General features: G+C 65.0%; 56 protein-coding genes (1 of these 56 cut by a window edge). 34 read left to right on the top strand and 22 right to left on the bottom strand.

All coding sequences use genetic code 11. The features are described from left to right. The 7 genes from CK489_RS31850 to CK489_RS31820 form a co-directional block, all read left to right on the top strand. Positions 1-787: the 3' portion of an adenylate kinase gene (locus CK489_RS31850; protein WP_050625746.1), read on the top strand. Its footprint begins 104 nt before the window's first position; only the last 787 of its 891 coding nucleotides appear in the window; its start codon lies off the left edge, out of view; the stop codon is at positions 785-787. Positions 788-976: 189 nt separating this feature from the next. After that, the gene (gene rpsM, locus CK489_RS31845) at positions 977-1,345 is read left to right on the top strand and encodes a 30S ribosomal protein S13 (RefSeq protein WP_050625747.1); all 369 of its coding nucleotides are present in this window, start codon (positions 977-979) and stop codon (positions 1,343-1,345) included. A gap of 114 nt (positions 1,346-1,459) precedes the next feature. Further along, a complete protein-coding gene (gene rpsK / locus CK489_RS31840; RefSeq protein ID WP_006021048.1) occupies positions 1,460-1,849 on the top strand; it encodes a 30S ribosomal protein S11 in 390 nt (129 codons plus the stop codon). Between the two features lie 129 nt (positions 1,850-1,978). Beyond that, positions 1,979-2,998: a DNA-directed RNA polymerase subunit alpha gene (locus CK489_RS31835; protein ID WP_018272129.1), complete on the top strand. Its 1,020-nt coding sequence runs from the start codon at positions 1,979-1,981 to the stop codon at positions 2,996-2,998. Positions 2,999-3,204: 206 nt separating this feature from the next. Next, on the top strand, positions 3,205-3,621 hold the full coding sequence (gene rplQ, locus CK489_RS31830; protein WP_021081645.1) for a 50S ribosomal protein L17: 417 nt from the start codon (positions 3,205-3,207) through the stop codon (positions 3,619-3,621). A 291-nt stretch (positions 3,622-3,912) separates the two neighbouring features. Then, positions 3,913-4,707: an SDR family NAD(P)-dependent oxidoreductase gene (locus CK489_RS31825; RefSeq protein WP_050625749.1), complete on the top strand. Its 795-nt coding sequence runs from the start codon at positions 3,913-3,915 to the stop codon at positions 4,705-4,707. Between the two features lie 6 nt (positions 4,708-4,713). Then, positions 4,714-5,007 carry a DUF1330 domain-containing protein gene (locus tag CK489_RS31820; protein WP_095735099.1) on the top strand — a complete coding sequence of 98 codons (294 nt, stop codon included), beginning with the start codon at positions 4,714-4,716 and terminating at the stop codon, positions 5,005-5,007. A gap of 10 nt (positions 5,008-5,017) precedes the next feature. Here CK489_RS31820 and CK489_RS31815 read toward each other — a convergent pair whose 3' ends face one another. The 4 genes from CK489_RS31815 to CK489_RS31800 all read right to left on the bottom strand — a co-directional run bounded on the left by CK489_RS31815 (position 5,018) and on the right by CK489_RS31800 (position 8,785). Further along, positions 5,018-5,323, bottom strand: coding sequence for a hypothetical protein (locus tag CK489_RS31815; RefSeq protein ID WP_095735098.1), 306 nt, complete (start codon positions 5,321-5,323; stop codon positions 5,018-5,020). A gap of 9 nt (positions 5,324-5,332) precedes the next feature. Next, positions 5,333-6,460, bottom strand: a complete 1,128-nt coding sequence (locus CK489_RS31810; protein ID WP_095735097.1) for an Rv3169 family protein — start codon at positions 6,458-6,460, stop codon at positions 5,333-5,335. A gap of 17 nt (positions 6,461-6,477) precedes the next feature. Further along, positions 6,478-7,557 (bottom strand): phosphotransferase, encoded by a 1,080-nt coding sequence (locus tag CK489_RS31805; RefSeq protein ID WP_095735096.1) that lies wholly within the window; start codon positions 7,555-7,557, stop codon positions 6,478-6,480. 214 nt (positions 7,558-7,771) lie between these two features. Further along, positions 7,772-8,785 carry a zinc-binding alcohol dehydrogenase family protein gene (locus tag CK489_RS31800; protein WP_095735095.1) on the bottom strand — a complete coding sequence of 338 codons (1,014 nt, stop codon included), beginning with the start codon at positions 8,783-8,785 and terminating at the stop codon, positions 7,772-7,774. Between the two features lie 118 nt (positions 8,786-8,903). Here CK489_RS31800 and CK489_RS31795 point away from each other — a divergent pair, with 118 nt between their 5' ends. Further along, on the top strand, positions 8,904-9,281 hold the full coding sequence (locus CK489_RS31795; protein ID WP_021081638.1) for a winged helix-turn-helix transcriptional regulator: 378 nt from the start codon (positions 8,904-8,906) through the stop codon (positions 9,279-9,281). Positions 9,282-9,542: 261 nt separating this feature from the next. Here the strand turns inward: CK489_RS31795 and CK489_RS31790 are convergent, their stop codons facing one another. Continuing rightward, positions 9,543-11,141 (bottom strand): OprO/OprP family phosphate-selective porin, encoded by a 1,599-nt coding sequence (locus CK489_RS31790; RefSeq protein WP_095735094.1) that lies wholly within the window; start codon positions 11,139-11,141, stop codon positions 9,543-9,545. Positions 11,142-11,480: 339 nt separating this feature from the next. Between CK489_RS31790 and CK489_RS31785 the strand changes: the two genes are divergently transcribed. Continuing rightward, the gene (locus CK489_RS31785) at positions 11,481-12,839 is read left to right on the top strand and encodes a DegQ family serine endoprotease (protein WP_095735093.1); all 1,359 of its coding nucleotides are present in this window, start codon (positions 11,481-11,483) and stop codon (positions 12,837-12,839) included. After that, positions 12,836-14,170 carry a replication-associated recombination protein A gene (locus tag CK489_RS31780; protein WP_050625755.1) on the top strand — a complete coding sequence of 445 codons (1,335 nt, stop codon included), beginning with the start codon at positions 12,836-12,838 and terminating at the stop codon, positions 14,168-14,170. Before CK489_RS31785 ends, CK489_RS31780 begins: the two co-directional genes overlap by 4 nt. 313 nt (positions 14,171-14,483) lie before the next feature. On the opposite strand, the gene acuR is transcribed toward CK489_RS31780, so the two are convergent. From acuR to CK489_RS31760, 4 genes are all read right to left on the bottom strand, one after another. After that, positions 14,484-15,116, bottom strand: coding sequence for an acrylate utilization transcriptional regulator AcuR (gene acuR / locus CK489_RS31775; RefSeq protein ID WP_095735092.1), 633 nt, complete (start codon positions 15,114-15,116; stop codon positions 14,484-14,486). 127 nt (positions 15,117-15,243) lie between these two features. Continuing rightward, entirely contained in the window at positions 15,244-16,833 is a 1,590-nt protein-coding gene (locus tag CK489_RS31770; protein WP_143278275.1) for an alpha/beta hydrolase domain-containing protein, read from the bottom strand. Positions 16,834-16,957: 124 nt separating this feature from the next. Continuing rightward, entirely contained in the window at positions 16,958-17,476 is a 519-nt protein-coding gene (locus CK489_RS31765) for a hypothetical protein (protein ID WP_095735090.1), read from the bottom strand. Between the two features lie 539 nt (positions 17,477-18,015). Next, positions 18,016-18,954 (bottom strand): alpha/beta hydrolase, encoded by a 939-nt coding sequence (locus CK489_RS31760; RefSeq protein WP_095735089.1) that lies wholly within the window; start codon positions 18,952-18,954, stop codon positions 18,016-18,018. Between the two features lie 94 nt (positions 18,955-19,048). Here CK489_RS31760 and CK489_RS31755 point away from each other — a divergent pair, with 94 nt between their 5' ends. From CK489_RS31755 to CK489_RS31745, 3 genes are all read left to right on the top strand, one after another. Continuing rightward, complete coding sequence (locus CK489_RS31755) at positions 19,049-20,338, top strand: RluA family pseudouridine synthase (protein WP_095735088.1); 1,290 nt, start codon at positions 19,049-19,051, stop codon at positions 20,336-20,338. A gap of 123 nt (positions 20,339-20,461) precedes the next feature. Further along, positions 20,462-21,676, top strand: coding sequence for an amidohydrolase family protein (locus tag CK489_RS31750; RefSeq protein WP_143278274.1), 1,215 nt, complete (start codon positions 20,462-20,464; stop codon positions 21,674-21,676). Between the two features lie 90 nt (positions 21,677-21,766). Further along, positions 21,767-22,090 carry a hypothetical protein gene (locus CK489_RS31745; protein ID WP_095735086.1) on the top strand — a complete coding sequence of 108 codons (324 nt, stop codon included), beginning with the start codon at positions 21,767-21,769 and terminating at the stop codon, positions 22,088-22,090. A 21-nt stretch (positions 22,091-22,111) separates the two neighbouring features. Here the strand turns inward: CK489_RS31745 and CK489_RS31740 are convergent, their stop codons facing one another. The 5 genes from CK489_RS31740 to CK489_RS31720 all read right to left on the bottom strand — a co-directional run bounded on the left by CK489_RS31740 (position 22,112) and on the right by CK489_RS31720 (position 28,657). Then, positions 22,112-23,170 carry an MBL fold metallo-hydrolase gene (locus tag CK489_RS31740; protein ID WP_158226525.1) on the bottom strand — a complete coding sequence of 353 codons (1,059 nt, stop codon included), beginning with the start codon at positions 23,168-23,170 and terminating at the stop codon, positions 22,112-22,114. 102 nt (positions 23,171-23,272) lie between these two features. Continuing rightward, positions 23,273-23,731, bottom strand: coding sequence for a GNAT family N-acetyltransferase (locus CK489_RS31735; protein WP_095735084.1), 459 nt, complete (start codon positions 23,729-23,731; stop codon positions 23,273-23,275). 141 nt (positions 23,732-23,872) lie between these two features. Further along, positions 23,873-26,050 carry an alkaline phosphatase family protein gene (locus CK489_RS31730; RefSeq protein WP_095735083.1) on the bottom strand — a complete coding sequence of 726 codons (2,178 nt, stop codon included), beginning with the start codon at positions 26,048-26,050 and terminating at the stop codon, positions 23,873-23,875. Next, positions 26,050-27,789 (bottom strand): multicopper oxidase family protein, encoded by a 1,740-nt coding sequence (locus CK489_RS31725; protein WP_095735082.1) that lies wholly within the window; start codon positions 27,787-27,789, stop codon positions 26,050-26,052. The genes CK489_RS31730 and CK489_RS31725 overlap by 1 nt, the downstream gene beginning before the upstream one ends. A 412-nt stretch (positions 27,790-28,201) precedes the next feature. Beyond that, positions 28,202-28,657, bottom strand: coding sequence for a hypothetical protein (locus tag CK489_RS31720; protein ID WP_095735081.1), 456 nt, complete (start codon positions 28,655-28,657; stop codon positions 28,202-28,204). 70 nt (positions 28,658-28,727) lie between these two features. Here CK489_RS31720 and CK489_RS31715 point away from each other — a divergent pair, with 70 nt between their 5' ends. The 5 genes from CK489_RS31715 (at position 28,728) to CK489_RS31695 (ending at position 33,063) form a co-directional block, all read left to right on the top strand. Further along, positions 28,728-29,507, top strand: coding sequence for an ATP12 family chaperone protein (locus CK489_RS31715; RefSeq protein WP_095735080.1), 780 nt, complete (start codon positions 28,728-28,730; stop codon positions 29,505-29,507). 64 nt (positions 29,508-29,571) lie between these two features. Next, a complete protein-coding gene (gene fliK, locus CK489_RS31710) occupies positions 29,572-31,152 on the top strand; it encodes a flagellar hook-length control protein FliK (protein WP_095735079.1) in 1,581 nt (526 codons plus the stop codon). Then, positions 31,149-31,412: an EscU/YscU/HrcU family type III secretion system export apparatus switch protein gene (locus tag CK489_RS31705; protein WP_095735078.1), complete on the top strand. Its 264-nt coding sequence runs from the start codon at positions 31,149-31,151 to the stop codon at positions 31,410-31,412. The genes fliK and CK489_RS31705 overlap by 4 nt, the downstream gene beginning before the upstream one ends. Positions 31,413-31,511: 99 nt before the next feature. Beyond that, on the top strand, positions 31,512-32,324 hold the full coding sequence (blaOXA, locus tag CK489_RS31700; RefSeq protein WP_095735208.1) for a class D beta-lactamase: 813 nt from the start codon (positions 31,512-31,514) through the stop codon (positions 32,322-32,324). Positions 32,325-32,406: 82 nt separating this feature from the next. Beyond that, entirely contained in the window at positions 32,407-33,063 is a 657-nt protein-coding gene (locus CK489_RS31695; RefSeq protein WP_095735077.1) for a carboxymuconolactone decarboxylase family protein, read from the top strand. Between the two features lie 65 nt (positions 33,064-33,128). Here the strand turns inward: CK489_RS31695 and CK489_RS31690 are convergent, their stop codons facing one another. Continuing rightward, entirely contained in the window at positions 33,129-34,487 is a 1,359-nt protein-coding gene (locus CK489_RS31690) for an aminotransferase-like domain-containing protein (RefSeq protein ID WP_095735076.1), read from the bottom strand. A gap of 154 nt (positions 34,488-34,641) precedes the next feature. On the opposite strand from CK489_RS31690, the gene CK489_RS31685 reads away from it, so the two are divergent. Continuing rightward, positions 34,642-35,553 (top strand): DMT family transporter, encoded by a 912-nt coding sequence (locus CK489_RS31685; protein WP_050625767.1) that lies wholly within the window; start codon positions 34,642-34,644, stop codon positions 35,551-35,553. A gap of 3 nt (positions 35,554-35,556) precedes the next feature. On the opposite strand, the gene CK489_RS31680 is transcribed toward CK489_RS31685, so the two are convergent. Next, positions 35,557-36,558, bottom strand: coding sequence for a dienelactone hydrolase family protein (locus tag CK489_RS31680; protein WP_095735075.1), 1,002 nt, complete (start codon positions 36,556-36,558; stop codon positions 35,557-35,559). Positions 36,559-36,721: 163 nt separating this feature from the next. Here CK489_RS31680 and CK489_RS31675 point away from each other — a divergent pair, with 163 nt between their 5' ends. After that, on the top strand, positions 36,722-37,522 hold the full coding sequence (locus CK489_RS31675; RefSeq protein ID WP_095735074.1) for a PilZ domain-containing protein: 801 nt from the start codon (positions 36,722-36,724) through the stop codon (positions 37,520-37,522). Here CK489_RS31675 and CK489_RS31670 read toward each other — a convergent pair. Further along, on the bottom strand, positions 37,515-37,916 hold the full coding sequence (locus CK489_RS31670; protein WP_095735073.1) for a DUF4260 domain-containing protein: 402 nt from the start codon (positions 37,914-37,916) through the stop codon (positions 37,515-37,517). The two genes, CK489_RS31675 and CK489_RS31670, sit on opposite strands and share 8 nt — an antisense overlap. Before the next feature lie 159 nt (positions 37,917-38,075). Here CK489_RS31670 and CK489_RS31665 point away from each other — a divergent pair, with 159 nt between their 5' ends. The 3 genes from CK489_RS31665 (at position 38,076) to CK489_RS31655 (ending at position 40,677) form a co-directional block, all read left to right on the top strand. Then, entirely contained in the window at positions 38,076-39,608 is a 1,533-nt protein-coding gene (locus tag CK489_RS31665) for an acyl-CoA carboxylase subunit beta (RefSeq protein ID WP_095735072.1), read from the top strand. Between the two features lie 140 nt (positions 39,609-39,748). Then, entirely contained in the window at positions 39,749-40,096 is a 348-nt protein-coding gene (locus tag CK489_RS31660) for a hypothetical protein (protein ID WP_095735071.1), read from the top strand. Positions 40,097-40,314: 218 nt separating this feature from the next. Further along, positions 40,315-40,677, top strand: coding sequence for a BA14K family protein (locus CK489_RS31655; RefSeq protein ID WP_244485880.1), 363 nt, complete (start codon positions 40,315-40,317; stop codon positions 40,675-40,677). Between the two features lie 289 nt (positions 40,678-40,966). Here the strand turns inward: CK489_RS31655 and CK489_RS31650 are convergent, their stop codons facing one another. Continuing rightward, positions 40,967-41,323 carry a cupin domain-containing protein gene (locus CK489_RS31650; RefSeq protein WP_095735070.1) on the bottom strand — a complete coding sequence of 119 codons (357 nt, stop codon included), beginning with the start codon at positions 41,321-41,323 and terminating at the stop codon, positions 40,967-40,969. Between the two features lie 289 nt (positions 41,324-41,612). Between CK489_RS31650 and CK489_RS31645 the strand changes: the two genes are divergently transcribed. Both CK489_RS31645 and CK489_RS31640 read left to right on the top strand, forming a co-directional pair. Beyond that, positions 41,613-41,918, top strand: a complete 306-nt coding sequence (locus tag CK489_RS31645; RefSeq protein ID WP_095735069.1) for a twin-arginine translocation signal domain-containing protein — start codon at positions 41,613-41,615, stop codon at positions 41,916-41,918. A gap of 67 nt (positions 41,919-41,985) precedes the next feature. Next, positions 41,986-42,231, top strand: coding sequence for a GCG_CRPN prefix-to-repeats domain-containing protein (locus CK489_RS31640; RefSeq protein ID WP_050625775.1), 246 nt, complete (start codon positions 41,986-41,988; stop codon positions 42,229-42,231). A 101-nt stretch (positions 42,232-42,332) separates the two neighbouring features. Here CK489_RS31640 and CK489_RS31635 read toward each other — a convergent pair whose 3' ends face one another. Further along, the gene (locus tag CK489_RS31635; protein ID WP_050625776.1) at positions 42,333-42,602 is read right to left on the bottom strand and encodes a GCG_CRPN prefix-to-repeats domain-containing protein; all 270 of its coding nucleotides are present in this window, start codon (positions 42,600-42,602) and stop codon (positions 42,333-42,335) included. A gap of 311 nt (positions 42,603-42,913) precedes the next feature. Next, positions 42,914-43,609, bottom strand: a complete 696-nt coding sequence (locus CK489_RS31630) for an ArsR/SmtB family transcription factor (RefSeq protein ID WP_194460876.1) — start codon at positions 43,607-43,609, stop codon at positions 42,914-42,916. Between the two features lie 102 nt (positions 43,610-43,711). Here CK489_RS31630 and CK489_RS31625 point away from each other — a divergent pair, with 102 nt between their 5' ends. The 3 genes from CK489_RS31625 to CK489_RS31615 are packed head-to-tail and all read left to right on the top strand — an operon-like array spanning position 43,712 to position 45,278. Then, positions 43,712-44,020 carry an NIPSNAP family protein gene (locus CK489_RS31625; RefSeq protein WP_095735068.1) on the top strand — a complete coding sequence of 103 codons (309 nt, stop codon included), beginning with the start codon at positions 43,712-43,714 and terminating at the stop codon, positions 44,018-44,020. Between the two features lie 32 nt (positions 44,021-44,052). Next, positions 44,053-44,403, top strand: coding sequence for an antibiotic biosynthesis monooxygenase family protein (locus CK489_RS31620; protein ID WP_095735067.1), 351 nt, complete (start codon positions 44,053-44,055; stop codon positions 44,401-44,403). 56 nt (positions 44,404-44,459) lie between these two features. Next, on the top strand, positions 44,460-45,278 hold the full coding sequence (locus tag CK489_RS31615; protein ID WP_095735066.1) for an isocitrate lyase/PEP mutase family protein: 819 nt from the start codon (positions 44,460-44,462) through the stop codon (positions 45,276-45,278). 62 nt (positions 45,279-45,340) lie between these two features. On the opposite strand, the gene CK489_RS31610 is transcribed toward CK489_RS31615, so the two are convergent. Further along, positions 45,341-45,784: a hypothetical protein gene (locus CK489_RS31610; RefSeq protein WP_245350564.1), complete on the bottom strand. Its 444-nt coding sequence runs from the start codon at positions 45,782-45,784 to the stop codon at positions 45,341-45,343. Positions 45,785-45,929: 145 nt separating this feature from the next. On the opposite strand from CK489_RS31610, the gene CK489_RS31605 reads away from it, so the two are divergent. Then, positions 45,930-46,571, top strand: coding sequence for a trimeric intracellular cation channel family protein (locus CK489_RS31605; protein ID WP_050625782.1), 642 nt, complete (start codon positions 45,930-45,932; stop codon positions 46,569-46,571). Between the two features lie 24 nt (positions 46,572-46,595). Here CK489_RS31605 and CK489_RS31600 read toward each other — a convergent pair whose 3' ends face one another. Beyond that, entirely contained in the window at positions 46,596-47,822 is a 1,227-nt protein-coding gene (locus CK489_RS31600; RefSeq protein WP_095735065.1) for a c-type cytochrome, read from the bottom strand. A 233-nt stretch (positions 47,823-48,055) separates the two neighbouring features. Here CK489_RS31600 and CK489_RS31595 point away from each other — a divergent pair, with 233 nt between their 5' ends. The 5 genes from CK489_RS31595 to CK489_RS31575 all read left to right on the top strand — a co-directional run bounded on the left by CK489_RS31595 (position 48,056) and on the right by CK489_RS31575 (position 55,399). After that, the gene (locus tag CK489_RS31595; protein ID WP_095735064.1) at positions 48,056-51,550 is read left to right on the top strand and encodes an indolepyruvate ferredoxin oxidoreductase family protein; all 3,495 of its coding nucleotides are present in this window, start codon (positions 48,056-48,058) and stop codon (positions 51,548-51,550) included. Positions 51,551-51,827: 277 nt separating this feature from the next. Next, positions 51,828-52,985 (top strand): thiolase family protein, encoded by a 1,158-nt coding sequence (locus tag CK489_RS31590; RefSeq protein WP_095735063.1) that lies wholly within the window; start codon positions 51,828-51,830, stop codon positions 52,983-52,985. Then, entirely contained in the window at positions 52,985-53,374 is a 390-nt protein-coding gene (locus CK489_RS31585) for a Zn-ribbon domain-containing OB-fold protein (RefSeq protein WP_095735062.1), read from the top strand. Before CK489_RS31590 ends, CK489_RS31585 begins: the two co-directional genes overlap by 1 nt. A gap of 206 nt (positions 53,375-53,580) precedes the next feature. Further along, positions 53,581-54,441, top strand: a complete 861-nt coding sequence (locus CK489_RS31580; RefSeq protein WP_095735061.1) for a MaoC family dehydratase — start codon at positions 53,581-53,583, stop codon at positions 54,439-54,441. 79 nt (positions 54,442-54,520) lie between these two features. After that, complete coding sequence (locus tag CK489_RS31575; RefSeq protein ID WP_021080621.1) at positions 54,521-55,399, top strand: SDR family oxidoreductase; 879 nt, start codon at positions 54,521-54,523, stop codon at positions 55,397-55,399. The last annotated feature ends 29 nt before the right edge of the window (positions 55,400-55,428 follow it).

Raw genomic sequence — 55,428 nt, 5'->3', positions numbered from 1 at the left:
GCGTGCCGCGGTTGCCGCGGGCACCCCGGTCGGCCTGCAGGCCAAGGAGATCATGGCCAATGGCGGCCTGGTTCCCGACGAGGTCGTGGTGGGAATCATCGCCGACCGAATCGAGGAGCCCGACGCCAAGAAGGGCTTCATCCTCGACGGTTTCCCGCGCACCGTGCCGCAGGCTGAGGCCTTGGACGAACTGCTCCGCAAGAAGCACCTCAAGCTCGACGCAGTTGTCGAACTGCGGGTTAACGAGAGCGCGCTGCTCGCCCGCGTCGAAAAGCGCGCCGAGGAAACCCGTGCGCGCGGCGAGGAAGTCCGCCTCGACGACACGCCGGAAGTGCTGACCAAGCGCCTGGCGCAGTACCGCTCGCTGACGGAGCCGCTGATTCACTATTATTCGGAGCGGCGGAAGCTACTGACGGTCGATGGCATGATGACCATCGAGCACGTCACCCGCGAGATCAACCGGATCCTGACCGCGCTCGGCGCGCTGGAACCGAAGGAGCACGAGGAGCCCAAGCGGGCTGCCAAGCGCGCCTCGACCGCCTCCAAGGCGGCCAAGAAGACCGCGAAGAAGACGACTAAGAAGGCTGCCAAATCGGCCAAGAAGGCCGCCAAACCGGCCCGAAAGGCCACCAAGGGGGCCTCAAAGGCGGTCGTCAAGGCCAGGGGGACGAAGAAAGCCGCCAAGAAGGCTGGAAGGAAGGCCGCCAGCGCCGCCAATGCCCGGAAGGGGGCAAAGACCGCCAAAAAGGCAGCAAAAAAGCTCACGAAAAAGCGAGCTAAACGCTAGGAGCGGTTGACGAAACCGACATGAATCCTTTAATAAGCCCCGCATCCAAGTTGGATAGTTTTATGACGATGCCGGGCCCCGAAGGACATGAGGGGAAGGGCGTCGTGTTCGCGTTTGTGGACACAAGCCCGCAGAGAGCAAACTTGAGAAGCCCGTATCCGTGATGGAGCGGCGACAGGAGAGAAGTCCGTGGCCCGTATTGCCGGCGTCAACATTCCGACCAACAAGCGCGTCCTGATCGCGCTTCAGTACATCCATGGTATCGGCCAGAAGAACGCTGCCGACATCATCGAGAAGGTGAAGATCCCGGTGGACCGTCGCGTCAGTCAGTTGACCGACCAGGAGGTCCTCCAGATCCGCGAAGTCATCGACCGCGACTATCTGGTCGAGGGTGACCTCCGTCGCGAGGTCGGCATCAACATCAAGCGGCTGATGGACCTCGGCTGCTATCGCGGCCTGCGTCATCGCCGCGGTCTGCCGGTGCGCGGCCAGCGCACCCACACCAATGCGCGCACGCGCAAGGGGCCGGCCAAGGCGATCGCCGGCAAGAAGAAGTAAGTTTTGCGAATTGCAGGTGGGGAGTAGCGAATCGAAATTCGCTACTCGCCATTTGCGTTTTGAGGTGTAGCCGCTGGCACTACGGCGGCGTTGAGATCACAGGAAAGGTTTGAAATGGGCAAGGAAGCCACCCGCGTACGCCGCCGCGAACGCAAGAACATCGCCTCCGGCATCGCGCACGTGAATTCGTCGTTCAACAACACGACCATCACCATCACCGACGCGCAGGGCAACACCATTGCCTGGTCGTCGGCCGGTACGATGGGCTTCAAGGGCTCGCGCAAGTCGACCCCCTATGCCGCGCAGGTCGCGGCGGAAGACGTCTCCAAGAAGGCGCAGGAACACGGCATGCGCACGCTGGAGGTTGAAGTGGCCGGCCCGGGTTCGGGCCGTGAGTCGGCGCTCCGCGCGCTGCAGGCTGCGGGCTTCACCGTCACCTCGATCCGCGACGTGACCACGATCCCGCACAATGGCTGCCGTCCGCGCAAGCGTCGGCGCGTTTGATCTGTAAGTCGCGGGCGGCGTCCAGCCGCCCCGCGATGGTTTTTGGAATTGACCGCGCGGACTGTTCCGCGATCTCCAACGCCAGGTACGGCCACTCGATCGGCCTTGTGACCGGCAAAGGGTGAAAAAGTGACGATCCAGAAAAATTGGCAAGAACTCATTCGACCGAACAAGCTGCAGGTGACGCCGGGCTCGGACGCGAGCCGGTTCGCCACCGTCGTCGCCGAGCCGCTCGAGCGCGGCTTCGGCCAGACGCTCGGCAACGCGCTGCGCCGCATCCTGCTGTCCTCGCTGCAGGGCGCGGCGGTGCAGTCGGTGCACATCGACGGCGTGCTGCACGAGTTCTCCTCGATCGCCGGTGTCCGTGAAGACGTCACCGACATCGTGCTCAACATCAAGGACATCTCGATCAAGATGCAGGGCGAAGGCCCGAAGCGCATGGTCGTGAAGAAGCAGGGCCCGGGTGCCGTCACCGCCGGCGACATTCAGACTGTCGGCGACGTCACCGTGCTCAACCCCGACCTGCAGCTCTGCACGCTGGACGACGGCGCCGAGATTCGCATGGAGTTCACGGTCACCACCGGCAAGGGCTATGTCGCCGCCGAGCGCAATCGTCCCGAGGACGCTCCGATCGGCCTGATCCCGGTCGACAGCCTGTTCTCGCCGGTCCGCAAGGTCTCCTACAAGGTCGAGAATACCCGTGAGGGCCAGATCCTCGACTACGACAAGCTGACCATGACGATCGAGACCAACGGCGCGATCACGCCGGAGGACGCGGTGGCCTACGCCGCGCGCATCCTGCAGGATCAGCTCAACGTGTTCGTCAACTTCGAAGAGCCGCGCAAGGAAGTCACGCAGGAGATCATCCCCGATCTGGCGTTCAACCCGGCGTTCCTCAAGAAGGTCGACGAGCTCGAGCTGTCGGTGCGTTCGGCAAACTGCCTGAAGAACGACAACATCGTCTACATCGGCGACCTCGTGCAGAAGTCGGAAGCGGAAATGCTCCGTACCCCGAACTTCGGCCGCAAGTCGCTGAACGAGATCAAGGAAGTGCTGGCCCAGATGGGTCTGCACCTCGGCATGGAAGTGCCGGGCTGGCCGCCGGAGAACATCGACGAGCTCGCCAAGCGCTTCGAGGATCACTACTGATCCATTTTCACCGCCGTGGCCGGAAACTTTCCGGCCACGATTTTTTTGCGGCATGATCCCGGAAAAGTGCGCAGCGGTTTTCCGATAAGGATCATGCCCAAACCAAGTAGTAAAAGCGCGACGTCGCGCTTTTGCGGGCGAACGCAGGATGCCCACCTGCACTTGTCGCTGAACCACCGCGACAGAATTGAAGAAGGAAAAAGTCAATGCGTCACGGCAAGGTTCATCGGAAGCTCAACCGCACCGCCGAGCATCGGCGTGCGATGTTCGCCAACATGGCGGCCGCGCTGATCAAGCACGAGCAGATCGTCACCACGCTGCCGAAGGCCAAGGAGCTGCGGCCGATCGTCGAGAAGCTCGTCACTCTCGGCAAGAAGGGCGGTCTCGCCCTGCGCCGCCAGGCGATCTCCGAGCTGCGCGACCAGGACCAGGTCAAGAAGCTGTTCGACACGCTGGCGACCCGTTACAAGGACCGCCAGGGCGGCTACACCCGCATCATCAAGGCCGGCTTCCGCTACGGCGACAACGCGGCGATGGCGGTGATCGAGTTCGTCGACCGCGACGTCGACGCCAAGGGCCAGGACTCCGGTCCGGCCCAGGACAAGGAAGCCGAGGCGGCGTAAGCCGCTCTTGAGCCAGAGATTTGAAAACGGCGCCCTCGGGCGCCGTTTTTGTTTTGCGCGGCTCTCTATCTCAGTCGTCGTCGCGGCGAAAGCCAGGCCCCATAACCCCAACGGCTGATTGCTGCACGGCGGTGAGGCGGCGGTCCCGTTCACAATCGAATGTGGTGGTAATGGGTCCTGGCTTTCGCCGGGACGACGAGGTGTGCTCTACTTCCTCACGCGTCGGTGAGATGCAATTGCGGTGCTTCATGTCGCGCCCGATATCTCCATCCACATAAACGGAGATGACAAATGAAGATCGACCTTTCCGGAAAGACTGCGCTGGTAACCGGCTCGACTGCGGGCATCGGCAACGCCATCGCCAAGGGGCTGGCCGGGACCGGCGCGGAGGTCGTGGTCAACGGCCGCAGCCAGGCCAAGGTCGATGCAGCGATTGCTGCGATCGCCAAGGCGGTGCCAGGCGCCAAGGTTCGCGGCATCGCCGCCGACGTCTCGACCGCGGCCGGCTGCAAGGCCTTGCTTGCGGCGCTGCCCGAGGTCGACATCCTCGTCAACAATGCCGGCATCTTCGAGCCGAAGGGCTTCTTCGACATTCCGGACGAGGACTGGAGCCGCTTCTACGAGGTCAACGTGATGTCGGGCGTGCGGCTGTCGCGCGGCTACATGCAGGGCATGCTGAAGCGCAACTGGGGCCGCATCGTCTTCATCTCCTCGGAGTCGGGGCTCAACATTCCGACCGAGATGATCCACTACGGCATGACCAAGACCGCGCAGCTTGCGATCGCGCGCGGGCTTGCGGAACTGACCAAGGGCACCGCCGTGACCGTCAACTCCGTGCTGCCCGGACCGACCATGTCCGAGGGCGTCGAGACCTTCGTCAAGGATCTCGCCAAGCAGAACGGCCAGTCGGTCGAGGAGGCGGCCTCCAACTTCGTCAAGCAGCACCGCCCGACCTCGCTGCTGCAGCGCTTCGCCAGCACCGAGGAGATCGCCAATCTCGTGGTCTATGTCTGCTCGAAGCAGGCGTCTGCGACCAATGGCGCCGCGCTGCGCGCGGAGGGCGGCATCGTCAATACCATCGCGTGAGGGTGCATGGCGGCCTATGTGATTTCAGAGGTCGAGATGCGCGACGCCTCGGCGTTCGAGGCCTATCGAACGCTGGCGGCGAAAACCATCGAACAGTATGGCGGTCGCTACATCGTGCGCGGCGGCAACGCTGAAGTGGTGGAGGGCGGTCCGCCGCCGAACGCCATCGTCATCGTCGAATTTCCGACCATGGCACGCCTGCGCCAATGGTACGCGTCCGCGGAGTACGCCGAAGCGCTGAAGCTTCGCGCGACTGCGCTGGAACGACGGCTGATCTTTGTGGAAGGCACAGCAGGCTGATGGACGTCGGTCAATCCAGTGTTGCCTGAAATCCGAGTATCAGGTGGAGACCCTGTTCTCGGGCCTCCATTAGGGAGCGTCTGCATTCCTCAGCATGCAACCGCAGCGCGGCCAAATCGATCAACTCGCTTGTGCTCATCGCCTGCAACTCTTCGTAGGCGGGCAGCTCGGGATGGCATACGAAGTCTACGACGAAAAGCGGGTGACCCTTGCGATCGAATGCGCGCACCTTAAGGCCGTTGCCCCATGGCCGATCCGATCGTACGGCGACACAGCGCCAGTCGCCGGCATCGAAGGCGTACTCGTCTTCTACCATTACGGCACGCTATCCTTTGGCGCCGTCGAGAAACTCGCTGAAGCCGGCCGGGCGATAGGGGCCGAAGCATATCTGCTCCAGCACGCCGATTCCCGTCTGGCTGCCCTGGCGGGTGCGCACCACCTGTTGCACGTGGACGTTCTCGCGCGCCAGCGGGTCGAGCGTCGCAGGATCGAACGACTCGCCGCCGATCTCGAGCTCGCCCTTCCACATGCCCTGGCCCCATTGCGGATGGCCGTAGCCGAGACCCTTCATCTGGAATTTGAGGATCGGATCGAGCGCGATGGTCGTGGTGTGGCCGTCGATATCGACGAGATCGATTTCCGCCGACTGCGCCAGCCGGGTATTCGGCACGTAGGTCACGCGGTGCCGCGCAGTCGCCATGCGGCGGTCGAGGCCATCGACCACGCCGGGGACCTCGGCCTCGCTCCGGTAGAGCGGCGCGGTGATGCCCTCGCGGACCAGCGCCTCGCCCTGCGTGCCGTCGAAGAAGATCGCGTGCGAGATGTGGTCGTCCCAGACCAGCGGCGCCCACAGGAAGAACACGCTCGGCAGCGGCATCGGCGCGCCGCCGACGTCGCGCTCGCCGACATTGCGGACGCCCCAGGAGCGATCCTTGGTGCCGTAGCAGGTGCGATCGTCGACCTTGATCTCGCCATCGGGGTGACGGATGACGCCGCTCCAGCGACCGAACTGGTCGAAGCGGGTCGAGTCCATCGCGCGGCGGTCGCCCGACCACAGCGTCTGGCGGGCTTCCTGGATCGCAGCCGTGCGCGCGGAGAAGGTCAGGTCGCAGGCAAGGCCGGTCGCATTGTCGTCGAGCACGACCCGGGTCCGCAGCATCGGTTCGATGACCTCGAGCCGGAACGGGCCGACCTGCATCTCGGTGCGCTCGAGCGGCGCGCGGCGCGAGCCGTAGAAGCAGTGCTGCCGTCCGCCGCGCTCCACCACGCTGAAGGCGCAGTCGAGGATCTTGCGGTGCGGATAGATCGCGATCCCGATGCCGAAATAATACGCGCCGTCGGCGGTGTAGCCGTTGAACCAGGTCCGGTCATAGACATTGCGGTCGCTGGTGACGGGAACCGCGATCGGCTCCGGGGTCTGGTGGATCGGGAAGTCGTCAAGCTTGTTGAGCACACGGATCCCTTTCGATGCTAGTCGCGCCAGTATGCAAAGCTGTCGTGATCCAGGGCTTGCGCGCAGGCGCCGCGGGTCATCTTCAGGAACAGCGCGTCGCCGCGCTCGGAGCGCTGCACGCTGAGCGCGGAGACGACGCCCATCATGATCCCGTGCAGCGTGTAGCGCCGGTAATCCCGCCAGCACTGGTCCCAGCCATAGTCCCGCACGCCTCGGCCGATCAGCTCGGAATGATAGAACCGCACCAGATCGGCTTCATGTAATCGCCGCTCGGACGGGTCGATGCCGGCCGACAGGAAATAGGCGACGTCGACGATGCCTGGCCCCACCGTGAATGTCTGCCAGTCCAGCGTCGCCATCGGTCGGGTATTGCCACGGACGTCAAAGAGGATGTTGTCCAACCTGAAGTCTGCATGCTGCAGGGTTCGCGGCGTCGATTGCTCCGACTGGTAGCGCGGGATCGCGTCCGGAAGCCGGTCGATCAGATCAAGGAACTCCGGCTCGATCACGCCACGGTATCGCTCCTTGTAGTGACCGATGATGCCGGGCAGCACCGCGCGAAGGTCTCTGCGCCGGCTCGCGGCAACCGTAAAGCAATGCGCTGCGGCGAGCGTCGGGTCGTTCCATCGCGGCGCGTGCAATGCAGCGGCCTCACGCATCGCCGTCAGGCAGTCCGCGATCGTACATCCGGCGAGTTGGTCGCCCGGGCGCGCAGGCGCCAGATCTTCCAGGATCAGCGTGAAGTCGTCGGTCGCCGGATCGATCTCGGCGAGAATTGGCCGCGGGGTGTGAATGGCGACGGTCGCCGCCAGCTCGCGATAGAATGCGACCTCGCGGACGTAAAGCGTGTGCGCGGAACCAGAGCGGCGGCTGTCGGGATCTGCCGCCGGAAATTTGCCGACGACGCTCGCGGGTGCGTTCGGCTCATTGCCGTCATAGGTCAGGCGAAATCGATAGCTGTCGCCGACGAGGCCGTTGCCGACCGGCGTGCATGCGAGATCGATGACCCTGGCCTGGTCGATCAAGCCGGCTTCGCGCAGCGCGCGCGTCATCCACTCCGGATCGATCCGCGACGGATCGGCCGTGAGCAAACTCATCGGCGTTCTCCCATCCCCTTGTATCCCCTTGGGGCGTCACCACCGTTCCGGCCGCTCGCACGGCCGGATTGAGGACGGGGTGATCGTTGCGCAAATCATACAGGCGATCGCGGCTTTGGCAAAAGCCACGGCTCGGCCTGTGGGGATAACGCGAGCTACGCAGGGCGGGTAGGGTCGGTTGTGCTGATGCCGACCCACCCGTACGAGGGAAGGCCTACCAGCCTTCCAGCACGATCTTGCCAAGCGACTTGCCGCTTTCCAGCAGCGCATGGGCGCGCTTGAGATTCGCAGCGTTGATGGTGCCGAAGGTCTGGTCGAGCGTGGTGCGCAGCACGCCCTTGTCGATCAGGTCGGCGACATCGTTGAGCAGATGATGCTGCGCGATCATGTCAGGCGTCTGGAATGACGAGCGCGTGAACATCGACTCCCAGTGGATCGACACCGCCTTGCCCTTGAACGCGGCGACGTTGAACTCGGCGGGATCGTCGATCAGGCCGAACTTGCCTTGCGGTGCGATGAAGTCGGCGATCGACTTGTAGTGCTGGTCGGTGAAGGTGAGGCTCGCGACGAGGCCGACCGGCGGCAGCTTCAATTTCTCGATCTGCTCCTTCATCGGCTGCGAGTGATCGATCACCGCATGCGCACCGAGATCGCGGCACCACTTCGCCGACTCCGGCCGCGTCGCAGTCGCAACCACGGTCAGCCCGGTGAGACGGCGCGCCAGCTGGATCAGGATCGACCCGACGCCGCCGGCGCCGCCGGTGATCAGCAGTGTGCGCGGATCGAGGCTCTTGCCCGGTACCGCGCCGAGCCGGTCGAACAACAGCTCCCATGCGGTGATCGATGTCAGGGGCAGGGCGGCGGCCTGCGCGAACGACAGCGATGCCGGCTTGTTGCCGACGATGCGCTCGTCGACCAGATGAAATTCCGAGTTGGTGCCCTGGCGCAGAATCGAGCCCGCGTAGAACACCTCGTCGCCGGGCTTGAACAGCGAGACCTCGGGCCCGACGGCATCGACCACCCCGGCCGCATCGAAGCCGAGGATCTTGTAGCCGCCGTCGGTCGGCGCCGCGCGCTTGCGCACCTTGTAGTCGACCGGGTTGGCCGAGATGGCCTTCACCGCGACGCGGATGTCGCGCCCCTTCAGTTCGGGCTTGGCGATCTCGAAATCGACGAGCGAATCCGCCGCCTCGATCGGCAGCGACTTTTGGTATCCGACGGCCTTCATGCCTGGTCTCCGTGGTGGGCGGTTGCCTGCCGTCTTACCTGTCGCGCTGGCGTCCTTTTGGCAAGTACTGTAAAATCAGGGAACTAGTCCCTGTTTGTATACTATTGGGAAATTACCGATGAAACGGAAGAATTTTGCCCGCCGGCCGGGCTGCGCGGTCGAGGCCGCGCTCGACCTGATCGACGGCAAATGGAAGGGCGTGATCCTGTATCATTTGCAGGCCGGCACCCAGCGCTTCGGCGAGCTGCGGCGGCGGATGCCCGGCATCACCCAGCGTATGCTGACCAAGCAGCTGCGGGCACTCGAGGACGATGGCCTCGTGATCCGCAAGGTCTATGCCGAGGTGCCGCCACGGGTCGAATACACGCTGTCCGAACTCGGCGAGAGCCTGCGTCCGGTGATCGATATTCTGAAAGCCTGGGGCGAGGGCCACCAGGAGCGGCTGTCCTGCGCACCGGCACCGGAGGTCGTCGTGAAGAAGAAGCGCGCGGCATAGGGAGTAAATCAGACGCGCGGCAAACTCCGCCGCACCTCTCCCGCTTGCGGGGGAGGTCGCATCGCATCTCATGCGATGCGGGTGGGGGCTCTTTCCACAAAGTGACTGGAGAGAGCCCCCACCCTGGCCCTCCCCCGCAAGCGGGAGAGGGCCAGGGTGGGGGCTGCTGCTACGGCTCGATGATGTCACGTCCTCCTGAGCAATAAAAAGGCCGGGAGCGGTGTCGCTCCCGGCCGTTGTCATTGACGAAATCGGTTCGCCTCAGAACGCCACCTGCGTGCGCAGCGCGACCGCGTCGAACTTCGAGCCTGCATCCGCAGTCGAAGTCGCCGAAACCTGCTTGGCGACGTCGCCGTGCAGATAGTTCAGCATGAAGCGGACGTTGTTGTTGACGTACCAGTTCAGCGCGGCGGTGTAGACGGTCTGCCGTCCACCCGCGATGCCGACCGCCTGGCCGACCTGGTCGTTGAGATTCATCGTGCTGACGCGGCCGGCGATTTCCCAGGCGCCGATGCCGCCCCCGGCGAGCGAGAACGGATCGTGCGGCTTGATACCGCCATAGGAGGCCGTTGCCGGATTGTAGGCGTGGTTCTCGCCGGTCAGCACGTAGCCGACCTGCGCGTAGCCGCCGTCGAATTTCAGGCTCGGCGCGCCGAACGGCGGCAGCCCGGTATTCGCCGAGCGGTCGACATTGAACCAGTAGTATTCGCCCTGTGCGATGAACGAGCCATAGGTCGCCGCCGCCTCGACGCCGTAGACCTGCGCGCCCGAGACGTTGGCGATCGCGCCGGTCGAGATCAGCGTCGTCGGGTCGATGCGCAGCTCGGGCCGGTCGCTCAGCGTCAGCGTCTGCGCCTGCGTCAGCTGGTTGCGCGGCGGCTGCACCAGCCATTCCGCGTCGGCGCCGATATGCACCGAGTAGTTCTTGCCGCTGATCGGGTTGCCGGCGACGCGGACGACACCGCCATACTGCTCGGACGTGCCGGCCGGCGTGACCGAGGATGCGGAGTGGATCGAGCCTGTCGTCGGGCCCGTGACATAGCCGCCGATCCAGAGCTGGTCGTTCCACCAGCGGGTGCCGGCGCCCGAACGGAAATCACCGGCCGCGATGTTCTGCGCGATGAGGCCGACCGAGGCGCGCTCCATGAACAGGATGTCGTTGGAGCTGGTTGATTCGTCCAGCGTCCACGGGATGTCCATGATGCCGCCTTCGATCGCCATCTTGCCGCCGAACGGCTTGAAGCCGGTGTAGCTCAGATAGGCGTTCTCGACGCCGGAGGTGCCGCCGCCGGGCAGCGATCCCGGTGCTGCGCCGCCGAAGCCGTCGGATGAACCGCCGAAGTCGTAGATCAGCGCGTAATTCCAGTCACCGAAGAACTTGCCGACGATGCCGATGCGGGCGCGGCGCAGGTTCTCGCCGCTGTCGAGCTTCTGCGGCGAGGTGGCAGCGGTGTTCGGACGATAGTCGTAGCCGCCGACATCCCAGTGCACGCGGCTGGTGATCGCGACGCAGTTCTGTTCGTCCGCGGTGCAGATCGTCGGCCGGTTGTTCGGCATCGTCACCACGACGCCCGACGGCGCGACCGGGCCTTTCACCGGGATCGCGGCATTCGCGCTTGCGACCCGCGCCGCCTTGGCATCCGCGGCCTTCGCATTGGCGTTTGCGCTGGCTGCGGTCGCGGTATTGGCATTGGTCTGCTTCTGCAGCTTGTCGAGCTTCTGCTCGAGCATCTTCAGTTGCTGCTTGAGCAGCGCGATCTCCGCGTCGCTGCCGCCTCCGGCTGATTGTGAATAGGCCGGCGAGGCGGCGAGCGCCCCGGCAAGTCCTATGGCGATTGCACCAACTTTTGTCGCACCCATTGTGCACCCCTGTTGTGTTTGAAGTCCCCACTCACTGAGACGTCCTAGGAGTCGAACGTGACTGACGCACGACAGCGCTTCCAGGCATCGCAGCTCCGCTTGTTGTCCGCGGGCAACAAGCGGAGCGGCGCAGTGAGATGACAACAATCATAGAAGCTTGGCGGCGCGCTTCAACGCGTCGGCCGGGGGTTTTGCACCGGTCCGGCGGGGCCGTTTATCCGGCCGGGCGCCCTTCAATTGCCCGGCGAACACGCCTATATTCCGGCGTTTCCAAAAGAGGTGAGAATGCTCCGACCCGTCCGCTTCGCTGCCATATCCGCTCTGTGCACATTGGCTTTCATGGGGAATTGTTCCCCGGCCGCGGCCCAGGACCGTCGCGTGCCGTCGTCGCAGGCCGAGCTTCAGCTGTCCTATGCGCCGATCGTGCAGCGGGTGCAGCCGGCGGTGGTCAATGTCTACGCCGCCAAGACCGTGCAGAACCGCAATCCGTTCCTGGACGACCCGATCTTCCGCCGCTTCTTCGGCGTGCCGGGGCAGCAGCCCGAGCAGATGCAGCGCTCGCTCGGCTCCGGCGTGATGGTCGACGGCTCCGGCCTCGTGGTTACAAACAATCACGTGATCGAGGGCGCCGACCAGGTGAAGGTCTCGCTCTCCGACAAGCGTGAGTTCGAGGCCGAGATCGTGCTGAAGGACAGCCGCACCGACCTCGCGGTGTTGCGCCTGAAGGGCACCAACAAGGAGAAATTCACGACGCTCGACTTCGCCAATTCCGACCAGCTCCAGGTCGGAGACGTCGTGCTCGCGATCGGCAACCCGTTCGGCGTCGGCCAGACCGTGACGCACGGCATCATCTCGGCCCTGGCGCGTACTCAAGTCGGGATCACGGATTATCAATTCTTCATTCAGACCGACGCCGCGATCAATCCGGGCAATTCGGGCGGCGCCCTGGTCGACATGACCGGACGGCTCGCCGGCATCAATACCGCGATCTTCTCGCGCTCCGGCGGTTCGCAGGGCATCGGCTTTGCGATCCCGGCCAACATGGTGCGCGTCGTGGTGGCCTCCGCGAAGAGCGGCGGCAAGGCGGTGAAGCGGCCATGGCTCGGCGCGCGGCTGCAGGCGGTGACGCCGGAGATCGCCGAGACATTGGGGCTTAAGCTGCCGACCGGCGCGCTGGTCGCCAACGTCGCGCCGAACAGCCCCGCGGCGAAGGCCGGGCTCAAACTGTCCGACCTGATCGTCGGGATCGACGGCCAGGCCATCGACGATCCCAACGCGTTCGACTACCGCTTCGCGACCCGTCCGCTGGGCGGCAACGCGGAGATCGAGGTGCAGCGTGCCGGCAAGCCGGTGAAGCTCACCGTGCCGCTGGAGACCGCGCCCGACACCAACCGCGACGAGATCGTGCTGACCGCGCGCTCGCCGTTCCAGGGCGCGCGGGTCGCCAATATCTCTCCGGCGCTCGCCGACGAGCTGCATCTCGACGCCGGCGCCGAGGGCGTCGTGGTGACCGAGCTCGCCGATGACGGCACGGCCGCCAATGTCGGCTTCCAGAAGGGCGACATCATCCTGGCGGTCAACAACGAGAAGATCGTGCGAACCAGCGACCTCGACAAGGTATCGAAGGCGGGCTCGCGAATTTGGCGCATCACGCTGGTGCGCGGCGGCCAGCAGATCAACGTGACGCTCGGCGGATGAGCCCAAAGCAACCGCGCGAGGCTGGCAACCTGTTCGCCGCGGCGGGGATGGAGCAGGACGCGCCACACCCGCTGCCGGACCGGCTGCGCCCGCGCACGCTGGCTGATGTCGTTGGCCAGGATCACATCCTCGGTCCCGACGGCGCGCTGACCCGCATGCTGGAGACGCGCACGCTCGGCTCGCTGGTGTTCTGGGGCCCGCCCGGCACCGGCAAGACCACCGTGGCGCGGCTTCTGGCCGACGCCACCGAGCTGCATTTCGAGCAGATCTCTGCGGTGTTCTCCGGTGTCGCCGATCTGAAGAAGGCGTTCGATGCCGCTCGTGCCCGCCGCGAGATGGGCAAGGGTACGTTGCTGTTCGTCGACGAGGTGCACAGGTTCAACCGCGCGCAGCAGGATTCCTTCCTGCCTGTGATGGAGGACGGCACGGTGGTGCTGGTCGGCGCCACCACGGAGAACCCGTCATTCGAGCTCAACGCGGCGCTTCTGTCGCGCGCCCGCGTGCTGGTGTTTCACTCGCTCGATACGGCGGCGATCGAACGGCTGTTCGCCAATGCCGAGAAGATCGAGGGCAAGAGCCTGCCGCTCGACGCGGAGGCGCGCGCCGTGCTGGTGCGGATGGCCGACGGCGACGGCCGCGCCTCGCTGACATTGGCCGAAGAGGTCTGGCGCGCCGCCCGCAAGGGCGAGGTGTTCAACGCCGAGCAGTTGCAGGCCATCCTGCAGCGCCGCGCACCGATCTACGACAAGTCGGCCGACGGCCACTACAATCTGATCTCGGCGCTGCACAAGTCGGTGCGTGGCTCCGATCCGGATGCGGCGCTGTATTATCTCGCGCGGATGTTCGATGCCGGCGAGGACCCGCTGTTCCTGGCGCGGCGCGTGGTGCGCATGGCGGTCGAGGACATCGGGCTGGCCGATCCGCAGGCGCTGGCGGTCTGCAACGCCGCCAAGGATGCCTATGATTTCCTCGGCTCGCCGGAGGGCGAGCTCGCGATCGCGCAGGCCGTGGTCTATCTCGCCACCGCGCCGAAATCGAACGCGGTTTACACCGCGTTCGGTGCGGCGATGCAGACTGCAAAGCAGGGCGGCTCGCTGCTCCCGCCGAAGCACATCCTGAATTCGCCGACCAAGCTGATGAAGTCGGAGGGCTACGGCTCCGGCTATCAGTACGATCACGACGCGCCCGACGCGTTCTCCGGCCAGGACTATTTCCCGGAAGCGCTCGGCCGCCAGACCTTCTACGATCCGCCCGATCGCGGCTTCGAGCGCGAGATCCGCAAGCGGCTCGATTACTGGGCGCGGCTGCGGAAGGAGCGGGGCGGGAGCTAGGCCGCGGACTCACGAACCGTCGGCGATGTCCGCTGTCCTCCGATCCCGACCGCCCTTGTACAACTGCAGCAAGTGTCGCGATGGGCCAGAAGCCGACATTTATTCAGATCAGCTCGGGGATGCGGCTTGCGAGACCAAGAATTCGACAGGCTGAGCGCCGTTTGCCGCGAGCGTGAGATCGATCAGCTCAACGGGATGTTCCAGAGCGGCAGGCTCTCGCGGCCGAGCGCGAGCGGTCGATCAAGCCGGCTGAAATGATGGCGTGGAGATCGTGTGGTGGATTGTGCCTTCCGCCATCTACACGAAAAACGACTCATTCACCGAGGAGCTTGAAAAAGCCCTTCGAGAAGGAATGAAGCGGTTCGGAACGGCGTTCGAGTTTGGCGCGAAGAACCGCGCCCTCCCAACCGATCCAGAAGAACTCGGCAAGCCAGTCGCAATCTTGGCTGGAAGAGATTGCACCAGTAGCCTGGGCAGCTCTCAAGCACTTGGCTGTGCGCTGCTGCCAGTCGATGAACACATCGAACAGCCGCTGGCGAAATGATTGTGGAAGTACGCTCATCTCCTGCCCAAGATTGCCCACCAAACAGCCTCGCGCATAACGGAAGCGCTTCATGGCGGACGTAGCATCGTCGGTAAAACCTCTGAGCCTTTCGAGCGGGGGATGCTGCTCGTTCAGGAAGAAGCTGTCGAGCTTCCGCGAAAAGTAGCCAGCGTAGCTGTCGATCAGCTCCGCTCCAAATGTCTCTTTGCTCGGAAAGTAGTGGTAGAACGACCCCTTTGGCACGTCGACGCTCTGCAAGACTTCCTCGATCCCCGTCGCGGAATAGCCCTTCTCCGTCAGCATAACGACACCCGCACGGACCAGCGCATCACGGGTCGCGCTGGTGCCGGCAAGTTCCTTGGGAGGTCGCCCGCGACGGCGGCGAGGCAGCGTCTTGCTCATGCAGATCGTATTAGACCGGTCGTCTAGGAGAAGCAAACCGCCGGTGATGCGGCGTTCTGCAAGTGGCGGAGACCCTCTCACTCCATCCACTCGTTCGGTGGCAGGCCTGGGTTCCGGCTTGGCTCACTCAACGTGGCTCGGCATTCGTTGGTGCCGGCGCGAACAGGTTGGTCGACGCGGCCTCCTGAACGATCACTGCCGCGTCTTCGGGCAGCAGAAACCCACGCGCCATCAGATCCTGGGCGGCGATCCGGATCCGGTTCACGTAATCGTCGCGGCCGTGATAGCGCTCTTCGATCGACAGGCGGGCGTCACCGGTACGCTCTCGTTCCGCTTTCGTCGCTGCGAATGGCGAGAAGGACCCGATCAGCATGCAGGTGAATGTCTGCGGCTGGTTCTGGGCACCATTGGTGCCGGTCGGCACCGCGACATCCGGCAGCCGCACGCCGCCGAGCGCATTGCCGTCCTGATCGCGCTTCGGCACTTGTATCACTGCGGCGGAAAGCCGAATCGGCGCGCGCAGCGCAGGTGGCTCGCCGCCGGCGGCTTCAAGCGGCATCAGTTCGCTGGCGGGCGGCTCGGTGCCGCGGCTCACCCAGGCATCAAGGTGCAGCAGGAGGGCCCGCGACAGCGGTGACCAATCGAGGCGGCCCGGCGTCAGTGTGCAGGCCGGTGCTTTGGGGGCGGGTACATGCGGGCCTCCCGCGATATCGTACATCCGCACATTGCCGGGCAGTGGTTGATCCGCGGTTCCGGACCCGCCCGTGCGGCCAAGCGAAGCGCGCAGCGAATAGTAGTCCGTGGTGGAGTTCACCAGTATCATCCTCGGAGGTACCTCGCCGCGCGCCTCGACCTTGGCCGTGATCTCCCCGATCGTGAGCGGCCCGTCATTCACGCCGGGAAAATCCGGGTTGTCGAATGTGGGAGCCCCCTCGGCGCTCGACATTGGTCCAAGGCCCGTCTGCAGGATCGGAAGAAGACCGGCGGCCGAGACGAACACATGCATTCCGTCGAAGACGCGCCGGCTGCCCGTCATGTTGAAGCCGTTCAGCAGAAAGGTCTTCAGGAATCGTCCATCCTGGGACCTGCCGCTCGCGAGCACGCGGTTGATCGCTCCCTTGAGCGGGTTGGGCGTTCCACCCTTGTCGGAAGCTGCATGCGCGAAGAAATCCGCGGCGTCGCGGACGATCGCAAAGCCCACTCCCTCGACGAAGCGTGTCTTGCCGTCGGCGTCAGCGAACGAAGGCAGGTCCGCGCCCTGTCCAAGCTCCCAAAAAACCTCCGCAACTGCGAAACCATGGTCCTGAAGAAAGCCGGTGCCTTGCTCCAGCGTGCCCGGGAGAAACCGCGCGTCGCGAGGCGAGTTGTAGATCGCCTCGGCCCAGACTTGCCCGCGGTTGGGTACGTCCACCAGCAACGCGCCGTTTTCCCCGCGCGGAGTCGCCGGCATCATGAGAATGATCTTCGCCGCGTAGTCGACGCGCCCGCGTTCATTGCGCGATGCCTTGTCGATCCCAGGGATGGCCTCTTGCGGCGATAGGTCGCCGTGGATCTTGCCCTGCCAGATCACATAGTCGCCGGCGCGAAATGTGCCGTAAGGCTGCTTCGACGTGAACTCGATCCGGGTAACTTCTGCGCTCACTGGCCGCGCCGTCGAGATCAGGCTGAACAAGCAAAGCAAGAACATCACAGTTCGCCCGTTTCGACGGTGCGGCATGCGAATTCTCCGTAGAGGATAGCGGCTGGTTTCGAGCATTTCTTGATCACGACACGCCGTATCAGAACGGACATGATGGACCGGCAACTTTTTCACCGGTCCATCGCCTGTCGCGAAGGCCTTCTCACTCCATCCAATAGTCGATGTCCGTCTGATTGGCATTGATGCCGGCCTTTGGCTCGGACGGGCCATGACTGCTGATGATGCCACGAATCCTGGCGAGGCTACCTGTGCCACCGGTAATCACGCCCGATGTCATGTTGGTAAGCTTCCCGTCTCCACTGCTTTGGGCGACCAGTGATGTCCTGACAAAAAACTTGTCGCCATTCTCCAGTATCCAGACGTTGTAGATGAGGGCCGGACCGTTGTTGTCGATGTAGTCCGACATGCCGCGTGTCCACTGCTCCTTCAATCTCGATCCGTTGATGAGGGGGGCATCGGCACCATAGGTCCGCCGAATTTCGAAGAGCCGAGCTTGATGTCCCGGAATGTCGCCAACGTCGATGACGTGCTGTTGGGTGTATACCGTCTGAGTTGCCGGCGTATCATAGCTGACATGGTGCTTTTGCTGCGCAATGGCCCCCGGCACGGTTAGAGCCGCTGCGAGAGTGATCGTCATTCCAAGCGCGATATTGCGAAACATGCGTGACCTCTCATGCTGGAATCCACCCAACCGTGAAGGTATGGGCGGACGTTGTTCGTTGAAGCTTTCGTCATCAACCGGTCAGCGCTCGGTAACGACCGAGCCTCAACCAAAGCTGATCTCACCGCGCTTTTCCGAGGTGCCAGAAATTAGACCGATCGTCTAGTATTCGGCTTGGCTGCAAGCGATTTCGCCCATCAATCTTTTTTGACAGCGCTTTGTCGGACAAGGCTTCTGCGCGCCAAGCTCGCATCAATCCGACTATGACTGCGCCTTAATGAGCCCGCGTCCTAGACCAAGCTGAGATGAGGCTGCGGCCGCGAACAACGCGCGGTCCGTTCCTGCCTGCGCATGGAGGGGGCAGTTGCAGAAGCCCGCAAATGCCATATGCAGCAATGTGTGACTTCTGAATATTAGAAATGTAAGGCTGAGTTGCCCGACGTGTCAAGTTGCCTGTTCGAGCGCCGGCTGCCGGCTGCTTTGCATGGGGTTGTCTTCGATATTTTTGCTGCGCCCGCTGCGACGGCTCCTGACTTCGTTCACTTCACGCCCTTCACGAACTCCAGGATCTCGTCGGTCAACCGCGTATCCGTCGTGTTGATCGCATAGACCTCCGACATGTGGCTGTGCTGCGGCAGCATGAAGCTGCGGGCGCAGCCGCTCGGACGCTTGCAGCTGGCCTGCTTCAACAGCTCGAACTGCTCGACGAAGCGCGGCGGATCGAGCTCGGCCGCGGTGATCAGGAACGGGATCGGGCTTGCGAGAAGGTCTTGCAGCGAGGAGCGTTCGGCGTAGCGCGACGGGTCGGAGCCGTAATAGGCGAGCTCGGCGTCGCCGGCGGGCGAGGCGGTCAGATCGTAGATGCCCGACACCATGATCGCGCCGGCGAGGCCGCTGCCCTTCACCTTGTGGAATTCGGCGCGCGAGACATAGCTTGCGACGTGGACCGCGCCGGCCGACTGGCCCATCAGGAAGATGCGGCTGGGGTCGCCGCCGCGGGGCGCGATGTTCTCCGATACCCATTGCACGACCGCGCCGACGTCTTCCGCGCCTGCCGGCCATGGGAAGGCCGGCGCCAGGCGGTAGGTGGCATTGACGCCGACGAAGCCGCTCTTTGCGGCCCACAGCATGATGTTGTCGTAGAACGGGCTGCCGGGGTTGCGCTTGTTGCCGGCAGTGAAGCCGCCGCCATGGATGTAGATCAGCACCGGCCGCGGTGGCGCGGCGGTGTCCGGCGTGAAGACGTCGAGCAGGTGGCGGTCGGCGGGGCCATACTTGAGGTCACGCTCGACCTTGACGCCCTGATAGGGCTCCTTCTGTTGCAGCGGCGCGTAGAGCGCGGCGGTCTTGGGCGGGTCGACGACGCGGCCGAGTTCCAGGAGCTTCCAGGCCAGATCCTCGGGCATCGGACCTTGCTGGGCCAGCGCCGGGCCGGAGAGCATCAGGGTCGCCGCCAAAGCCGATATCGCCAGTCTCATTCCAAGGCTCCTTCCGAGGCTCACACCGATTTCGCCGTGACGATTCGCGGCATTTGCGCTAGGCACAGAGCAGGTCTGGAGCCGAAAAACCACCATGAGCCGCCGTATCAAGAGAACCATATCGCCGCGCGACCGTGCCAAAGCAGGCGCGAAGCGATCCGTGAAGGGGCGTGACAGGGATCGCGATCAGGATCGTGGCAAGGCGGTGGCCGGGCCTCGCGGCCGCAAGCCTGACGACCGCAGGCCTGACGACCGCAAGTCCGGCGATCGCCCGTTCTCGCAGCGCGCCGCCGCCAAGCCGCCACGCTTCGCCGAGCCGCGTCGCGACCGGTTGCAACGGCCTGAACCCGCGGCGCCGAAGCCCGCAAAGGCCGCGGCCGAGCAGCCATTGCCGACCAAGGTGCAGACCGTGGTCGTCACGGCAGACGAGAACGGCATGCGCGTCGACCGTTTCCTCGAGGCGCGGTTTCCCGGCCTGTCGTTTTCCCATATCCAGCGCATCGTCCGGAAGGGCGAGCTTCGGGTCAACGGCAAGCGCGCCGATTCCAAGGACCGGCTGGAGGAGGGCCAGAGCGTGCGGATCCCGCCGCTGCGGCTCGACACGCCGAAGACGTCAGGCACGCTCTCGGAGGCCGAGGCGAAGACGCTGCAGGCGCTGAAGGACATGACGCTGTACGAGGACGACGACGTGCTGGTGCTGAACAAGCCGGCCGGTCTCGCCGTGCAGGGCGGCTCCGGCATGACGCGCCATGTCGACCAGATGCTGGAGGTGATGCGCGACGCCAAGGGGCAGAAGCCGCGCCTCGTGCATCGCATCGACCGCGAGACCTCCGGCTGCCTGCTGATCGCGAAGACGCGTTTCGCTGCATCGTTCCTCACCGGCGCGTTCCGCCATCGCTCCGCGCGCAAGATCTACTGGGCGCTGGTCGCCGGCGTGCCGAAGCCGAAGCAGGGCCGGATCTCGACCTATCTCGCCAAGGAGGAGAGCGAGGAGGACAGCATCATGCGGATCGCCGAGCATGGCGACGAGGGCGCAAGCCACGCGGTGACCTATTACGCCGTGGTCGAGGCCTCCGCGACCAAGCTCGCCTGGGTCTCGCTCAAGCCGGTGACCGGCCGCACCCATCAATTGCGCGCCCACATGGCGCATATCGATCATGCGATCGTGGGTGACCCGAAATACTTCAACAAGGAGAACTGGCAGCTGCCGGGCGGCCTGCAGAACCGGCTGCATCTGCTCGCCCGCCGCATCGTGATTCCGCATCCGCGCGGCGGCGTGATCGATGTCAGCGCGCCACTGCCGCCGCACATGCTGCAATCCTGGAATCTGCTCGGGCTCGAGGCCGACCGGTTCGACCCGATCGAGAACGCGCCCGAGGAGTGACGGGCCGGGCGCCGCCCTGCAATATCCGTCGCTGACAGCAAGAACGATCAAACCGCGCCGCGCACAGCCTCTATGTTGCCGCGCGCCGGCGGTTGCCGGCACCAATCGTCAAAGAGGTTGCCCATGACCCGGAGCTGGCTACGCGTCGCGCTCTTCCTCGTCGGCTCGGCTGTCGCCTCGGCGGCGGCGCATGCCGAGACCGTGGTGCTCCGCGGCGGCACGCTCTACGCATCGGCCGATGCGGCTGCGCTGCCGGATGCGGTGATCGTGATCTCGGACGGTGTCATCAGCGCGGTCGGCAAGTCCGGCGACGTCAAGGTGCCTGCGGATGCTCGCGTCATCGATTGCAGCGGCAAGACCGTGGTTGCCGGGTTCTGGAACAGCCATGTTCATTTCACGGAGCATGTCTGGCACCTCGCCGGCGAGGCGCCGGCCGCGCCGTTGACGCAGCACATGCAGGAGATGCTGACGCGTTGGGGGTTTACCACCGTCTGGGACCTCGGCTCCGATCCGCGAAACATACTGCCGCTGCGCAAGCGCATCGCCGCCGGAGAAGTCGCTGGTCCCGACATCTTCCTCGCCGGCAGCATCTTTCCGAAGGACGGCCATCCGGCCTATCTGCCGGCTGATATGCAGCTGCCCGAGGCATCGACGCCGGACGAGGCCACGCAACTGGCGCGCAGCTACATGGACCTCAATCTCGATGGCGTGAAACTGTTCACCGGTGTCTTCAAGGGAAACAAGCCGGTCGTGAACATGGACCCGGCGATCGCCAAGGCTGCTGTCGACGTGGCGCACGCGCAAGGCAAGCCGGTGTTCGCCCATCCGCAGAACAAGACCGGTGTCGAGACGGTGATCGCGGCCGGCGTCGATATCATGGCGCACACCGACCCGAGCGAAAGCGGCTACACGCCGGAGCAGCTGGCGCGGTTCAAGGCGCAGAACATCGCTCTGATCCCGACGCTGGCGTTGTTCACCACGGTCGTGCTCGATCCGAACGTCACCAACCATCTGATCGCGGCGACCGTCAACCAGCTCAAGCAGTTCTCGGAGAACGGCGGTCCCGTGCTGTTCGGCACCGATGTCGGCTTCACGAAGCTGTACGACACCACGCAGGAATTTCAATTGATGCACCGCGTGCTGTCGGAACGCCAGGTGCTGGCGTCGCTGACGACCAATCCGGCGCGGTTCTTCAAGGCCGCAAGGAAAGGCAAGGTGGAGCAGGGTTTCGACGCCGATCTCGTGGTGCTCGACGGCGATCCGCTCAGCGACGTCGCCAATCTCGCGAAAGTGAGCACCACCATCCGCGCCGGTCACGTGATCTATCAGAAGCCGTGAAGGCCGGCTGGGGAACTCGCATATCAACGGCGGCGTTGATGCAGCTGGCAATCACTTGAACCAGCGCCGCGCCGTCACGAGATATAGGCTATGAAGCGATCCTTGATTGTTGCCTGCACCTTGCTCTGGGTCATCGGCGCGCCGAGCGCCTTTGCGCAAAGGCAGATCCTCGGGCCCGGTGGCTCGATCTACAATCCGACACTGCCGCCGCCGCCACCGCCGCCACCGCCGCCCAAGATCGAGGTGCCGCCGGTTCCCAAGATGGACGCGGTCACGCAGCCGAACCTGCGTGCTCCCGCGCGCAGTTCGTTCGGGGACCGTATCAACCGGTGCCTCGACGAGGCCGCAGCCGCCGGTCTGAACCAGAGTGATCGCGCCGCCTATTCGCGATCCTGCGCCAACACGCGCGAGTGACACGTCAGAATCCGGACCGCGCTATCGAGCCGGAAGCCGCAGCGTGGCGAGATCGGAGCCGACGATCGTCGTGCCGGTGAAGCCGCCCGCCTCGGCGGCGCTGCGGTAGTCGGCTTCGGTCAGCGCACCGCCAGGCACCTTGTAGGGACCGTGATGCGTCGCCCCGACCTGCGGCGCCAGATGGGTCAGCATCAGGTATTTGGCGCCCGCGCGTTTCGCCATGGCGCCAAGGTCTGGTGTCAGGCTCTGGCGATAGTAGACCGGGGGCGGCATGCCGCTGTCGCGTTCCGGACCCATGATCGGGTGCATGGTCGAATGCACGATCACCTCGGCGCCCTGCGCCAGCTTCTCGACTTGCGCCGATGTCGAGGTCGGGCGGGGCGGGGCCGGGCTGTCGTTGCTGGCATCGCCGCCGATCACGACGCTGCCGGCAGGCGTGTCGACGCGGAACGAGGCGTGGCCGGCAACGTGGGTCGAGCGGATCGCGCTCACCTTGATGTCGCCCTTCGTCCAAACCAGCTGCGGCTCGTCGCTCGGCTCGAACGTGATGAGGTGCGCGAGCTCGGCAGGTCCGCCCGCCAATCGTCTCTTGTCCTCCGAAACCCGTTGCGCGATTTCGCCGGACTGGACGAAGGCGTCACCGATATGTGTCAAGAACTTGCCGCAGCTCATGGTGAAGCCGAGCGGTGAAGGCGCATCGCTGCTGCAGACGACATCGACCTTGGCTCTGCTGGAGCTCCAGTTCCAGCGCGCGAGCAGGAGGTCGACGAAGCCCTCGGTGTGGTCCGAATGCATATGGGTGAAGAACACGGCATCGATCTCTGCCGGATCGATATTCAATTGTGACAGCCGTAAAACGGTGCCGCGGCCGGCGTCGAACTGCAGCTTCGTCGTGCTGCAGCCGGTGCTGTCGTCGCCGTAGCGCACGAGGGTACCGGCGCCGGCGACGCCATTGATGAGGGCCGGCCCGCTCATCGTGCCGGTCAGGGTGACGAGCATGCAGGGCGCCGCTTGAGCGGGCAATGGGACGTGCAACCAGGCGGCCGTCAGCAGGGCGATCGGAAGAGAGAGGCGTTGCATGCTGTCGGCTCCCGTCGTCATTCCGGTGCCGCACAGATTGCCGGACTTCGCGATGGGCCACAAGCGCACGGCCGCGTCGCAGCGATGCCGGCGGCAATCGCGTCAAAGGTTCAACTTGTAGCCGATGTGGCTGCCGACGAATCCGAGCCGTTCGTAGAAGCGGTGCGCGTCGGGGCGCGCCTTGTCGGTGGTGAGTTGCACGAGGTCGCAGCCTCTTGCCCTGCATTGCGCGATCGCCCATTCGAACATCTGCTGTCCAACGCCTGAGCTCCGTTGCATTTCGGCAATTCGGACCGCTTCGATCAGTCCGCGCCAGGCCCCCATGCGCGCCAGTCCGGGAATGAAGGTGAGTTGCAGGCAGCCGATCACCGCATCGTCCAGGGTCGCAACGACCTGCAACTGGTTGGGATCGGCGAGGATGGCTTCGAGCGCAGCGACATATCGCGGGTTGGGTGGCGAGCTCGAATCCTCCCGCTGCGCCCCCAGCATGTCGTTGGCGAGGAGGGCAATGATCGCCGGAAGGTCGGCGGGCTGAGCTGGGCGGAAGGCGATTGACGTCATTGAACGGGATTCCATCGAGGCGGGATCGGTGTCACCGGACAGATTACAGGCTCGCGCAGGAGAAGGACATCCGGTCCGGCGCAAACGAAATCCGCCGGCCTTTCGGGCCGGCGGATTGATCTGTGTCGCGAGGTGCGCCCGTCAGTGGTTCCAGTTGCCACCCTGGTCGTCGCCGTCACCATGGTGGTGATGGCCGCCGCCGTCGAAGTCGAAGAAGTCGAACATGTCGCTGAGCGCCGGGCTGTTGACCGGAACATAGGGATTGCCGGGCGCCGCAACCGGGATCGGGAAGTTGTCGCGGCTGCGATGGGTGATGGGCTCCAGGCGCCAGTTGCGCTCGATGAATTTGAGGATCGAGACGTGATCGGCATATTCATGCGAGATGTGGCCCTGCCGCGCGTACGGCGACACCACGATCATCGGAATACGCGTGCCGTCGCCGAAATAGTCGAGCGGCTGCACGTAGCCGGAGTCGAAGTAGCCGCCACCTTCGTCGAACGTGATGAAGATCGCAGTGTCCTTGGCGTAGTCCGAGGCCTGGACCTGATCGACGATCTTCTTCGCGAAGCCTTCGAACAGATTGAGCTTGGACGACGACGGGTGACCGTCCGTGAAGCCGCTTGGTTTGACGATCGAGACCGCCGGCAGCGAGTGCTTGGAGAGATCGGAGTACAGATCAACCGAGTCCTTGATATGGGCTGCGACCTGTTCCGGGTGCGACATGATCGAGGTGTCGTACTGGAACGGATTGCAGATGTTGCAGTACTCGTCGGCGGTCGGACCGGCCACGCCCCAGTTGAGTTGGTAAGGATCGTTGACGTAGTTGTTCCACTGGTCGCCGTAATACTTCCAGGAGATATTCCGCTCGTTCAGGCTGTCGCCGATGCTCTTGCGGGTCGACGGCGGGATCGTGAACGGGGTGTTGGACGGGTTGGTGTCGGTGTAGGCGTTCTTGCCGTTGCCGAAGTAACCCGGGTTGTAGTTGTTCAAAAGATAATAGTGGCCCGGCTCGCAATTCGGGTGGATCCGGATGTTTTTCAGATAGTCCAGGATCGGCTTGACGCCGGGCTGGCCTGGATCCGAGCAGTCGCTGTAGGAGCCGCCGCCGGACACCGGGTTGGTCTGATAGGGCGGCGCGAAGCCGCCATTGCCGCCGGCGCCGTAGCCGTCCTCGGTGTACCAGTTGTTGGTGCCGGGCGCCGGGTTCGGATTCTCGATCTGATGGACGATGCCGGCGTCGGGTGTGCCGCCGAACACCTGCGTGCCGTTCGGCGGGACGGCTGCGTTGCCGTAGGTATCGCTGAAATAGATCATGTCGGCATGACCGAACATGATGTGGTTGGCGCCGGTTCCGCCGTTGACGGACTGGTGGAAGTTGTCGCTCATCGCGTATTTCTGCGCGAGCGATGTGAAGTAGGGCGCGTCGCCCTTCTGCACGTTGTAGAATCCGAGCGCCGTCGAACCCTCGCCCGTGGTCGTCGCCGTCGGCGAATAGTCGGTGGAGAAGTTCGAGGGCTGCGTCGCACCGTTGGCGCCGGCGCCGACGGTCACTTCGACCCAGGCGAACAGATTGCCGCCGCAGCCCGATGGATTGTCGCGGCTGGCGGACGAGTGGTTGCAGTTCAGCTGTTGCCACATCTGGTAGAAGCGATGCACCGGGCTTGCCGAATAGGAGTCGTAGGGCATGCCGTCCGCGTTGGTGAGCTGGAACGGACCGGCGGGCAGCGTGCTGACATTGCTGATGCGCTGGTCGGGGGTCTGCGAGGTCTGACCAGTGCCGCCGGAGAGCAGGTATTGGTAGTACTCGGACGGCAGGCCGGATTCTGACTGCTGTGCCAGCACCAGCGATGCCTCGCAGGTGGTGATCGGCGAGCTGCCGCACTTGTTCGGGATGTAGGAGACCTTGGGGCCGCCGACCAGCGGAGACGGCAGCTGATCCTTGGGGAAGTTCTGCTTCGGCGGGCTCAGCAGGAACGCATCGTTCGGGCCGTTATCCATGGCCGCCTGCTGATGCGCCTTTTCGAAGTTCGGCCCGGGGATCGCATTCTTGCCGGCGTCGAGCTTGACGATGCCCTGCGAGAGCAGGTTGAACACGCTCTGGTCGCGGCGCTCGGGCACGTAGGTCGCGAACACATGGTCGAAGCTGCGGTTCTCGCCGATGATGACGATCACGTGCTTGATCGGCGTCCGGGTCTCGTGTCCGCCGTGGTGATCCCAGTCCTGTGCAAGGACGGGGCCGGCGGTGAACTGGCCCAGCGCCAGTGCGCTGAGGGTGAGGCGGCAACCTTGCAGCCAACGTGACTTGTGCCTGTCGCGCATTAAAGCTCTCCTTTTTGCTGAGTGAGCGGCTTGGTGGAACTTGCAGTGTCTCGTGGCACGACCCTGATCCGTCCCATCATGCCGCCGTCCTCATGCTCGAGGACGTGGCAGTGGTAGACGAATGTGCCGACGATGTTGGGATCGCGAAAATCCATGCGCAGGCGCACGCTCGGATATTTCAGCATGCGGCCGTTGTAGTAGGGCACGTTGACGGTATCGCGCAGGAACGGCTCGTTGACCGCGACGCCGGACCAGTCGAGCAGCTGGAAGTGAAGCTGATGGATGTGGAAATCATGCAGCTCCATCGAGCGGTTCTCGATGATCCAGTCCTCGACATCGCCCTGGCGCACGGTGATGTCGGGCACGTCGGAGTTTGGATCGAATGGCTTCGGCGTCTCGCCGTCGAGGGTCATGAAGAACTTGGTCGGGCTGTTCGGGTCGTTCGGGTTCTCCGGCTGCTCGGAGAAGAATAGTTTTCTGATGCGCACCGGTGCGACGTTGCCGACCCACGGTCGCTCTGGCCGTGGCAGCGGCTCGGCGCGCGCAGGCAGCACGGCTTGCGGCTTGCTTGCATTGGCCGAGGTCGTGACGGCGACCAGCGCGCGGTTGGGGTCGTTTTCGCCGGCGGGGCCGGTGTCGACCGCGCGCGTCACCAGCAAGGCGGACGCACCGGCCGGCGGTCCTTCGACGATGAACTCGGCGCGCGAGCCCGGCGGCAGGCCGATATGGTTGACCCATTGCACCGGCGGCGATGGGCTGCCCTGGAATTGCAGCGGCACGCCGTCGAGCCCGACGATGCCGATCTGCTGTGGCGCGCGGCCGACCAGCAGCGCGAGGTTGAGATAGGTGATCGCGGACGCGTTCAGCACCCGCCAGAGCTGCCGCTCGCCGGGCTTTATCGTCAGCCTTGCCGCCGGATAGTTCGGATAGGGCACCGGCACGAAATTGACGGAAAGATCCTTCGACGGCTTGCCGAAGCCGGTGCCGGAGTTGGCGACGTCGCCGTCATTGTCGAGCTGGCTCTTGGTCATGACCGGCTCGAATTTCGACGGCGGTGCGTCGGGATTGACGAGATCCTGGTCGCGGATCACGAGCACGCGCTCTGGCAGGCCGGCGAGCTGTGCATTGGCACGCTCGATGCCTTCGATGATGATGGCGCCGGAGGCGCCGCCGAGCACCTGCGTCTTGCTGAAGCCGTGCAGGTGCGGGTGATACCAATAGAGGCCGGGCGCCGCGTCGTCGGGAATGCGCAGGCGATAGTCGAACGGCGCGTCGTCGGGCTGGATCGAGGTCTTCAGCACGTCATCCTGGTGGCAGACCGGCGGCACGGTCAGCCCGTGGAAGTGCAGGTTGGTCGAGATCGGCGTCATCGCGCCGCTCGCGCAAATGTCCGCCTGCTTCCGCGTCGTGCAGATCGGCGCGCCGGCGAGCGGGCGGTCGATCGCTGGCGTTGCCGTATCGAGATCGACGAGGTCGTTCTTGAAATGAATGACGAGCTGATCGCCCGGCTTCAGCCGCAGGGTCGGCGACGGCTTCCCGTCCGGCGTCAGATAGCAATAGCGGCTCGTTCCGTCGGGTAGCTTCTGGTCATGGATACTGAGCTCGGTTTCGAGCACGCCGTCGCGGCTGCGCAGTTCGGCGGGTTCCTCGATCGCGCTTCCGGGCGCGGGCCGGGTACAAACGTCCGGTTGCGTGCGCGGCGCATCCTGCACGCCTGCTGCGGCGAGCCAGGTCGTCATGCCGCTCGCGGCAAGCCCGAGGCAAGCTGCAGCGATGACACAACAAACGGTCGAAAGTCGTCGTGTCACGCCGCCCCGCCAATACGCCGCCACGCGCGCGCAAGGGCACGACCGACGTCTTGCATGACGTCAGTCCACGTCTTGCGACCGCAATGGTCGACAAAGTTTCTGTTTGGTGATGCGAGGCTAGCCGCGCGTTGTTGCCGAAATCTGGCAGGTTTTTAACGCGCAGATGACAGGAATTTGCGGCACTTCGACGCAGCGGCGTGCGCGATGTTCAAACCTGCTGAGCGATCAATCGGATGGCGCATTCGCGGACTGAATTGCGGAGATACGAAGACGCGCAGGCAATCGATAGAAAATTTTTCGGTGTCGCCGATCCTGTCATCTGCGGTCGTGCCGACAAGTGAGACTACCGCCTGAACTGCGCCAGGAACATCCGCAAGGAATCGTGCGGGCTCTCGACATCCGCAATCACCCAGCCGTCGGGTCCGTTGACGACGATGAAGTTGAGCGTGACGGCGCGGCCTTCATTGTCGAAGGTCACGGTCACATCGGTCTTGTCGAACTGCCGGCGCGGCGTTGCGATCGAGATCGGGCCGATCCGCCAGGTCGGGCTCTGCACCAGGAAATCGTAGGGCGCGTCGTGCAGGGCGGTCCAGGCGCGGCGCAGGCTGGAATCGAAGAATTGCCGAGCGGTGTCCTCGTCGCGCGGCAGGCCATTGGAAAACGCGGCGCTGCCCTTGCCATAATGGGCGTAGACGTTGCGGATCAGCGATTCCGGCGTGCGGAACCCGGCATCGGTGGCGGCGGCTCCGAAAACCGCCGCAACCAGGGAGAAACCCACGAGGAATTTGCCGCGTCCCATCAGCTTTATTTGCCTCTGCCGCTGGCATATCTTGCAGGGAAATCATTTGAAACGAAAGCCGGCCGGCGCGATGCGCGAACTCTTCGACGATATCCCTGAACAAGCCCCGCTCGATCCGCAGGAGGCGGTGCGGCGCCACATCCGCACGCCGCAGCGCAAGCGCTTCTACACCAGCGCCGGCGTCACTGATGCCGACGGTGGATTTGCGATCACGCTCGACGGCAAACAGATCCGCTCGCCGTCCGGCAAGCCGATCGTGGTGCCGACCCGCGCCATTGCCGACGCGGCCGCGGCCGAGTGGAATGCGCAGGGCGAGACCATCGATCCCGTTACCATGCCAGTGACCCGGCTGGCCAACAGCGTGATCGAGGGGGTGATCGATCGCGTCGACGAGGTCGCCGACGATGCTGCAAGATTCCTCGGCAGCGATCTGCTGTTCTACCGCGCCGGTCATCCCGAGACGCTGGTGGCGCGCGAGGCCGAGCATTGGGATCCGATCCTGTTCTGGGCCGCCGATGCGCTCGGCGCCCATTTCGTGATGGCTGAAGGGGTCATGCATGTCGGCCAGCCCGAGCCCGCGATCCGGGCGGCGCGCGCCGCGTTCCCGACCGATCCCTGGCCGGTCGCGGCGCTCCATATGGTGACGACCTTGACCGGCTCGGCGCTGCTGGCGCTGGCGCTGGCGCATGGCGTCCGTGACGAGGACGAGGTCTGGGCCGCCGCCCATGTCGACGAGGACTGGAATATCGAGAAATGGGGCGTCGACGAGGAGGTCGCGGCGCGCCGCGCCGCCCGACAGGTCGATTTCAGGGCCGCCGCCAGCGTCCTCCGGGAGTTTAAGCCGGGTTAACGAGGGGTTTACGGCGCCGGGCTAGCCTGCGGCACGTCCCTCGCGCCTGGCCGAGACCTCCGACATGGCTATCGCCATCAAACCCGTGCTGCCGGTGCTCGCCTCGAACGAGGCAGGCAGCGTTGCGCCGGACCTCACGCTCGAGGCCGGCAGCGTCGTCAATGCCCAGGTCCTGAAGGTGCTGTCGGCCGATCTGGTGCGGATCGCGATCGCGAGCCTGTCGATCGACGTTCAGACCGAGGTGCCGCTGCAGCAGGGCCAAAACCTGCAGCTTGCTGTGTCGCAGAGCAATGACGGCATCCGCCTGCAACTGGTTGGATCAGGCGCGGACACCGGCGATGCGGTGCAGCTGTCGCCGGGAGCGGCCAACGCCACGGCCGCGCCGCAACCGGTCGCCACGGCGCCGAAGGCCGCGCTGACGCCGCTCGAGCGCATCACCATCACCGCCACGGCCCAGCATGCGGCGGCCGTGCAGGGCAGCCAGGCCCCGCTGTTTGCCAATCTCACCGCGGTCGCGTCCGCCAATCTGCCGCCAAAGCTGCAGGCGGCGATCGCGCAGGTGCTGGCGCAGCAGACCGGCCTCGATGAGAATTTGAGCGGCGATGCCGTCAAGGCCGGCTTCCAGAAGTCCGGCCTGCTGTTGGAGGCGACGCTGGCCTCCAGCGTCGCGCCAGCGAGCGGCGGCGTGCCCGATCTGAAGGCTGCGCTGATCGTGCTGCGCCAGGCGCTGACCTCGCTCGGCGCCGGCGATGCCACGAGGCCCGCGTCCACGCCGCTGCAGCAACCGGCGTTGCCCAGCGCCGGAGCGGCACCGAGCCTCGTGCCATCAGGCACGCCCAGCCTCGAGGTGCAGGAAATCCTGTTGCCGCAGGCGCGGGTGCCGGTTGCCGAGGATCTCACGCGTGGCGCCACGCGGCTCGCCGGCGCGCTCGCAGATGCGCTCGATGCCGGGCCGTCCGCGGGCGGTGCGCTCCATCTCATTCAGGAAGCGCTGCATGAGCTCGGCAACCCCGCACGGCAGGGCGCCGCGCCGCGGGAGATGCTGCCCGGCGATCTGCCCGCGCGCGGCGGCCCACCGCCACCGCCGTTTCATGGCGCGCTGCCGTCGGCACAGGCCGTCGCCGAGGCCACGATCGCGCTGGGGGCGCCGCTCGCGACGACGGCGCACCGCCTGCTGGAAAACACCGACGCGGCGCTGGCGCGGCAGACGCTGCTGCAGGTCGCCTCGCTGCCGGGTCACAACGATGCTACGCGTCCACAGCTCGATGCGATGGTGCCGCGCTGGAATTTCGAGATCCCGTTCCTGACCCAGCAGGGCACGGCGATGGCGCAGTTCGAGATTTCGCGGGATGGCGGCGGCAACGAAGTCGAAGCCGCCAAGCGGGTGTGGCGGGCGCGCTTCACGCTCGACGTCGAGCCGGCCGGGCCGGTGCACGCGCTGGTCTCGCTGAGCGGCGAGCGCACCTCGGTGCGGATGTGGGCGGAACGTCCCTCGACCGCCGTGCAATTGCGCGCCGGCACCGCCGAGTTGAGCCAGGCGCTGACCAGGGCCGAGCTTACGCCTGGCGATATCGAGATCCGCGACGGCAGTCCGCCGCAGCCTGCGCCCGCGCGCGCCGGCCATTTCCTGGACCGCGCATCATGAGCGAGACGCAGAACCAGCTTGCGGTCGCGCTGCATTACGACCATGCCGGTGCGCCGCGCGTGGTGGCAAAAGGCAAGGGCGCGATCGGCGCCAAGATCATCGAGGTCGCCAAGGCCAACGACATCCCGATCGAAGAGAATGAGGTCTTGGCCGGCGCGCTCTCCAATGTCGAGCTCGGCGACGAGATCCCGGCCGAGCTCTACAAGGCCGTCGCCGAGGTGCTGGTGTTCGTGCTGCGGCTGTCGGGCCGGGCGCGCTGAGCGCATCCAATCGACAGTGCCTGTTGCCATCCTTTCACCACGATGCCATCCACCATCGTCGCCAACCCGAACCGCTCAGGTTCTGCTGTGAGTCCCGCCGTGATCCATCGTCGCCATGCGCTCGGTCTGTTTGCTGCCGCCGCCATCCTGCCACAGCGCAGCGTCGCCAACGTGTCGTACCAGCGCAGCGAGTTTCGCGAGGACCTGCAGAAGCGGTTCTTCGATCTCGGCACCGAAGGCACCTTCGTCGGCTACAAGATCGACGACTACCTGATCATCGCGAGCGACAAGGTGCGCTCGGGCGAGGGCCGGCTGCCGGCCTCGACCTTCAAGATCCCGAACGCGCTGATCGCGCTCGACACCGGCGTGGTGCAGGATCCGGACAAGGACGTCTTCAAGTGGGACGGCGTCACCCGCAGTATCGAGGCTTGGAACAAGGATCACACGTTGCGCTCGGCGATCGCGGTGTCGGCCTTTCCGGTGTTCCAGGAGATCGCCCGCCGCATTGGCGAGGAGCGGATGAAGAAGTATCTCGACACGATCGACTACGGCAATCGCGACATCGGCGGCGGCATCGACCAGTTCTGGGTCAAGGGAAACCTGCGGATCGATCCGGTGCAGCAGATCGATTTCCTCGACCGGCTGCGCCGCGGCGTGCTGCCGGTCGGCAAGCGCAGCCAGGAGCTGGTGCGCGATATTCTCCCGGTGACGAAGGTGGGCGACGCCGTCATCCGCGCCAAGAGCGGCCTCACCGACAAGGAGCACGGTTCGCTCGGCTGGCTGGTCGGATGGTCCGAGAAGGGCAGCGACATCACCGTGTTCGCGATGAACATGGACTGCAAGACGCAGGCGCAGATCGACGCGCGGATGAGCGTCACGCAGCAATGCCTGACCGATATCGTCGCGCTGTGACGGGCTGACCTGCGCGCGCAGCAGCTGGTAGGCGCTGCGCGGCTCGACTAGCATCCTCCGATAAAATCAAGCGGAGGAAATCATGCATTCGGCAACAGTCTGGCTCTCGTCGCTCACGCTGGCCGCAGCGGGCGGCTGGCTCGCGGCCACGGTGTTATCGGTGCCCGCGACGAGCAAGGAGCCGCGCTTCCCGCAGCTCACGATGGATCAGCTCAACGATTTGCAGAAGCCGCTCGGCGAGCAGATCATGAAAGTGTCGAGCGTCGGCATCGGCGGGCCCTACAATCCGATCATCCGCAGCCCGGTGCTCGGCCAGCGGCTCTATGATCTGTTCTATTATCTGCGCTGGCAGACCTCGGTGCCGACCAGGCTCAACGAGTTCGCGATCCTGATCATTGGCCGGCAGTGGCGCTCGCAGGTCGAGTGGTTCGCGCACGCACCGCTGGCGGCCAAGGCCGGGCTGTCGGCCGACGTCATCGCCGAGTTGAAGGCCGGCAACCGGCCGTCGAAAATGGCCGACGACGAGGCGGTCGTGTACGATTTCGTCACCGAGCTCACCACGACCAAGAAGATTTCCGACGCGACCTATGCGCGGGCGAAAAAGATCTTCAACGATCAGCAGATCGTCGATCTCACCGCACTCGCCGGCAACTACGTGATGGTCGCGATGATCCTGGCGATGGCCGAGGAGACCGTGCCGCCGGGCAAGGAAGAGCCGTTCAAGGTTGGGGAGAAGTAGGGCGCGCCCCCACTTCACCTCGCCCCGTAAGAACGGGGCGAGGGAGCAGAGCGTCGTCGCGGTAGCTATTGGCGCCCGATCGCCCGCTGCAACGCCGGCATCAGCTTCGGATCGCGGCACTGGGCGACGTTGAAGCGCATGAAGCCGGTGGCCGATTGCGTGGTGCTGAACACGTTGCCCGGCGCCAGCACGATGTTGTCGGCGAGCGCGGCGCGCGCCACGTCGGCAGAGTCGCAGCCGTCGGGCAGGCGGCACCAGAGCTGGAAGCCGCCGCGCGGCATCAGCCACGGCTCGATGCCGATGCGCTGCAGCTTCTCGCCGACATCGCGGCGGGCGCGTACGAGCCGCCGGCGCAGCTCCTCGACATGCTTGCGGTAGAAGCCGGTCGCCAGGACGCTGGCGATGATTTCGGTCGCGACCGCGCAGGGGCCGCCGAACCCGGTCGCGACCTGCAGATCGACCAGCTGCTCGATCCAGTCGGCGCGCGCCGCGATGAAGCCGCAGCGCAACGACGCCGACAGCGTCTTGGAGAAGCTGCCGATCCGGATCACGCGGTTCAGCCCGTCGAGCGCCGCGAGCCGCGCCGACGGCTCCGGCTCGAAATCGGTGAAGATGTCGTCCTCGACGATGGTGAGATCGCAGGCGGTGGCGGCATTCAGCACGCGGTGCGCGGTCTGCGGCGACATCGTCGCGCCGGTCGGATTGTGCAGTCCGGATACGGTGATGTAGAGGCGCGGGCGCTCGGCTTCGAGCACGGCCTCGAAGCTTGCAACGTCGGGCCCCGACGGGGTGTAGGGCACGCTGACCAGCTTGACCTGATGGGCGCGCAGCAGCGCCCGGAAATTGAAATAGCAGGGATCGTCGACCAGCACCGTGTCGCCGGGCCGCAGCAGGAAGCGGCAGATCAGGTCGATCGCCTGGGTGCCGGACATCGTCAGCAGCACCTGCTCGGGCGACACTTCGAGGCCCTCGTCGGCGAACCGTGCCATCAGCGTGCGGCGCAGGGCCAGCGAGCCGCGCGTTGCGCCGTAATCGGCGAGCACGGCGTCCTCGGCCCGCGCCAGGCCGCGGAACGCGCGCCGCAGCGCCTCGGTCGGCATCCAGTCGGCGGGCAGCCAGCCGCAGCCCGGCTTCAGCGCGCCACTCGCGGCGTCGAGCGATTGCCGCGACACCCAGAACGGATCGACGGCGCGGTCGCGCTGCGGCTGGTCCTTGGCCAGCGAAAGCGGCGGCAGCGCCGCCGACGAGACATAGAAGCCGGAGCCCGGCCGCGCCCGGATCAGGCCCTCGGCGGCAAGCCGGTCATAGGCCTCGACCACGGTCGAGGGCGAGACGCCCATGGTCGCGGCGAAGCTGCGGATCGAGGGCAGGCGGTCGTCGGCGGCGAGCGCGCGGCTCGCGATCCTGGCGCGGATCGCGTTCATCACCTCGGTGGTTCGGGTCGCTTTCGGCGCATTGGAGGGGTGTTGCAAGTGTATGCCTACCTTTGCCCATACAGTTTGGCGATATTGTACTGATCCGTAGCTGCCTTGGCCAGCCCGCCGCCGCTATCCTCGCTCGCGAAAGACGAGGTGCGCGATGAGCGATTCGAAGACATTGTCGGGGAAGTCCTGGACCGGCGAGGCGGGCGGCGGCGCGTCGCTGGAGGGCTGGGGCAGCGGCCTGCTCGGCGTGATCATCTTCAGCGGCTCGCTGCCGGCGACGCGCGTCGCGGTGGCGGGGTTCTCGCCATTGTTCCTGACCGCTGCGCGGGCTGCGATCGCGGCGCTGCTCGGCGCCGTGCTGCTCGCGGTGCTGCGCCAGCCCTGGCCGCAGCGCAGGGATCTGGTGTCGCTGACCATTGTCGCACTCGGCGTCGTGATCGGCTTCCCGTTGCTGACTGCGCTCGCGCTCCAGCACATCACCTCGGCGCATTCGATCGTGTTCATCGGGCTGCTGCCGCTGTCGACCGCGGTGTTCGGCGTGCTGCGCGGCGGCGAGCGGCCGAAGCCGCTGTTCTGGCTGTTCTCCAGTATCGGTGGCGCGACGGTGGCCGGGTTCGCGTTGTCGAACGACGGATCGGCCTCGCTGACCGGTGACCTCCTGATGGTCGCGGCCATCGTCGTCTGCGGTCTCGGCTACGCCGAGGGTGCGGCGCTGTCGCGCCGGCTCGGCGGCTGGCAGGTGATCTCCTGGGCGCTGGTGCTCTCGGTGCCGGTGACGCTGCTGATGACCATCATGACGCTGCCGCCGAGCTGGCAGGGCATCGGCGCGCCGGCCTGGCTTGGGCTCGCTTATGTCTCGATCTTCAGCATGCTGGTCGGCTTCGTGTTCTGGTATCGCGGGCTTGCGCTCGGCGGCATCGCCAGCGTCGGCCAGCTGCAGCTGCTGCAGCCGTTCTTCGGGCTAGCGCTCGCCGGGCTGCTGCTGCATGAGCCGGTGGCCTGGTCGATGATCGCTGCGACCATGCTCGTCGTCGTCTGCGTGGTGTTCGCGCGCCGCTTCGCCTGACGACTAGCCCAGCTTGAACAGCGCCTGCAGGAAATCGCTGACCGCCTTGCGGGCCTCGAGCGCGGTGGCCGGGTTGCCGCCGACGTGCGGACCGAGCTCGACGCAGGCATCCTTGTAGCTGAACGGCGCCTGCGTCGATGCGTTCATCAGCACGCCGCCGTCGCCTTCCCTGATGGTGCAGTGGCGTACGGTCTGCGATCCCTTCGCCTCCACCACCGTGTTGTTGCCGATCAGGCCGGCGTCGAAGCCGTGCGCAGAGTCGGGATATTCGGTCAGCACCACGTCGCGCTTGGCCTCCTGCAGGCGCGTGACATAGGCCTTGCAGCTTGCGACCGGGTTATAGTCGTCGGGCGTGCCGTGAAAGATCCGAATCGGCCGCGCCGCGACCTCGGTGTCGGTGAGATAGCTGGTCGAGCAATCCGGATAGAACGGGATATACGCGGCGAACTGCACGCCGGACTTATTCCAGAGCTTGTTGAAGCGATCGAGGCTCGCATAGAGCGTGGCCTGGCCGCCGCGCGAGAATCCCATCAGCGCGATGCGCTCGGGATCGACCCTCGGATGTTTGGCGAGGATCTCCAGCGAATGATAGATGTCGATGATGAAATTGAGCCGGCCGAGCAGCGCCTGGTTCGGCCCGGTCGCGGTCAGGCCGCGGCCGGAGAAGCCGTCGATCACGAAGGTCGAGATGCCCATGCCGTTGAAGTGGCGCACCCAGCCGTCCATGCCGGCGCCGACGCCGCTCGACCCGTGCATCAGCACCACCACCGGCAGCCGGCCGGTTCCTTGCGCGATCCGGAATTCGCCGCCGACGGTGACCGGCTTGCCGTTGCGGTCGCCGGTCAGGAACTGGTGGTCGGAGATCGTCAGCGAGGGGATGCCGTAGATCTCGGTGCGGGATGCGATCTCCTTCGGGATCTGCTGCGCGCTGGTCTCGATGCAGGCGAACAGCAGCGCGCTGAGAAGCACTGCGCCGACGGCGGCCAGGCGACCGTAGCTGAGCATGATTTCCCCCTGTGGTCTGGCCGAAGTGTAAAGCGCGCGCTAACCATGCCAAGTGGTAATTCATGGTGCCGGCCGCATCGCCCCGCATTGTTGCGGGGCGGGTTTCAGTGATCATTAAGCCGAGCCGACCACCTTCCGCGCTGACGCGACATCAGAGGGGCAGATGACCTTCAGGTTCATTGCGCCTGATGCGATCAGGTCAGCAAGCCAGCGGGCACTGTTGGCACAGTGGGATCAACTGGCCGCCGGCCGGCCGTTTCCCGCCTTCGGCGAGCTGAAGCCGGATCCCGCGATCCATGATCCCCGGCAACTCGTCGCATGGGCGGTCGAAGGCGAGGGGCGCCTGCGCAAGTTTCGCGCGATGTATCAGGGCGAGAATGTAGCCGAGGCGTTCAATTCCGCCTGGGCCGGGAAGACCATGGAGCAGGTGGTTCCGATGTCGCTCCGGCGCATCACGCTGACGCCGGCGAAGGAATGCGCCGCAAGCGGCTGCGCGGTCTACATGGTGTTCTCCACCATCGATGCCAACGCTCAGCAGGTCGATTGCGAGCGGCTGCTGCTGCCGTTCGGCAACGGCGCGAAGGTCGAGCATCTGCTCGCATCGCTGCAATTGACGGCGGTCGGAAGCAGGCCCCGCATCGTCAAGCATTTCGACATGCAGGCGGACGTGCGGCTGCAGGGCAGGGTCCGTGCCGGCTTCTCGACCGGCGCGACGAGTCTCGCAGCCGGCGACCAGCGCCGGGCTTCCCGGCGCAATGTCGCGCGGGCGGCGCGGATCAGCTTCGCCCGACGCAGCATGACCTGCATCGTCCGCAACCTCTCCGCGACCGGCGCCGCGGTCGAGGCCACCAATCCGGGTGATATCCCCGACAGTTTCCGTCTCGTGCTGGAAATGGAAGCGACCGAACGGCGCTGCCGCGTGGTCTGGCGCAGGAAAGGCCGGATCGGGGTCGAGTTCAGCTGAGCTTGCCGATCCGCCCGAGATGGGTGTAGCCGAACCCTGTCGAGTATTTCAGCCCGTAGCCGAGCGCGCGGTCGATCCCGATATGGGCAAGCCAGATCATCGCGATCGAGAGCACCAAGGGTCCTTCACCGGCAAAGCCCAGCGTCATCAGCGCCACCGGCGCCAGATAGGTGTGGGCGGCGTTGTAGGCAATGGCGCCGATCCGCGGGCTGATCAGGTAAGCGGCAAAGCTTAAGTCCGGCACCAGGAACAGCAGGACATAGACCAGCCAGGAACCCTCCCACTTGTAGTAGAGCACGGTCATCCCGACGAACAGGACCAACCCCTCCAGCCGGAGCAGGGTGCGCACCCCGCCGGTCGCGGCGCCGGTGGCTTCAGTCGTCATGTCGGTCATTGCAGTCTCCCCAGATGTCGGAAAATCCTACCGTTTTGGCGCTCAATACGACCCACAAGCGCCTTTCCGGTTCCGAAATTGCCGTGCTAAAGCCATTCCGAACGAAGCGGACCCGGCTCGCACCGGGACGCGGACTGTAGCTAACACGGGCGGAAACAAATGAAAGACATCCTCGACACCCTCGAAGAGCGGCGCGCCGGCGCGAAATTGGGCGGCGGCGAAAAGCGCATCGAGGCGCAGCACGCCCGCGGCAAGCTGACCGCACGCGAGCGGATCGAGCTCCTGCTGGACAAGGGCTCGTTCGAGGAATTCGACATGTTCGTCGAGCACCGCTCGATCGAGTTCGGCATGGAGAAGACCAAGATCCCCGGCGACGGCGTCGTCACCGGCTGGGGCACGGTCAATGGCCGCAAGACCTTTGTCTTTGCCAAGGACTTTACGGTGTTCGGCGGCTCGCTGTCCGAGACCCACGCGCTGAAGATCACAAAACTTCAGGACATGGCGATGAAGGCGAGGGCGCCGATCATCGGCCTCTATGACGCCGGCGGTGCGCGCATCCAGGAGGGCGTCGCGGCGCTCGCGGGCTATTCCTATGTGTTCCGCCGCAACGTGCAGGCTTCGGGCGTGATCCCGCAGATCTCCGTCATCATGGGTCCCTGCGCCGGCGGCGACGTCTATTCGCCGGCGATGACCGACTTCATCTTCATGGTGAAGAACACCAGCTACATGTTCGTCACCGGCCCCGACGTGGTGAAGACCGTCACCAACGAGGTGGTGACCGCGGAAGAGCTCGGCGGCGCCTCGGTGCACGCGACGCGCTCCTCGATCGCCGACGGTGCCTTCGAGAACGACGTCGATGCGCTGTTGCAGATGCGCCGGCTGATCGACTTCCTGCCGTCGAACAACACAGACGGCGTGCCGGAATGGCCGAGCTTCGACGACATCGGCCGGGTCGACATGTCCTTGGACACGCTGATCCCCGACAATCCGAACAAGCCCTACGACATGAAGGAGCTGATCCTGAAGGTCGTCGACGAGGGCGACTTCTTCGAGATATCGGAGACCTTCGCCCGGAACATCGTCACCGGCTTCGGCCGTATCGCCGGCCGCACCGTGGGCTTCGTCGCCAACCAGCCGATGGTGCTGGCAGGCGTGCTCGACTCGGACGCCTCACGCAAGGCCGCGCGCTTCGTTCGTTTTTGCGATGCCTTCAACATCCCGATCGTCACCTTCGTCGACGTGCCGGGCTTCCTGCCGGGCACCGCGCAGGAGTATGGCGGCCTGATCAAGCACGGCGCCAAGCTGCTGTTCGCCTATTCGCAGTGCACGGTACCGCTCGTCACCATCATCACCCGCAAGGCCTATGGCGGCGCGTTCGACGTCATGGCGTCGAAGGAGATCGGCGCCGACATGAACTACGCCTGGCCGACCGCCCAGATCGCGGTCATGGGCGCCAAGGGCGCGGTGGAGATCATCTTCCGCAGTGACATCGGCGACCCCGACAAGATCGCCGCGCGCACCAAGGAATACGAAGACCGCTTCCTGTCGCCATTCATCGCCGCCGAGCGCGGCTACATCGACGACGTCATCATGCCGCATTCGACGAGGCGCCGGATCGCGCGGGCGCTCGCGATGCTCAGGGATAAGAAGGTCGAGATCCCGGCGAAGAAGCACGACAATCTGCCGCTGTAATGCTGTCGTAGGGTGGGTTGCCAACGGGTCCGCGCGAAGCGCGGCCCGATAATAAACTCCGCGTAACCCACCACCTTCGTTCCGCACGATCCGCGGAGGGTTACGGCTTCCGCCTAACCCGCCCTACAGGTTCGAATCCGATGACCGAAGACGAGCCGACCGACGAGATTTCCGAGATCGAGGCGCAGATCGAGGAGCTTGCCGAGAGCGCCGAACGATCGCGCAGGATCATTCTCGGCTCGAAGGTCGCAATCGCCGGTGGGTTCGCGTTGTTGCTCGCTGCGCTGCTTGGCCTGTTCAACTCCGGTGAGACTGCGGCGCTCGGATCGATCGCGCTGGTGCTAGGCGGCATCGTGTCGCTCGGATCGAATGTCAGCACGTTGCGGCAGACCGAGGCCGCCATCAGCACCGCCGAGGCGCGCCGGGCGCGGCTGATCGGCAATATCGACCTGCGCCTGGTTCACGATGCGCCGCTGAAGCTGATGTGACCGGCACCGCGCGTTGCCGGATAAGCGCGACTTATGTGTGAGTGATGTCACCATCGTCGCGCGTTGCTCACTGCCGCCAACAACCCGCAGGCCTGCAATGCAAACAATGGAGCAATGCAACCGGGAGGTTTGTCCCCATGGAACCACACTTTCGGGATTGAAAATCCGGGCAACTCCGCTAACTGGGACATTCTGCTTTTTGGAAATGGAGTTGTATCGTGCTGTCTCGTTTTGCTGTTGCTGTGATGTCCGTCACGCTGCTCGCAACGTCGCTTCCGGCGAATGCGGCGCCGTTGCTGCCGAGCGATCTGCAGACTCAGGCGCCGTCGGCCACGCACAAGGTCTGGTGCCATCATGGTTATTGTGACGGCGGTGGAGGCGGCGGCGCTGCGGTCGGCGGATTGATCGGCGGCCTGATCGGCGGCGCCATTGTTGCCGGAGCGGCGAACGCCGCCGCGCAGCAGGAGGCGGCCGCTGCAGCTCAGCAGCATGATGCATACTGCGCGCAGCGTTATCGCTCCTATGATCCTGGCACCGGCACGTTTCAGGGCAAGGACGGCCGCCGCTATCCCTGCCGGTAATTCGTGCCGGTAAGGTGACAGTCGCGAGGGCGTTGCGCGCCCTCGCATCACTGTGGTCCGACGAGCGACGGATGCTTGTCCTCATCGCTGTTCGAGATGTGAACCGGAATCTCACCCCACGTCGTCCCGGGTAAGCGAAGCGCGACCCGGGACCCATGATCACGAATATCAGTTGGTTTGCGAAACTGGAGCCCCAGCTCGCTTCGACAACTCAACCCTGTGGTTATGGGTCCCTGCTCCCGTGCGCAATTGCGCACTAGGCAGGGACGACGAGTTGAGAGTGCTGCGCTCAATATGAGCCGGTCGCCAACGGCACGTAGTCGTACTCGCCGACGCCTTGCAGGATCAGGAAGGTGAGCGAATTCGTGCCGGCGTTGGTGACGAGGTGCGGGCGGTTCGGGCGGACGGCGTAGACTTCGCCGACCTTCAGGTTCACTTGCTCCTTTGGCTCCTGCAGGAACAGCCGCATCTGGCCCTCGAGCACATAGAACGTGTCGGAGATGTTGCTGTGGGTGTGCCACGGCACTTTCTGGGTTGGCGACAGCTGCAGCTCCATGATGCGGAACCCGGGGCGGGCGGCGTGCAGGGCGCGGCGTTCGACCTCGTAGAGGTGGCTGGCATCCTTGAGCGGTTGTCCTGACTTCATGGCGGCCTCCCTGAGATGTTGTTGTGGCGCGATGCTAGTCCTGTTTCATCGCGCGACACATCACCGGAATCGGCATGACGGCCAAGATGCGGCAGCGTGCGCAGAGCGGGTTGCACGGATGTGACCGCACTTGCTGTCGCGTGACGTCGTGATGGTTGTGTGACGTCACAACAGCCGCGGCGCACCGAGTTCCGCGAAACGTGAACGCGCGGTTCAGCGAGCGTTCAGGTCGGGGCGAAAAAACTCGGCGGGTGCGGTTGATCCAACCCAGCAACAAAGGGAAACGCTCATGGAACGCAGGGATTTTCTGAAGATCGCCTTCGGCGTCGCCGCCGGCGCGGCCGCTTTCGCAGCAACCGCCCAGGCGGCGCCGCTCGCGCCGCTTCCCCTCAACCAGGATGCACGTGCGCCGGCGGGCAGCGATGCGCATCCGGCCGTCACCACCGGCGACGAGGTTGATCATTTGAAGCCCGAGCAGGTGCACTGGCACCATGGCCATGGACGCTGGCATCATCGGCACTGGCACCACCGGCATTGGGGCTGGCGCCACCGCCACCGCCATTGGCGCCGTCATCATCACTGGCGCCGCTGGTGATTGAACCGTCTGCCGCCGGGGTGAGACGTATTTTCACGCGCGATCATTTCGGCGGAGAGGACTGTTCATGAAAATCATTGCTGCGTCCGCGCTTGCGTTCGGTCTCACTCTGGCGGCGCTGTCGGCGTCGCACGCCATGCCGATCGCACCGCTCGATCCGGCCCAGGCCGCATCCGACAACACCATTCGTGTTGCCGGCGGCTGCGGGCCGGGCTGGCACCGCGGTCCCTATGGCGGCTGCCGTCCGATGTACAATTGCCCGCGCGGCTGGCACTCGGGCCCCTTCGGCCGCCGCTGCTTCCGCAACTGGTAAGCAGTCGAACGCGGCAGGCAGAAGTGAGCGAGCCTGCCGCGATCACCCAAAAGAAAAACCCCGCGCGAGGCGGGGTTTTGTTTGTGCGAAATGCGCCGCGATCAGATCGGGCGGCAACGGCCATATCGCCAGACGAAGCCATAGGGGCAGGCGCGAACGCGCGGCGCCACCACGACCGGGCCAGGCGCGACGACGACGGGGCGCTCAACCACGACCGCGCCCGGCGCAACCACGACGGGGCCACGATTCCTGACGCAGCCGCCATAGGGACCGCGATGCCAGCCCGGGCCGCAGCCACCGGCCGCATCAGCGGCACTGATGCCGGCGAAAGCGGTCGTCACCAAAACGGCTGCTGCAAAAAGATACTTCATGACTTCTCCTTTTATTTGGGCCGCGCTGCGGCACCGCAACAAACTTTCAGACTACCGATTCGCCCGGCCGGATCATTGCAGAAGCCGTGCCCGATGTCGCCGAACATAATGTTGCGGGCTGAATGCGACATGAATGTTGCAGCTCACAGCTGCGTCAGTGCGCCGCAAGCAAGCTCAGCATTATTTCGAAACATTTCGCAGGCGCGAGCGCAGCGCGCGTCACAACGCGGATGCAAATGGATCGGAGCGCGAGACCAGCGTGACCGAGAGGGCGCGCATGAAATCGCCGACGCTGACTTGAATGTGCGATGTTACTCGCCGGCGCCGAACAGCGCCGCGAACCGCTTCTCGCCGTTGCGCGAGAAATTGACGACGCGGCTGCCCGGCGTGGTGTCCCGCGCGGCCCATTTCAACTCCGTGAAGCGGTCCATCATCGCCGCACCCAGCGTGCCGGCGAGATGGTGCCGCCGCTCGCTCCAGTCGAGGCAGGCCTTGCACACCGGACGGCGTGGATGCGTCAGCGCATCGGCGTCGATCTGCAGCTCCTCCGCCATGAAGCGCTTGCCTTCGCCGGTCAGCTCGATCGCCTGCTTGCTCTGGCGAACCAGCTTCTGCCGCTTCATGCTGTCGAGCATCTGCACGCCGAGATCACCGGCAAGGTGATCGTAGCAGATGCGGGCGCGGCGCAGCGCCGGATCCTTCGGCCCGGTGCGCACGCGCATGTGGCCGGCGCGGGCGGCGATGCCCTGCAGGCCCTCCAGCACGTCGGCGACGTCGGGGTCCGAGAGCCGATAATAGCGGTGGCGGCCCTGCTTCTCGGGCTCGATCAGTCCGCCGGCCTCGAGCTTGGCGAGATGCGAGCTCGCCGTCTGCGGCGTGATGCCGGCCTCCTGCGCCAGCTCGCTCGCGGTCAGCGCGCGGCCGGTCATCAGCGCGGTCAGCATGTTGCAGCGTGCGGGATCGCCGACCAAGGCGGCGATCCGGGAGATGTCGGGTCCTGCTTTCATAGTTCGATGATAGCCGAAGCATCGAGGTCGGGCAAGGCGGTAGTCTGCACCGTGCCGTCATTGCGATGGCACGCAATGACCGGGAAACTCTGGAGTTCGTCAATGACCATCACCGTCTTCATCCGCTACCAGCTCGATCCGTTCAAGCGCGCGATGTTCGAGGAGTATTCGCGGAACTGGCTGTCGATCATCCCGCGCTGCGGTGGCGATCTGCTCGGCTACTGGATGCCGCATGAAGGCACCAACAACATTGGCTTCGCGCTGATCTCGTTCGAGAGCCTTGCCGCCTATGAGGCCTATCGTGCGCGGCTGCGCCAGGACAAGGAAGGCATGACTAATTTCAACTTCGCGGAACAAAACCGTTTCATCCTCGCGGAGGAACGGACATTTTTGCGCAAGGTCGAGCTATAGTCGTTCCGCAACAACAATGAGCGGAGGCGCCCATGATCGCCGTGATCTTCGAAGTCTGGCCGAAGCCGGAGCACCGGAATCTGTATTTCGACCTCGCCGCCGAACTGAAACCGATCCTGCAGGAGATCGAGGGCTTCATCTCGGTCGAGCGGTTCGAGAGCCTCACCGAGAAGGGCAAGTTCGTGTCGCTGTCATTCTTCCGCGACGAGGCTGCGGTAGAGGCCTGGCGCAACACCATCGAGCACCGCCGCACCCAGGCCAAGGGCCGCGCGCGGATTTTCGACAATTATCGCCTGCGCGTTGCGAGTGTGATGCGCGACTACGGATTGAACGAACGCGAGCAGGCGCCGAAAGACAGCCGAGCGGTACATGAGCCGCACTAGCGCCTCTAAGCGCGCGTGCCTATGTGTCCGCGGCCAACGACTTCAGGGAGCGACCAATGCCACTGCCAACTGCTGACAAACGCACAGCCTTCAAGAAGCTGCACGAGAGCGGATGCTTCATCATTCCGAATCCGTTCGATGCCGGCAGCGCCCGCGCCTTGCAGCATCTAGGGTTCAAGGCGCTGGCCTCGACTAGCGCAGGCTTTGCCTGGACCATCGCCAAGGCCGACAACCGCGTCACCATCGACGATGTCTGCGACCACCTGACCGCGATCTGTGCGGCGGTCGATATTCCGGTCAATGCGGATTTCGAGGGCGGCTTCGCCGTCGAGCCCGATAAGGTTGCGGTCAATGTCGCACGCGGCGTCAAGACCGGCGTCGCCGGGCTGTCGATCGAGGACTCCACCGGAGATGCCGCCAATCCGCTGTTCGAGCACAAGCTCGCGGTCGAGCGCATCAGGGCGGCGCGCAAGGCGATCGATGCCGACAACAGCGGCGTGTTGCTCACCGGCCGCTGCGAGGCGTTCCTGTGGGGAAAGAAAGACCTCAACCTGGTGATCGAGCGGCTGCAGGCCTATTCGCAGGCCGGGGCAGACGTCCTCTATGCACCGGGCATCTCGACCAAGGAGGAGATCTCCGCGGTCGTGAAGGCGGTCGCGCCGAAGCCGGTCAATCTCCTGATCGGCGGCGCGTCCGAGCTGACGCTGCAGGCGGTGGCCGATCTCGGCGTGCGGCGGATCAGCGTCGGCGGCGCGCTGGCGCGGATGGCCTGGAGCGGTGTCATGAAGGCGGCGAAGGAAATGGCCGAGAAGGGCACCTTCACCGAATTCGCCAACGGCTATCCCGGCGGCGAACTCAACAAGATGTTCAAGTAGACCTCGAAACAGCGGCGGGCCGCTTGGGCCCGCCGCTCGCGCCTGGTCAGTTGCGTCACGCGTTACTTCGAATTCTCGGCCGGCGGGGCGGCCGGCTTGTTCATGTCGGACTTGTTCATGTCCGACTTGTTCATGTCCGACGGCGCAGCCGGCGGGCTGGCAGGCGCCGCGCCCGTGGTCACGCCGGGCTGGCTGTTCGGCTTCGGCGTCACGTCGCGCATGCCCGGAGGCGCCCCGGCCGGATTGGCCGGCTGTTGCTGCGCGGTCTGCGTCGACGGCGTCGTGCCCGCCTCATGGACCGACGTATTGTTCAACCCGTAGAACAGCGCGCCGAGCACCACGGCCACCGCAACTGCGAACATCGCGACCTTGGTGCCGCTGGCCGGTCCCTCCTGCAGTTCCGGATCGGGCTGCAACTCGTTGTCCAGGCTGTTGAAGCGCGCCTGACGGCGGATTTCGTCATCGGTCAGGTTGGCGCGATACGGATCGTCAGGGTTGTAGGCCATTGCAAAGTTCCTCCGTTAGCACCCCAAAGCTAAACGCAGGGGACAATGGCTGGCGCGTCGGGATGTTCCGCGCCAATGTTGCAACCCGTTCATGCAGGAACCTACGATTCCGAGGGTTCCAGACCTGTTCCGTGAGGCCTTTTCAATGTGGACCATGCCGCCCACCGATTCGGTGCTGCACGTGCTCTCGTTCATCGCCGTTGCGGCGCAATCGATGACGGCGGCGCTGGCGGCCGGCAGGCGCAGCATGGATTGGGCGGGCGTCTGCATGCTGGGGGCGATCACCGCGCTCGGCGGCGGCACCATCCGCGACGTGCTGCTCGGACATTATCCGCTGCTGTGGGTCGCGCAGCCGATCTACCTCGCGATCGCCGCCGCCGGCGCCTTCGCCACCATCCTGCTGGCGCGGTTGGTGGTCAGGCTCAATCTTGCATTCCTGGTGCTCGATGCGATCGGGCTCGTGGTGTTCACCATGGCCGGCTGCGACGTGGCCTGGCAGGTCGACGCCTCGCTGCCGATCGTGATCGTCTCCGGCATGATCACCGGCTGCGCCGGCGGCGTGCTGCGCGACATCCTCTGCAACGAGGTGCCGCTGCTGTTCCGCAGCGAGCTCTACGCCAGCGTCTCGGTGGTGACGGGGCTGTTCTATGCGACCGCGTTCGGGCTGAACCTCAACCCTACGGCCTGGACGCTGCTGACCTTCGCGCTCGGCCTGAGCTTCCGGATGCTCGCGATCCGCTACAAATGGGAGATGCCGAAATTCGTGTTCTCCGGCGAGGAGCGGTGAGGCGCTACTTTCCCGTTCGCGCCTTCATTTCGCCGTCCGTGCCTTGGCGACCTCGTCCGCGGTCACGGCCGGCGCCGCGTTGCCCCAGGAATTGCGGATATAGGTCGCGACATCGGCCACGTCCTGATCACTTAGCTTCGGATAGGCCGGCATCGAGCCTGCGTTGGGCGCGCGCGGCGTGGTGAGTGTCTGCGCGCCGTCGAGGATGATGCGCAGCGTGCTCGCCGGATTGGCTGATTGCAGATTGGCGTTGCCGGGCAGCGGCGGATAGATCCGCGGCGCGCCGGAGCCGTCGAGCTCGTGGCAGGCGACGCAGGCGCCGCGATAGATCCGCTCGCCGTTGCTCATCTGCGCCGGCGCGGCCGCGGTGACCGCAGGCTCCGGCGCGCCGGCGGGCAGGCTCTTCAGATAGGCGGCGATGGCGCGCACGTCGGCGTCGCTCATCCTCGAGGTCGAATTGACCACCACCTCCGACATCAGGGGACCGGCATGGCTGTGGCCGTTGCGGCCGCTCTGCAGGTATTCGACGATGTCAGCGGCGCTCCATGATTTCAGCCCGCTGCGCTCGGCGCCGTCGAGCCTCGGTGCAAACATGCCTTGCACCATGCCGCCTCTGAGCGCCTGGTCGCGCCTGTCAGCGCCGAAGGCATTCTTCGGCGTGTGGCAGGCGCCGCAATGGCCGAGCGCCTCGACCAGATAGCGGCCGCGATTCCATTGCGCAGGCTTGCTCTGGTCCGGCTGGATGATGCCGGGCGTGAAGAACAGCGCATTCCAGGCCCGCATCAGCGCGCGATAGTTCAGCGGCCAGCGCAGCTGCGGCGGCGGCGCCTTGTTGCTCACCGGCGGAAGCGTCGCGAGATAGGCGCGGATCGCCAGGATGTCGTCGCGGATCAGCTTCGTGAAGGAAGGGTAGGGGAAGGCCGGATAATAATGCGTCCCGCTTGGCGAGACCCCCATCCGCAGCGCGCGGAGGAAATCGTCGTCGCTCCAACCGCCGATGCCGGTATCGCGATCGGGGGTGAGATTCGCAGAGAACACCGCGCCGAACGGTGTGTCGATCCGCTTGCCGCCGGCGAAGGGCTTTGCCGGATCGGCGGTGTGGCAGCTTGCGCAGTCGCCGGCGATCGTGAGCGCCTTGCCGCGGGCGATGATGTCGTCGGTTGACGCAGCGGCGCATTCGCGGGCCGCGAACGCACTGCACAACAGCGCCGTGACCAGAATCGCACCCGTCGTTCGAAATCGTCGCCGCATCCATCACCTTCCGGTCCACAAGACGCGTCACGCCATTTCGCCGCGGGCCTGTCCTGCGACAGAAACCGAAACGGCCCTCGGATATTCCCGGCACGATATTGCGATTTTTGAGCGACGGGCTTGGTCGCCCAGAATTGTGCTGCGCGGGCCGGAAAATCCGACATAGACTGGTTCTAACAAGTTCGGATGACTAGCTAAAAAGCAGCCGTCGCGGCCAGCGAAAAGAGGGCTAAATGGGAATCAACCAAGGGCCTATCAGCCTCGACCAGAAATACACCCAGGGCACCGGCCACGTCTTCATGACCGGCATCCAGGCGCTGGTCCGCCTGCCGATGGCGCAGATCAGGCGTGACCGCGCCGCAGGCCTCAACACGGCGGGCTTCATCTCCGGTTATCGTGGTTCCCCCCTCGGCGGCTATGACCAGCAACTGTTCGCCGCCCGCAAGCATCTCGAGCAGTACAACATCAAATTCCAGCCCGGCGTGAACGAGGACCTGGCTGCCACCGCGATCTGGGGCTCGCAGCAGCTCAGCCTGTCGCCCGGCGCCAAATATGATGGCGCGGTCGGCATCTGGTACGGCAAGGGCCCCGGCGTGGACCGCTGCGGCGACGTGTTCCGCCACGGCAACGCGGCAGGCTCCGCCAAGCATGGCGGCGTGCTCTGCCTTGCCGGCGACGACCATGGCGCGAAATCCTCCACCGTCCCGCATCAGTCCGACCACGCCTTCATCTCCGCGCTGATGCCCTACCTCTACCCCTCCAGCATCCATGAAATGATCGAGATGGGCCTCCTGGGTATCGCGATGTCGCGCTACTCGGGCTGCTGGGTCGGCATGAAGGTGATCACCGAGACGGTCGAGACCACGGCCGAGATCGACCTCACCGACGAGATGACGCCGTTCATCATCCCGACCGATTTCGAGTTGCCGCCGGGTGGCCTCAATATCCGCTGGCCCGACGACCGCTTCGAGCAGGACCGGCGCTTGCAGGACTACAAGGGCTTTGCCGCGATTGCCTTTGCCCGCGCCAACAAGGTCAACCGTATCACGATGGATTCGCCAAACGCGCGCTACGGCATCATGGCGTCCGGCAAGAGCTACGAGGACATCCGCCAGGCGCTGCGCGAGCTCGGCATCACGCCGGAGATCGCCGCCAAGATCGGCCTTCGCCTCTACAAGATCGGCATGCCCTGGCCACTGGAGCCGGAAGGCGTGCGCAATTTCGCCGTCGGTCTGGAGGAGATCTTCATCGTCGAGGAGCGCCGCGAGATCGTCGAGAACCAGGTCAAGCAGGAGCTGTTCAACTGGCGCGACGACGTGCGCCCGCGCATCGTCGGCAAGATGGACGATCACGACAAGCGCTTCCTGACGTTTGCCGCCGAGCTCAGCGTGGCCTCGCTGGCGAGCTCGCTGACCGAACGGCTGCTTCGACTCAATCTCAATCCTGAAATCGCCGAGATGCTGCGCGCCAAGGCCGACTGGTTCAACGGCCGCCAGTCGAGCCAGATGCAGGCGACGGCGCCGGTCAGCCGCACGCCGTATTTCTGCTCGGGGTGCCCGCACAACACCTCGACCAAGGTGCCGGAAGGCAGCCGCGCGCTCGGCGGCATCGGCTGCCACTTCATGGCGCTGTGGATGAACCGCTCGACCGAGACATTCACCCATATGGGCGGCGAGGGCGTGCCGTGGGTCGGCATCGCGCCCTTCACCAACGAGAACCACATCTTCGCCAATCTCGGCGACGGCACCTACTTCCACTCCGGCATTCTCGCGATCCGCCAGTCGATCGCCTCCAAGGCCAACATCACCTACAAGATCCTCTACAACGATGCCGTTGCCATGACCGGCGGCCAGCGCCATGACGGCGACCTCTCGCCGCAGCAGATCACCTTCCAGCTCCACGCCGAAGGCATTCGCGAGATCTATCTGGTCTCGGAAAATCCCGACGCCTATCCGGCCGATACCATTGCGCCCGGCGTCAAGCTGTTCCATCGCGACGAGCTCGAGAACGTCCAGAAGATGTGCCGCGACACCAAGGGCACCTCGGCGATCGTGTTCGTGCAGACCTGCGCGGCCGAGAAGCGCCGTCGCCGCAAGCGCGGCCTGATGGAGGACCCGGCGCGCCGCGTGCTGATCAATCCGGCGGTCTGCGAAGGCTGCGGCGACTGCTCGGTGCAGTCGAACTGCATCTCGGTCGAGCCGCTGGAGACGGAACTGGGGCGCAAGCGCACCATCAACCAGTCGACCTGCAACAAGGACTATTCCTGCGTCAAGGGTTTTTGCCCGTCCTTCGTCACGGTCGATGGTGGCACCCTCAAGCGTCGCGCGCCCGCCGAACTCGGCGATATCGGCGCCTTGCCGGAGCCGGCCTCGAAGCCCGCGCTCGACCGGCCCTACAATATCGCGGTCGGCGGCGTCGGCGGCACCGGCGTGCTGACGATCGGCGCGCTGCTCGGCATGGCCGCGCATATCGAGGGCAAGGCCTCCATGATCCTCGACATGTCCGGTCTTGCGCAGAAGGGCGGCGCGGTGCTGAGCCATGTCCGGCTGTCGGAGCACACCGCCGACGTGACCTGCTCGCGCATCGTGACCGGCACGGCCGACCTCGTTCTCGCAGCTGACGAGGTCGTTGCGGTTTCGAAGGACACCATGACGCTGTGCGACGCGAGCCGCACCGTCGGCATCATCAACAGCCACATCATCCCGACCGCGGATTTCATCCTCAACCGCGACTTCAACTTCCAGAGCCGCAAGGTCACCGGCGTGCTGGAGACCGAGCTGCGCAAGGACTCCGCGTTCTTCGACTTCACCAAGCCGGCCGAAGCGCTGCTCGGCGACTCGATCGCCACCAACATCATGATGATGGGCTTTGCCTATCAGCGCGGGCTGCTGCCGCTGTCGGCGGAGGCGATCCAGCAGGCGATCGAGGTCAATGGCGTCTCGATCAAGATGAACACGCAGGCGTTCCAGCTCGGGCGTCTGGCCGCGGCCGATCCGGCGCGGCTCGCTGCGATGATGAAGGGGCAGGACGACGACGCAGCCCCGGTCAAGTCGCTGGATGCGATGTCGCTCGACGAGATCATCACCCATCGCATGGGTCTTCTGACCGATTATCAGAACGGACGGCTCGCCAAGCGTTATCGCAAGCTGGTCGACCAGGTGCGCGATGCCGCCACCAAGGGCGGCTATGGCGAGGCGCTGCCGCGCGCGGTTGCGATCAACTATGCCAAGCTGCTCGCCTACAAGGACGAGTACGAGGTGGCGCGGCTGTTCACCGATGGCCGCTTCGAGAAGCAACTGCGCGATCAGTTCGAGGGCGACTTCAAGTTCAATTTCAATCTGGCACCGCCGATCCTCGGCGGTGGACTCGATGCGCAGGGACGTCCGAAGAAGCGCGCCTTCGGTTCGTGGATGATGTCGGCCTTCAGGGTGATGGCGCGATTCCGCTTCCTGCGCGGCACGCCTCTCGACATCTTCGGTTACAACGCCGACCGCAGGCTCGAGCGCGATCTGATCGCGGGATACGAGAAGGACGTCGCGACGGTACTGAACTTGCTGTCGCCGCTCAATCACGACATCGCGGTCGAATTGCTGTCGCTGCCCGAGCGCATCCGCGGCTACGGCCCGGTGAAGGAGAAGGCGGTTAAGGAGGCGAAGGTTCGCTACGCGCAACTCGCCGCCGACCTTGCCAACCCGCCGCCCGCGCCGCGGCAGATGGCGGCGGAGTAGGGTAGCCAAATATTCAGCGTCGTCCCGGGCAAGCGAAGCGCGACCCGGGACCCATAACCACAGGGTTGTGTTGTTGGATCGAGCTGCGGCCCCAGCGTCGCGCAACGACGAACAGCGGTGGTTATGGGTCCCGGCCTTCGCCGGGACGACACTGGTTTTATCGCGCGCATATTACGCACTCACCGCAGTCTCGCCTGACGGAATATTTCCGCGCTTGCCAACGCCGCTACGTCGGTTCAGAAAAACGCTGGAGCGAAAAACGCCAGCGGAGAGCGATTTGACCATCAAGGGCAAGGCCTACATTGCCGGGATCTACGAACATCCCACCCGGCATGCACCCGATAAATCAACAGCGCAGCTACATGCCGAGGTCGCCAAGGGCGCGATCGAGGACGCCGGACTCACCAAGGACGATATCGACGGCTATTTCTGCGCCGGCGATGCGCCGGGCGGGCTGTGGCCGATGGTCGACTATCTCGGCCTCAACACCAAGAAGCTGCGTCACGTCGACTCCACCGAGACCGGCGGCTGTTCCTATCTGATCCATCTCGGTCACGCCGCCGAGGCGATTGCCGCGGGCAAGTGCTCGGTCGCGCTGGTCACGCTGGCGGGCAAGCCGCGTACCGGCCCGATGCCGCCGCGCGCCTCCGGCGCCGAGGCCGATTTCGAATTGGCTTACGGGGCTACCACGCACAATGCCTATGGCATGTGTGCCATGCGCCATATGCACGACTACGGCACCACCTCTGAGCAGCTCGCCTGGATCAAGGTCGCGGCCTCGCATCACGCGCAATACAATCCGCATGCGATGCTGAAGGAGGTCGTCACCGTCGAGGACGTGCTGAACTCGCCGATGATCTCGGATCCGCTGCATCGGATGGATTGCTGCGTGGTCACCGACGGCGGCGGCGCGATGATCGTCACGACGCCGGAGATCGCCAAGAGCCTGAAGAAGCCGCTGGTGCGCCTGATCGGCCACGGCGAGGCGATGAAGGGGCCGCGCGGCGGCAAGGATCTCGATCTGACCTATTCTGCCGGCGTGTGGTCCGGCCCGCGCGCGTTCGAGGAGGCCGGCGTGACGCCGAAGGACATCAAATACGCCTCGATCTATGACAGCTTCACCATCACGGTGCTGATGCAGCTCGAGGACCTCGGCTTCTGCAAGAAGGGCGAGGGCGGCAAGTTCGTCGCCGACGGCAACCTGATCTCGGGCGTCGGCAAGCTGCCGTTCAACACCGACGGCGGCGGCCTCTGCAGCAACCATCCCGTCAATCGCGGCGGCATGACCAAGATCCTCGAGGCCGTCCGCCAGCTGCGTGGCGAGGCGCATCCGAAGGTGCAGGTGAAGAACTGCGACATCGCAATCGCCCACGGCACCGGTGGTCTGCTCGGCGTTCGCCACGCCGCCTCAACCTGCATTCTGGAGCGTGCGTGATGTCTGAAGCCAAGAAGTACAATGCCCCGGTGACCAATCCGGAGACCGCGCCGTTCTGGGAAGCGGCGAAGGCGGGCAAGTTCATGATCAAGCGCTGCACCACCTGCGGCGAGGCGCATTACTTCCCGCGCGCGATCTGCCCGTTCTGCTTCTCCGACAAGACGGTGTGGGAAGAGTCGAGCGGTGAGGCCACGGTCTACACCTACAGCCTGATGCGCAAGTCGCCGACCGGTCCGTATGCGATCGCCTATGTGACGCTGAACGAAGGTCCGTCGCTGCAGACCAACATCGTCGATTGCGATCTGGAGACGGTGAAGATCGGCCAGAAGGTCAAGGTGGTGTGGAAGCCGACCGACGGCGCCCCGCTGCCGTTCTTCACGCCGGCCTAAGAAGTACCTTCCCCCCTTGCGGGGGAAGGTGGCAGCCGAAGGCTGCCGGAAGAGGGGTGTCTGTCCACGGGAAAGCTGCATCTGCGGAGGCAACCCCTCTCCCAAACGAGTTTGCGTTTGAAGCCGGCGCGACCCTCTCCCGCAGGGGGAGAGGGCGCAGCAACGAGCACCGCGGCGAAGAAAGAACAGTTCGGGGAGAAACAACAATGCCAATCGTGTACGAACAGCTGATGGCTCTGAAGAATCTGGGCCAGAAATACAGCTACGCCGACCGCGACGTGATGCTCTACGCCTACGGCATCGGGCTCGGTGCCGATCCGATGGACGAAAAGGAGCTGGCCTTCGTCAACGAGGGCGTGCTGACGCCGCGGCCGCTCAAGGTGGTGCCGACGTTTGCGTCGGTCGCGGCCTGGGGCGCCGGTCCCGGTGAGATGAACCTCAACCGCGTGATGGTGGTCGACGGCGAGCGCGACATCACCTTCCACAAGCCGCTCGCCACTGCCGCCCACATCACGGCCGACTCGACCGTGCTCGATGTGTTCGACAAGGGCAAGGACAAGGGCGCGGTGATCCGCCACCAGACCGTGCTCAGGGATGAGAAGGGCGACAAGCTTGCAACGCTCGTCGCCTCGCGCTTCGCCCGCGGCGATGGCGGCTTCGGTGGCCCGTCCGACGGCCAGCCCGAGCCGCACAAGGTTCCGGAGCGTGCGCCGGACAAGGTGGTCGACATCACCACGCGGCCCGATCAGGCGCTGATCTATAGGCTCTGCGGCGACCGCAACCCGCTGCATTCCGATCCGGAGTTCGCCAAGAAGGCCGGCTTCCCGCGGCCGATCCTGCACGGCATGTGCACCTACGGCATCACTTGCCGCGGCGTGCTGCAGACCTATGCCGACTATGACCCTGCAGCCTTCAAGCAGCACGCCGCGCGATTCTCCTCGCCGGTGTTTCCCGGCGAGACCGTGACGATGGAGCTGTGGAAGGACGGCAACGTGGTGTCGTTCGAGGCCAAGGTGAAGTCGCGCGGCGTTACCGTGATCAAGAGCGGCAAGACGGTGCTGGGTTAGCGTCCTGCGACGGCCGTCGGCTCCCTCGCCCCGCGCTTGCGGGGAGAGGTGAAGAAGAAACAACAACGGAGAAACAACCATGGGATTACTCGACGGCAAGGTGGCGCTGATCACGGGCGCGGGCGGCGGACTGGGTGAGGCCTACGCAAAGCTGTTTGCGCGCGAGGGCGCGGCTGTCGTGGTCAACGATCTCGGCGGCCCGCGTGACGGCTCGGGCTCCGACAAGTCGATGGCCGACAAGGTGGTCGACGCGATCAAGGCCGAGGGCGGCCGTGCCGTCGCCAACGGCGCCGACATCTCGACGATGGCCGGCGGCCAGTCGGTGTTCGACGATGCCATCAAGCATTTCGGCCGCGCCGACATTCTGGTCAACAACGCCGGCATCCTGCTCGACGAGACCTTCCACAAGGCCAAGGAAGCCAACTGGGACAGGGTGATGAAGGTGCATCTCAAAGGCACCTTCTGCTGCACCCAGCCGGTGTTCAAATGGATGCGCGACAATGGCGGCGGCGTCATCGTCAACACGTCATCGACCTCGGGCCTGATCGGCAATTTCGGCCAGACCAATTACGGCGCGGCCAAGGGCGGCATCTGGGGCCTGTCCAACGTGCTGGCGATCGAGGGCCGCAAGTACAACATCCGGATCTGGACCCTGGCGCCGGGTGCACTGACCCGCATGACCGCGGACCTGCCCCGCTACAAGGAGAACCCGGGTGCGGCGCTGGGGCCTGACGGCATCGCGCCGGCGGTGCTCTACATGGTCAGCGATTTGTCGGGCGACCAGACCGGCAAGGTGCTCGGCGTCTCGGGCCCGCGCGGCGTCCGCGAGATGCGGATGATGGAAATGGAAGGCTGGAAGCCGCCCTTTACCGGCTGGAAGGCCGAGGACATCGCCACCCACGCCAAGGAGATCTTCTTCTCCGAGGAGCAGATCAAGATGGGCGCGCGGCGGTTCTGACACCATGCTATAGGGGCCGGGGCGGCGCC

The sequence above is a fragment of the Bradyrhizobium sp. UFLA03-84 genome (genome assembly GCF_002289535.1).
In the GTDB taxonomy this organism is placed as follows: Bacteria; Pseudomonadota; Alphaproteobacteria; order Rhizobiales; family Xanthobacteraceae; genus Bradyrhizobium; species Bradyrhizobium viridifuturi.
Note: the sequence above shows the minus strand (reverse complement) of the source record. Positions and strands in the feature narration are given on the sequence as shown.

Coding starts and splice junctions, on each gene's coding strand:
- rpsK (WP_006021048.1), top strand. CDS start 1,460: ATGGGCAAGGAAGCCACCCGCGTACGCCGCCGCGAACGCAAGAACATC.
- rplQ (WP_021081645.1), top strand. CDS start 3,205: ATGCGTCACGGCAAGGTTCATCGGAAGCTCAACCGCACCGCCGAGCAT.
- CK489_RS31825 (WP_050625749.1), top strand. CDS start 3,913: ATGAAGATCGACCTTTCCGGAAAGACTGCGCTGGTAACCGGCTCGACT.
- CK489_RS31820 (WP_095735099.1), top strand. CDS start 4,714: ATGGCGGCCTATGTGATTTCAGAGGTCGAGATGCGCGACGCCTCGGCG.
- CK489_RS31815 (WP_095735098.1), bottom strand. CDS start 5,323: ATGGTAGAAGACGAGTACGCCTTCGATGCCGGCGACTGGCGCTGTGTC.
- CK489_RS31805 (WP_095735096.1), bottom strand. CDS start 7,557: ATGAGTTTGCTCACGGCCGATCCGTCGCGGATCGATCCGGAGTGGATG.
- CK489_RS31800 (WP_095735095.1), bottom strand. CDS start 8,785: ATGAAGGCCGTCGGATACCAAAAGTCGCTGCCGATCGAGGCGGCGGAT.
- CK489_RS31795 (WP_021081638.1), top strand. CDS start 8,904: ATGAAACGGAAGAATTTTGCCCGCCGGCCGGGCTGCGCGGTCGAGGCC.
- CK489_RS31790 (WP_095735094.1), bottom strand. CDS start 11,141: ATGGGTGCGACAAAAGTTGGTGCAATCGCCATAGGACTTGCCGGGGCG.
- CK489_RS31785 (WP_095735093.1), top strand. CDS start 11,481: ATGGGGAATTGTTCCCCGGCCGCGGCCCAGGACCGTCGCGTGCCGTCG.
- CK489_RS31780 (WP_050625755.1), top strand. CDS start 12,836: ATGAGCCCAAAGCAACCGCGCGAGGCTGGCAACCTGTTCGCCGCGGCG.
- acuR (WP_095735092.1), bottom strand. CDS start 15,116: ATGAGCAAGACGCTGCCTCGCCGCCGTCGCGGGCGACCTCCCAAGGAA.
- CK489_RS31770 (WP_143278275.1), bottom strand. CDS start 16,833: ATGCCGCACCGTCGAAACGGGCGAACTGTGATGTTCTTGCTTTGCTTG.
- CK489_RS31765 (WP_095735090.1), bottom strand. CDS start 17,476: ATGTTTCGCAATATCGCGCTTGGAATGACGATCACTCTCGCAGCGGCT.
- CK489_RS31760 (WP_095735089.1), bottom strand. CDS start 18,954: ATGAGACTGGCGATATCGGCTTTGGCGGCGACCCTGATGCTCTCCGGC.
- CK489_RS31755 (WP_095735088.1), top strand. CDS start 19,049: ATGAGCCGCCGTATCAAGAGAACCATATCGCCGCGCGACCGTGCCAAA.
- CK489_RS31750 (WP_143278274.1), top strand. CDS start 20,462: ATGACCCGGAGCTGGCTACGCGTCGCGCTCTTCCTCGTCGGCTCGGCT.
- CK489_RS31745 (WP_095735086.1), top strand. CDS start 21,767: ATGAAGCGATCCTTGATTGTTGCCTGCACCTTGCTCTGGGTCATCGGC.
- CK489_RS31740 (WP_158226525.1), bottom strand. CDS start 23,170: ATGCAACGCCTCTCTCTTCCGATCGCCCTGCTGACGGCCGCCTGGTTG.
- CK489_RS31735 (WP_095735084.1), bottom strand. CDS start 23,731: ATGACGTCAATCGCCTTCCGCCCAGCTCAGCCCGCCGACCTTCCGGCG.
- CK489_RS31730 (WP_095735083.1), bottom strand. CDS start 26,050: ATGCGCGACAGGCACAAGTCACGTTGGCTGCAAGGTTGCCGCCTCACC.
- CK489_RS31725 (WP_095735082.1), bottom strand. CDS start 27,789: ATGACGACCTGGCTCGCCGCAGCAGGCGTGCAGGATGCGCCGCGCACG.
- CK489_RS31720 (WP_095735081.1), bottom strand. CDS start 28,657: ATGGGACGCGGCAAATTCCTCGTGGGTTTCTCCCTGGTTGCGGCGGTT.
- CK489_RS31715 (WP_095735080.1), top strand. CDS start 28,728: ATGCGCGAACTCTTCGACGATATCCCTGAACAAGCCCCGCTCGATCCG.
- fliK (WP_095735079.1), top strand. CDS start 29,572: ATGGCTATCGCCATCAAACCCGTGCTGCCGGTGCTCGCCTCGAACGAG.
- CK489_RS31705 (WP_095735078.1), top strand. CDS start 31,149: ATGAGCGAGACGCAGAACCAGCTTGCGGTCGCGCTGCATTACGACCAT.
- CK489_RS31695 (WP_095735077.1), top strand. CDS start 32,407: ATGCATTCGGCAACAGTCTGGCTCTCGTCGCTCACGCTGGCCGCAGCG.
- CK489_RS31690 (WP_095735076.1), bottom strand. CDS start 34,487: ATGAACGCGATCCGCGCCAGGATCGCGAGCCGCGCGCTCGCCGCCGAC.
- CK489_RS31685 (WP_050625767.1), top strand. CDS start 34,642: ATGAGCGATTCGAAGACATTGTCGGGGAAGTCCTGGACCGGCGAGGCG.
- CK489_RS31680 (WP_095735075.1), bottom strand. CDS start 36,558: ATGCTCAGCTACGGTCGCCTGGCCGCCGTCGGCGCAGTGCTTCTCAGC.
- CK489_RS31675 (WP_095735074.1), top strand. CDS start 36,722: ATGACCTTCAGGTTCATTGCGCCTGATGCGATCAGGTCAGCAAGCCAG.
- CK489_RS31670 (WP_095735073.1), bottom strand. CDS start 37,916: ATGACCGACATGACGACTGAAGCCACCGGCGCCGCGACCGGCGGGGTG.
- CK489_RS31665 (WP_095735072.1), top strand. CDS start 38,076: ATGAAAGACATCCTCGACACCCTCGAAGAGCGGCGCGCCGGCGCGAAA.
- CK489_RS31660 (WP_095735071.1), top strand. CDS start 39,749: ATGACCGAAGACGAGCCGACCGACGAGATTTCCGAGATCGAGGCGCAG.
- CK489_RS31650 (WP_095735070.1), bottom strand. CDS start 41,323: ATGAAGTCAGGACAACCGCTCAAGGATGCCAGCCACCTCTACGAGGTC.
- CK489_RS31645 (WP_095735069.1), top strand. CDS start 41,613: ATGGAACGCAGGGATTTTCTGAAGATCGCCTTCGGCGTCGCCGCCGGC.
- CK489_RS31640 (WP_050625775.1), top strand. CDS start 41,986: ATGAAAATCATTGCTGCGTCCGCGCTTGCGTTCGGTCTCACTCTGGCG.
- CK489_RS31635 (WP_050625776.1), bottom strand. CDS start 42,602: ATGAAGTATCTTTTTGCAGCAGCCGTTTTGGTGACGACCGCTTTCGCC.
- CK489_RS31630 (WP_194460876.1), bottom strand. CDS start 43,609: ATGAAAGCAGGACCCGACATCTCCCGGATCGCCGCCTTGGTCGGCGAT.
- CK489_RS31625 (WP_095735068.1), top strand. CDS start 43,712: ATGACCATCACCGTCTTCATCCGCTACCAGCTCGATCCGTTCAAGCGC.
- CK489_RS31620 (WP_095735067.1), top strand. CDS start 44,053: ATGATCGCCGTGATCTTCGAAGTCTGGCCGAAGCCGGAGCACCGGAAT.
- CK489_RS31615 (WP_095735066.1), top strand. CDS start 44,460: ATGCCACTGCCAACTGCTGACAAACGCACAGCCTTCAAGAAGCTGCAC.
- CK489_RS31610 (WP_245350564.1), bottom strand. CDS start 45,784: ATGGCCTACAACCCTGACGATCCGTATCGCGCCAACCTGACCGATGAC.
- CK489_RS31605 (WP_050625782.1), top strand. CDS start 45,930: ATGTGGACCATGCCGCCCACCGATTCGGTGCTGCACGTGCTCTCGTTC.
- CK489_RS31600 (WP_095735065.1), bottom strand. CDS start 47,822: ATGCGGCGACGATTTCGAACGACGGGTGCGATTCTGGTCACGGCGCTG.
- CK489_RS31595 (WP_095735064.1), top strand. CDS start 48,056: ATGGGAATCAACCAAGGGCCTATCAGCCTCGACCAGAAATACACCCAG.
- CK489_RS31585 (WP_095735062.1), top strand. CDS start 52,985: ATGTCTGAAGCCAAGAAGTACAATGCCCCGGTGACCAATCCGGAGACC.
- CK489_RS31580 (WP_095735061.1), top strand. CDS start 53,581: ATGCCAATCGTGTACGAACAGCTGATGGCTCTGAAGAATCTGGGCCAG.
- CK489_RS31575 (WP_021080621.1), top strand. CDS start 54,521: ATGGGATTACTCGACGGCAAGGTGGCGCTGATCACGGGCGCGGGCGGC.